Here is a 57,247-nt window from a genome sequence, read left to right as displayed (position 1 = left end):
TAATTATGCCTACTTGAAATAAGCATCTGCCGATAGTTTAGGTCTCTTTTCATCTGCATAATGTACCGCCATTTTTACATCGCTTTGCCGAGTGCGGAATCGTAGTTGTCCCGTTGAATGACTTTCACCCCACGGAACATAGAACTCCGTGAGGACAGAATAAATAACCTTGCCGCTACGTGGAGTCACCAAGCTCTCCCCGTAAGCGACAGTTTGGCGTGTACTGATAATGCTCTCTACGGAAGCGGATGCGTTAAACGCACGGATGGCGCAAACCCCACTGTTCGGGGCTACCTTCGATCTGGTGTCCTGCGCCCTGGTACTACTCGATGATCGGGGGTGGATATTGAAGGTCAATACCGCTTTTACCGAGCTGTTCGGCTACCCCCCGGCAGATTTGTCAGGGGTTGCGTTTATCGAGTTGCTTCATCAGGCTGATCGCGTGGTCACCGAGGCGGTGAATGGTCACCTTTTGCCTCGGTACTTCGTTGACCAGCCTGTTGAGCTGTCCTATCGACACAAAGATGGCACTCTGCTGTGTGGTCGTAGCAAGCTGGCGACCGTGGGTGCATTTCTGCTGGTCGAGATAGTCCCGGTTGGAGCCCCTAAGAGCCTGGACGAATTTCTGGAGCAGGATCACTGGCTGCAACGGATCACCGAGACCGCTCCAGGCATCATCGGTACCTTGCGCCTTGGCAGCGACGGCACGCTCTCCATGCCTTGGGTTACGCCTGGCTACGAAAAATACTATGGCGTAAAGGTGCAGGAACTGGAGCGCGATATCAGCATCCTGTTTGAACGCATTCACCCTGACGATGTTGTACGGGTTCAAGAAACGATCGCCGAGTCGGCACGCTCCATGGCCCCCTGGCACTGTGAATACCGGGTGCGTCATCCACAAAAGGGCGATATCTGGCTTGAGGGGCGCGCCAGGCCGACGCTGGAGGTGGATGGTGCGATTGTCTGGTTCGGTTTCCTGCACGACATCAGCGAGCGCAAAGGCGTCGAACAGGCACTGCTTGAAAGCGAAGAGCGGTTCCGCCTCGCTTTCGAGTCCGCAGCCATCGGCATGGCGCTGCTGGCCCTCGATGGTCGCTGGTTGCGCGTCAATTTTTGCCTTTGTGAGATGTTCGGGTGCAGTGAGGAGCAATTGCTCCAAATCTCCAGCCGGTTACTGACCCATCCAGACGATCTCGCCAGAGAACACGCTTACCGCCAACGTCTGATCAAGGGTGAGGTTCCCTACGTGCGCCTTGAAAAGCGCTACCGGCACCGCGATGGCCGATATCTTAGGGTGCAGCTTACCGCCAGCGCGATACGCGCCAAAGATGGTAGTCCCTTGTATTTTGTCGTCCAGATCGAAGACCTCAGCCGGCTTATCGAGGCCGAGGAGCGCGTTTCTCTGATGGATTTTGCCCTCAGTCATGTGCAGGAGGCTGCCTATTTGCTGGATGATCAGGCCCGCTTCCACTATGTCAACGATGAAGCTTGCCGACGCTTGGGGTACAGCAGAGAAGAGCTGCTGCGCATGACCGTCGCCGAAATAGATCTTGACTGGAGCAATGAGCGACTGCGGGAATGTTGGTTCACCACTTCAGAGCGTCCTCCCGAAATCATCGAGAGCCGCAACCGGACCAAGGCCGGCGTCATTTTTCCGGTCGAGATCAGCGTTTCTCATTTTGAGCTTGACGGTCAGCACTACAACCTGGCGCTCGCCCGTGACATCAGTGAGCGCAAGCGGCTGCAAGCGGCGCAGTGGGACACTGAAAGACGTTATCGGGAGGTTTTCGACAACTCATCGGAATGCCTCTATCTGTTGGAAGTGACTGAAGATCAACGCTTCCGATATATCGAGATCAACAACGCGTTCAAACGTTCTTCGGGGTTTCACCGCGAGCAATTGATTGGTCGATACGTGGGCGAATCAAGCTCGGCGCAAACGGCACGCAAGGTCCTGGATGCTCTCGAGCGCTGCCTGGCGAGCGGAGAAAGTATCGAATGGGAAGATGAGTTAGAGCTGCCTGCGGGAATGCTCGCGGCTCTCTCGACGTTCATTCCTGTTCGCGACGAACAGGGGAAAATCTACCGTATCGTCGGAATCAGCCGTGATATCACCGAACGCAAACAAATGGAAAACCGTTTGCTGGCCAGCGAGCAGGAGTTCCGCGCCTTGGTGGAAAACACTCCCGATGTCATTGCTCGCTTCGACCTGCAGAACCGAATCTTGTATGCCAATCCCGCAGCGCAACGCATGTTCGGCTGTCCGCTGAGCTTTCTGCTGGGTAAAAAGACTTGCGAGGTGGCACCTGATTCGGATCAAGCGCGATTCTTTCAAAACAAGCTCGAATACATCATTCGTACCTGCAAAGTTACCGAGGAGGAGATATCCCTGGACGTTCCGGCTAAATGGGACGCAGAAATTACCAGCTACCAGGTTCGCCTGGTACCGGAGCGTGATCAACATGAGGCACTTGTCAGTGTTCTAGCGGTCGGGCGCAATGTCAGCGCCATGCGGGCGGCGGAGCAGCAATTGAAGGAATCTCACGCGCAACTTCGCCAGCTATCCAGCTACCGCGAAACCACGCGGGAAGAAGAGCGCAAGCGCATTGCCCGGGAGATTCATGACGAGCTTGGACAGCAACTGACCGCTCTACGTATGGGCATTTCGCTGTTGCGCCTGCAATTCGGCAGTGAACAACCGGCGCTGGTGGAGCGAGTCCAGGTGCTGATGGGGCGGATCGACGAAACGATCCAGGTGGTTCGCAACGTTGCCACCAGCCTGCGTCCCTCCGCACTAAACATGGGATTGATCTCGGCGCTCGAATGGCTGGTTTCCGAGTTTTCGCACAATGCGGGCATTCCCTGCCGCCTGAGAGCGCCATCGGCTCGATTGGAGCTCGACGACGAACGTGCCACCGCGGTTTTTCGAGTGATTCAGGAGTCCCTGACCAATGTCGCTCGCCATGCGCAGGCGAGTCGGGTGGATATTCATCTGGAGTGCAGTGCCGAGCACGTCCTGATCGAAGTGCGGGACAACGGTAGGGGCTTCGACCCGAAGCAGCTGTCCAGGGGCACGCTCGGTATGCTCGGCATGCGCGAGCGCGGGCATATGCTCGGCGGAACGGTTACTGTAGACAGTGCCCCTGGGCAAGGCGCGTGTGTGCGAGTGAATATCCCCTTTCAAATAGACTCAGAGGTTCCATGATCCAATTGATGATCGCTGACGATCACGCCATCATGCGCGAAGGTCTGAAGCAACTGTTTGCTCTGGCCGGGGACCTGCACGTTGTGGCTGAAGCGGAAAACGGTGTCCTGCTGCTTGAACAGCTACGCCACGGAGACATTGATCTGTTGCTCCTGGACATGAGCATGCCAGGCATCAGCGGCGACGATCTGGTTGCGCGTATACGCGCCCATTATCCGAAACTGCCGATTCTGGTATTGAGCATGCACAATGAAGTGCAGATAGCACAGCGTGCACTCAAGTCGGGGGCCTCCGGTTATCTCACCAAGGACCGAGACCCCGAGACGCTGCTCGCGGCCATCCGCCGAGTAGCTGCTGGCGGGCGTTACATCGACGCCGCGCTGGCCGAACAAATGGCCTTTGCCGCCACAGGCTTGGGGCCAGGTAGCCAGCACGATGCGCTCACCGATCGGGAGCTTCAGGTCATGCGTCTGCTCGCCAGCGGCATGAGCGTCTCGCGGATTGCTACGGAATTAGTCATCAGCCACAAGACGGTGAGCACCCATAAGGCTCGGCTGATGGAAAAGATGGGGTTCGTCAGCACGGCTGATATCGTCCGCTATGCAATGACGCAACAATTGCTCTGACCCCGCAGGGTCGCACTTGGCCTCGTTAAAAGGGCGCGAATCAGCAAGCGGGGGCATAAGCGGCTATCGGACAATGCGACCTAAGGTGTGTTGGCGTTCCGATTACAGCATTCCCCCTTGACCTCAACTCGGACCAAGCTCGCATATCGCTCTGCAACACGATCAGGGCTGGAGCGACTAATGGTGTGTTGGCTAGAGGCTGCTCGGTGCGATTCGTCGCGTGGCCTCTGGGGCACGACTTCTTGACGCGTAGATAGCCGAGTGCATAGCGCTAGCAGTCACAAATCGCGGCTACTCCTTGCCCTATCCGGTTCCCCAGCTGGGGTAACCCCGCGAAATGCAAGCTCACGCAACGCTACATCAACCGGTACCAGGTTAATGGAGCCGCGCATAGCCGTGCTCCTCAGGCAATGGCTCTGTCAGTCACCCGTTCAAGGCGAAATTTCGCTTGCTTTGCACGGGTGGTAAGGAAATGCCTACCAACCGAGCCCAAGATGCCTACCCAAAAAGCAGCGAAACCCGATGGCTAGCCGTTGCATATGACCTGCATCATAAGTTGATGTCATTTTGACTCTAGATTTTTTCACGTTGGGTACCTGTATCGGCATTTGCCAGGCTGTCCCGGCCACCGCATGGAGAATCATATTGAGCGTAACCATCGCCCAACCAAGGTCGTCCATAGTAAGCGCGCCCGTAGCGCTCTTGGTGCTGACAGCGCTGGGCGCCATCTGCGTGCTGGGAGCAGGGGGGCTGGGCGTTCAGCCGTTCGGGTTCGTGGCCTTGCTCCTGATATCTGGCACGGCTGCGTCTCTCTACTATCACTCACGCAATCGTGCCCTGAATCACATTCAACAATCAGCCCGCGAAAGCCTGCAAGTGGTTGGTGAGCCAGGTAGTCAGTCCCTGTGCACCTGCGGCCTGGCCCCTTTGTGCAGCGGCGTGTTGCCGATTTGGGCTGGCCAGATCGAAGTTGCCCGCAGCCATACGGAAGAAGCCATTTCCGCACTTGCCGTGCGCTTTGCCGATATATCCCAGCGAGTCGAAGCCGTCTCGACCACGCAGGACAGCACTGCTGCGGATGACGGATTGGTTGGGCTGCTAGGCACCTGCCAGCACGAACTGGATGCCATCGTCGCCTCGCTACGTGCCGCTTTGGCTACCAAAGAGTTATTGCTGCATGAGGTGATGGAGCTCGCCGGCCTTACAGAGCAACTGAAGACGATGGCCCTGGATGTCGGCAATTTTGCGAAGCAGACCAACCTGGTGGCACTCAATGCCGCCATTGAGGCGGCCCGTGCCGGCGAGGTAGGTCGTGGCTTCGCCGTGGTGGCGGATGAAATCCGTAAACTCTCCAGCCTCTCCGGAGAGACCGGCAGGCGCATTGGCGAGACCGTGGACACGGTGAATGCGGCTATTGCCAGCACCCTGGCGATTTCTCGCCAATATGCCGAGCAGGACGAAGCCACGGTAACCCATTCAGGTCAGGTGATTGAGCAGGTAATTCAGCGCTTTCGCGGCGCCACCAGCACGCTCCTTGATTCCTCCCACGAGTTGCGAAAGGAAAGCCAGTCCGTCGTTCAGGAGATCTCCCAGGTTCTGGTTGGTTTGCAGTTCCAAGATCGCGTCAGTCAAGTGCTAGGGCTGGTGCGCAACGACCTGGAGAAACTACGCCAGAGTCTTGACCAAGGGCAACAGGACAGCGCTGCCGGTCGCACTCAAACACCTCTCGATGCCGATGCCTGGCTTGAGCAACTGGCCAGCACCTACACCATGCCTGAACTGCATGCGGTGCACCGGGGCAACGCCCAGGGAGCGACCGCCAGTGAATCCGAAATCACCTTTTTCTAGGAGCCCACCATGGCCAAAACCATCATGATCGTCGACGACTCGGCCTCCCTGCGCCAGGTCGTCAGCATCACGCTGAAAGGCGCCGGGTATGAGACTGTCGAGGCCTGTGATGGCAAGGATGCCTTGAGCAAGCTCGACGGCCGCAAGCTGCATCTGATTATCAGCGACGTAAATATGCCGAATATGGATGGCCTTACGTTTGTCCGTGCGGCCAAGCAGTTGCCGGCTTACAAATTCACACCCGTGATCATGCTCACAACCGAAGTCAGCGACGCGAAGAAGCAGGAAGGCCAGGCGGCCGGGGCCAAAGCCTGGGTGGTCAAACCCTTCCAGCCGGCGAAGATGCTCACAGCTGTTTCCAAACTTGTTCTGCCATAAACACTTTCAGGCGGGTCTGTTGGGCAACCTGCCCAGGCTGCTGCGCTGCCTGTCGGGCTGCAGTCATGCCCGCCGCTCAGGGTGAGCGCTTGCACACCCTGAGCGGTGCCAGATGTGACAGTCAAGGATAACGACCGGATAGAAGCTATGAACACTGACGTTTATCAACGCATCGCCATCGAGGGCGAACTGAGCATTTATACCATCGCCGAATGGAAACTCCGCCTGGATGACTTGTTAGGGCAGGGCGGCAATCTCGAACTGGACCTCGGTGCGGTCCAGGAACTGGATACAGCCGGGTTGCAATTGCTGATTATGGCCAAGAAAGAAATGATCAAGCACAGCCGACAGTTGCAGCTAAGCAACCACAGTCAGGCGGTACTGGAGGTGTTCGAGTTGTGCGATATCGCCGACTTCTTCGGCAGTCCCAACCTCGTGCAATCGAACCATTCATGAAAAGGCAACAACCATGAACATGGATGACGCACAACAGACCTTCATCATTGAGAGCCTCGAGTTGCTGCAGCAGATGGAAGATGCCCTGTTGCATATCGAGTTGGCCCCGGATGATCATGACACGATCAACGCGATTTTTCGTGCCGCACATACGATCAAAGGTTCCGCCGGCTTGTTCGGTCTGGACGATATTGTTGCCTTTACTCATGTAGCCGAAAGCGTGCTGGATCGGGTTCGTGACAAGCATTTGCATTTCGATGAAGAGTTGACTGCTCTGTTCCTGCGAGTGTGCGATCACATCGGCGTGTTGGTGAACCTGGCCGCCGACAACCAGCAGGCGCAGGTATCTGTACGGAACAATGGGGTCCATCTACTCGACCTGCTCAGTCGGCTATCAGGTGAAGTGCCGAAATCGACGCAGGACAGCGCTAATGCGCGGCAAAGCACCTTGTCCAGCGAATCTGAGCGAGACGGGGAGAGCAGTGACGACAGACTACAGACTCATCACTGGCATATTTCCCTGCGCCTGGGCCGCGACCTGCTGCGCAATGGCATGGATCCGCTGGCGTTCATTCGTTATCTGTCCACCCTGGGGCACATCTGCAATATTGTCACCCTCAGCGACAACCTGCCATCAAGCGCCGAGATAGATCCTGAAAGCTGTTACCTCGGCTTCGAAATCGGCTTTCACAGCAATGCCGACCAGGCCACCATCGAGGGCGTCTTCGAGTTCATTCGCGAAGACAGCCAGGTGCATATCCTCGCGCCGAACAGCAAGACCGATGAATATCGCAAGACCATTCAGGCGCTGCCGCAAGAAAGTCTGCGCATGGGTGAAATCTTCCTCCTACGCTGCGGTATTCACCCCCCCGAAGAACTGGGCGATTCGTTACCCAATCCTCCCACCGGGCCGCATCAGCAGCTTACCGATCGGGGGCTGCTTGACCAGCCGCTCATTGACTTGCCGCCAATCGAAGAGGCGCTGAAAAAGCAGCTTGTCAAAGATAGCCGCAAGACGGAGAGCAGCCTGATCCGCGTCGATGCAGGCAAGCTCGACCAACTGATTAACCTGATTGGCGAACTTATCATCGCCGGTGCCGGCGCCAATCTCGCCGCCCGGAACGCAGGCGCCAGTGATCTGGTGGAGGCCACGGCAGTTCTCGCGCGTCTGGTGGAAGAGGTCCGTGACTCAGCGCTGACCCTGCGTATGGTGCAAATCGGTTCTACCTTCAATCGCTTCCAGCGTGTGGTGCGCGACGTTGCCAAGGAGCTGGGCAAGGACATACTCCTGGACATCGGCGGCAGCGAGACCGAGCTGGACAAAACCGTGGTGGAGCGCATCGGTGATCCGCTCACTCATCTGGTGCGCAACGCCATGGACCATGGCATTGAGCCCCCTGAAGTGCGAGAGGCTCGAGGTAAACCAGCCCAAGGTCGTTTGCGTCTGAATGCCTTCCATGATGCAGGCAGCATTGTGATCGAGGTCGCCGACGATGGCGGTGGTTTGAACAAGGACAAGATTCTTCGTAAGGGCATTGAGCGCGGTCTGGTTAGTGAAGGGCAGAGCCTGGCTGAACAGGACATCTTCAACCTGATCTTTGAGCCTGGTTTTTCCACCGCCGATCAGGTCAGTAACCTTTCCGGTCGTGGCGTCGGTATGGATGTCGTCAAGCGCAGCATCACCGCTCTACGCGGTAGCATCGGGTTGGAGAGTGTCGAGGGTCGGGGCACCACTCTGCGCATCCGCCTGCCGCTGACCCTGGCGATCATCGACGGCTTCATGGTCGGCGTCGGCAGCGCCAGTTACGTGCTCCCTCAGGGCATGGTGGTGGAGTGTATCGAACTGCCAGCCAATGACGGGTCTGACTACTTCAATCTGCGCGGCGAGGTGCTGCCGTTTATCCGCCTGCGTGAGTTGTTCAACTACGTGGGCACCGCGCCGCGTCGGGAAAACGTGGTGGTGGTGCAATTCGCCGGGCAACGCGCCGGCCTGGTGGTGGATCGCCTACTAGGGGAATTTCAGACCGTCATCAAGCCGCTGAGCAAGATTTTCGGCCAGATCGGCGGGGTCGGCGGTTTCACTATCCTCGGCAGCGGTGAGGTGGCGCTGATCCTGGACGTCCCAGGGCTCGTCAAACAGGTCGTCGACTCGAAACAGCGGACCATCGCCGACAGTTGGCGTTCGTAAATCCCCATTGCTGCGCAAATCCCCCATTGATCCAACAATAGAGAACGCGAAAAATGAGCATTGCTTCCAATATGAGGGTTGGCACTAAACTCGGTTTAGGGTACGCAGTCGTGCTCCTGATGATGCTGACGCTGGCCATTACCAGCATGACTGGTCTTTTTAACGTGCACATGATCGTGGACGACATTACCGGCAATGCTTATCCGAAGGTCCAGATCAGCAACGAAATCATCAGCGGTATGAGCGATACCAACGTCGTGCTTCGTGATCTGATTCTCAAGTCCGACGAGCAGCAACTGAAACAGCTACGCGACAGGTACCAAAAGATCCGCCAGGATCAGGCAGCCCGCATGGGCGCACTGGAGAAGTTGCTGGACAACCCGGAAGAGCAAAACCTGTTCAAGAGTCTGAAAACCGCCCGTACGAGTTATGTGCAGGTCCTGGAACGCATGGTCGAGCTGGCGTCTGCCGGACTGGACGATCAGGCCATTGAGGTGCTTTATGGTGACCTGGAGCGGTCAGGAATAGAATCGATCAAGCTGCTTAACGACATGGTCGAAATGCAGGAAGCGTCGTTCGACGAAAACGACCAACAAGAACAAGTTGAATACGATCACACTCGCGTCCTTTCTTTCATTTTGCTCGGGCTGGCATTGGTAATAGGCGTCAGCCTGGCAATCTGGATTACCCGCAGCCTCATTCGGCAGTTGGGTGGCGAACCGCAATTAGCTGCTGATATCTCGCGCCGTATTGCCGAAGGTGACCTCAGTGTGACGATACCGCTGCGCGCCAATGATACCGGTAGCGTGCTCGCCGCGATGAAGAGCATGGTCGAGAAGCTGTCGCAGATCATCGGCGAAGTACGCGGTTCAGCCAATGCCCTGACCAGCGCCTCCGAGGAAGTCTCCGCTACCGCCCAGTCGATGAGCCAGGCCTCCAGTGAACAGGCCGCCAGTGTTGAGGAGACCTCCGCCTCGGTCGAACAGATGTCCGCCTCCATCGAGCAGAACACCGAAAACGCTCGTGTCACCGACGGCATGGCCGGCAACGCCGCCAAGCAAGCCATTGAAGGCGGCGCGGCGGTCAAGGACACGGTCGCCGCGATGAAGAGTATCGCGGACAAGATCGGCATCATCGACGACATCGCCTATCAGACCAATCTGCTTGCCCTCAACGCTGCCATTGAGGCCGCTCGCGCCGGCGACCACGGCAAAGGCTTCGCCGTGGTCGCCGCCGAGGTGCGCAAGCTGGCTGAACGCAGCCAGGTCGCCGCCCAGGAAATCGGCGAAGTGGCCAAGGGCAGCGTGGCCCTGGCCGAACGCGCTGGTAGTCTGCTTGATGAGATTGTCCCCGGTATCGCCAAGACCTCTGACCTGGTGCAGGAGATTAGCGCTGCCTCCGAGGAGCAGTCCTCCGGCGTCAGCCAGATCAACACGGCGATGAACCAGCTCAACCAGATTACCCAACAGAACGCCTCGGCCTCTGAGGAGCTGGCTGCTACGGCCGAGGAAATGAGCGGCCAGGCGGTGCAGTTGCAACGACTGATGAGTTTCTTCAACCTCACAGGCCTCGATGAAAGTGATCGGAGCGTCCCATCCATCAACGCTTCGGCCAGATCCAAGACAGTTGCAGCCCTGCCTATCGTCAGCCGGTTGCCTGATACTCGCGGCTCGGTGCCAGCCGGCTTCGTGCGCTTTCAGGAATGATGCCATGGGCCAGTTGATAAAGATGGGAAAACCCGACATCGCTCAGGAAACCCGGCAGTACCTGACCTTCACGCTTGCCGGCGAACCATTCGCCGTGAGTACGCTCAGTGTCAAGGAGATCATCGAGTACGGCCAACTCACCTGCGTGCCGATGATGCCGCCAAGCATCCGCGGAGTGATCAACCTGCGTGGCGCGGTGGTGCCGGTGATCGACCTCGGTGCGCACTTCGGTGGCAGGCAGACCGAAGTCGGTCGGCGCACCTGCATCGTCATCCTGGATGTGGATCACGCCGACGAGCAACAGGTGGTCGGTGTGCTGGTCGATGCGGTGAATGAGGTACTGGAAATTGCCCCGGCGGATATCGAACCGCCGCCTGCTTTCGGCGCGCATATCCGCACCGACTTCATCTTGGGTATGGGCAAGGTCGGTGGTCGCTTCGTCATTCTCCTGGATATAGGCAGAGTGCTGTCGGTAGACGAATTCGCAGCGCTGACGCAGGTTTCGGAAACGGCACCCAGCGAGTAATGCGACACCGTGGGATTTGAACAATCAAGCTACGACGATTCGTCGCTGAAGCAGGGAATATTGCGCTTGTAAGCGTTCCCTGAAACTCAACAAGTGGAAAGACCATGTTCAAGAATATGCGAGTCGGTGTCCGTCTGACCCTCGGCTTCGTTGTGCGTTTTCAGGAGTGATGTCATGGGGCAACTGATCGATATTCCCTATTTTTGGGTCTGGCTGCTACTGATGGCTCCTGGCATAGCCATGCTCATCTGGTTGGTGGTGTATCTGTGGCGCACCGAGGTTGAGCCAGGCAAATCTGTCGAGCCGCCTGCTGAGGTTGAATTCGTCAGCCTGGAACAGTTTACTCGTCATACGATGGATCAGCTCAACCTCGTCTCTGCGGTTCTTCGACGATCCGAGGCGATCGGAGAACCTGGCGCTCCGACTCGTTTGCCGGTGGCGACAGCCAGTGTCACCAATGACAAGGAATTCACCGGACTCGCCGACAAGGTGTCCCAGTTGGCCGAACTGACCTATCACATGCTTGAGAAAAGTCAGGCACTCTCCGAGACAATCCCTGACCCGTTGTTGGCTGCCGATATCCCGACGTCAGGCAGGTACCACTTGTCGTTCACGCTTGACGGAGAGAGATTCGCGATCAATGCATCGAACGTTCACGCTGTTGTCGAAGCGAGTCAACTCGTCACCAAACCGGCCATGACATCGAAACTGCGCCGGGCAATCAGGTTGGGCGACACGCTGGTACCGGTGATCGACCTTGGCGTTCGCCTCGCTGGGCGATCTATGAAGATTGGCTGGAGTAGCTGTGTAGTCATCCTTGATGTAGGCAGCGGCGAGCGCATGCAGATGATCGGTGTGGTGGTCGATGCAGTCGGCAAAGTAATAGAAATTTCCCCGATGGAAATCGAACTGCCAGCGACCAGTGACAGCAAAATCCGCAACGACTTCATCCTCGGCACGACCTCTGTAGACGACCATACGCTCACACTGCTGGACATCAAACGAGGGCTATTGGCGAACGAGTTCGTCCTGGCGCGTTCGGTGGTCAAACCGGTGGCACTGGAGAGCGCGTCGACATGACAGGTTCATGCAGATCAACGAGTGCTACATGAGCATCTGACCCAAGAGGTCGAAACCAACCTGCCAACATCCACGATGTTCCGCGCAAACGTCGGGCGGGGCGAACCAGGCCCATGCATCCAGTCGTGAACTCGCGGATCTGACTGGACGGAAATACGCGAAACATCTGCAAGGATCTCTACGCAATGAATAACCTGGCGCTTTCCGATAAGGAGTTCGAGCAGTATCGCAGCATGATCCTCGAGGTTGCCGGGATCAGCATGTCCGATGCCAAGAAGCCGCTGGTCAGTGGCCGGCTGGCCAAACGCATCCGTCAGCACGACCTCTTCAGCTATGGCGACTATTTTCGTTTGCTGATGCGTGACCGCGCAGAATTGCAGATGGCGGTGGACCTGTTGACGACTAACGAAACCTATTTTTTCCGCGAGCCCAAACATTTTGGTTTCCTTCGTGAGCGAATCCTGCCCGAGCTGGTCAATCGCACCACGCTGCGGGTCTGGAGCGGTGCATGCTCAACCGGCGAGGAGGCCTATAGCATTGCCATGACAGTGGCCGAAGCCGTTGGTAATCGCCCTTGGGAGCTGCTCGCTTCGGACCTCAGCACCCGGGTCCTGGACAAGGCCCGCACCGGCCTGTATCGCATGGCAGATGCCGAAGACATCCCGCGATCTCTGCTAGTCAAGTATTGCCTGAAGGGAGTTGGCGAGCACTCCGGCACAATGTTGATCGACCCAACCCTGCGCAACCGTATGCGCTTCCAGCACATCAACCTGAATGCGGCACTACCCGAGCTTGGCGAGTTTGAAGTGATCTTTTTGCGCAACGTAATGATCTATTTCGATCTTGAGACCAAGCGTCAAGTCGTACGGCGAATGCTGCCGCTGCTGAAGCCGGGCGGTTATTTCATCGTCAGCCATTCGGAGAGCCTGAACGGCGTTTGCGACGAGCTCCAGCTTGTCGTCCCTTCTATTTACCGGAAGCCTCATGCGTAGACCCAACGGCACCATCGAGATTGTCCTGCAGCCGGGTGAGCTGTATTTCGGCGATCGTTACACGCGCATCCGAACCCTGCTGGGCTCCTGCGTATCCTTGGTGTTCTGGCATCGCAAACTGCTGATCGGTGGGATGTGCCACTTCATGCTACCGACTCGGCCTAGGCCTTCCATTAATGAACTGGACGGTCGTTATGGCGATGAAGCCATTGAACTGATGCTCCAGCAAGCCCGTTCCTATGGCGTTTCGACCAAGGAGTTTCGCATCCAGCTGTTCGGCGGCGGTGACATGTTCCCGGCCATGGACAGACAAAAGAACAACCCTGTAGGCAAGAAAAATGTCGACGCAGCCATGCAACTGCTCCAGTCCCATGGCCTGAAGTACTACAGCGCTCACGTGAATGGGATCGGTCATCGCAACCTGATCTTCGACCTTTGGAACGGTCAGGTTTCAATCAAGCACATTCCATCCGCCATGGGCGTCAATCAGGACATTGGCATATGAAACCCATTAAGGTAATGATCGTCGACGACTCCGCCGTGGTGCGCCAGGTCCTTTCGGCCATGCTCGCCGAACACCCGGGGTTCGAAGTGATCGGGGCGGCCGCCGACCCGCTGTTCGCCTTGGACAAGATGCAGCGCCAATGGCCTGATGTACTGGTGCTGGATGTGGAAATGCCGCGCATGGATGGCATCACTTTCCTGAAGAAGCTGATGGTCGAACGACCGACCCCGGTAGTGATCTGCTCCACGCTCACCGTAGCGGGTGCCCAGACCACCCTGCAGGCATTGGCGGAAGGTGCGGTTGGGGTGATCGGCAAACCCAAGCTGGGGCTCAAACAGTTCCTCCATGCGGCCACCGATGAATTGGTCCAGGCCATCCAAAGCGCCGCCCGGGCCAACCTGCGTCGCCTAGCGCCTCAAGCTACTGCCAGGCTATCCGCTGACGCTATCCTGCCTGCCGCCAGCTATGCGATGACACGGACCACCGAGATGCTGGTAGCCATAGGCACCTCCACCGGCGGCACTCAGGCCTTGGAAGCAATACTCACCCGCCTGCCAAAGGTTTGCCCCGGTCTGCTCATTGTCCAGCATATGCCGGAGCGTTTCACCGCGGCCTTCGCCGCGCGGCTGAATCAGCTATGCCAGATCGAAGTGCTCGAAGCGCGCAATGGCGACCGGGTAATGCCCGGGCGCGCGCTGATTGCCCCCGGTGGCCGGCACATGCTGCTCACGCGCAGTGGCGCCCAGTACCAGGTGGAGGTTCGTGATGGCCCGCCGGTCAGCCGGCACCGTCCTTCGGTCGATGTGTTATTTCGCTCTATCGCCCGCGCAGCCGGCGGCAATGCCTTGGGCATCATTATGACCGGCATGGGCGACGATGGCGCGCGAGGTCTTAAGGAAATGCTAGGGGCGGGCGCGCAGACCCTGGCTCAGGACGAAGATAGCTGCGTGGTCTTCGGCATGCCCAAAGAGGCACTCAAACTGGGTGCGGTGGAGCGTGTATTGCCCCTTTGCGAAATCCCTGCGGCGATCGTCGCCAGCATGACCGGAAGGATTTGAATATGTCCATTCTCCAGTCCCGCTATGCAATAACGAGCCTTGGCGGCGAGAACAGTGATTTCGACAAACTATTGTTATTGAGGCTAGCGCACCGTGATTTGCGGCCCGGTGATGTATCTGGCGCCTGATAAACCAGGCGCATGCCAGAAACCTATGAACTTACCTTTCACCCCTAAGAGTCGCGCTCCAGATGAAAAGTCTTCGCAATATGCCTGTTACCCGTCGGCTATGGATAGTCCTCTTGCTTGCCATGACCATGCTCTTTGCAATCAGCGTGTTTTTATTGCGACAGATCTACATAGAGGAGCACGAAGTAAAGGCAGGTAAGACTCGGCAGGTGGTTGAAGCCACGATGGGCATCCTCAAGCATTTTCATGGTTTGGAAAAGAGCGGAGTGCTGAGTCGTGAAGACGCACAGAAGCAAGCCCTCGCCGTAGTCCGGTCATTGCGGTACGAAGGGGATAACTACTTATGGGTCAACAATCTCGAACCGAGGATGCTCATGCATCCAACCAATAACCAGCTCGACGGGCAGAACCTTTCAGGCTTCAAAGACCCCGACGGCAAAGCGCTGTTCGTCGACATGGTGGCAGTCGTAAAGAGCCAGGGCGGTGGCTTGGTGGCCTACCGCTCGCTTAAACCTGGCTCCAGCGAACCAGTTGAAAAAATCTCCTACGTCGCACTGTTCCAGCCTTGGGAGTGGGTACTTGGTTCAGGTACCTATTTTGACGACGTGGAGGCCGCGTTCCGAGCACAGCTTTGGAAAGCTGCCGGCGTATTCTTGGCAATCGGTTTGTTTATGAGTGCCCTGGTGATACTGATCAGTAAAAGTATTACCAGGCCGTTGAGTGAAGCGGTGCGAGCCATGGCTGATATAGCCAGCGGGGAAGGTGACCTGACGCGCCAACTGGACGCCCGGGGGCATGATGAATTGGCTGCACTGGCGGGCTACTTCAACAATTTCACTGAGAAATTACGCCAGGTGATTGGTCAATCCTTACAAGCGGCCAAGATGCTGGACCAGGCATCTGTTGCACTTGATGGCATCGCCAGCGAAAGCCAGGGGCACAGTGAGCAACAATCACAGCAGATGGACCTGGTGGCCACTGCCATCAATGAGGTCACATATGCTGCCCAAGATGTGGCGAAGAATGCCGAGCAGGCTGCCAGCGAAGTACATAACGCCGATGAGCGAGCCCATCAGGGGCAAAGCAACATCAACAATTGCTCGCGGCAGGTCGAGCAGTTGTCTGGGACCATCCAGCAAGCCGTGGAGGTCATTCAGACTCTGGCGCAGGAAAGTACAAGTATCGGCCGTGTCATTGAAGTGATTCGCGCCATCGCAGAGCAGACCAATCTGCTCGCCCTCAATGCCGCCATCGAAGCGGCGCGGGCAGGGGAGCAAGGTCGTGGTTTTGCCGTCGTGGCGGATGAAGTGCGGATGTTGGCCCAGCGAACCCAACAGTCCACCGCGGAAATCCAGGGCATGATCGAAAACTTGCAACGTAACTCGGAGGCCGCCGTCAAGGTTATCGACGAGAGCAGCCAAAGCTCCCGGTTGACTATTGAACAAGCCAGCCTGGCCAGCCTGAGCCTGGATCAAATCAGCCAGTCCTTGCGCAATCTGACAAGTCTGAATGCCTCCATCGCCAGCGCTACCCTACAACAAACGCATGTCATTGAGGACATCAATCTAAATATCACCCAGGCTGCAGGTCTCGCACAGGACAGCGCCCAGGCCTGTGAGCGAACTAGCGCAGCCAGCCAGAACTTGCGGCAATTGGCTGACCAGTTGAATCGGTTACTGGGGCAATTCCGGGTCTGAGCAACGCCTCGGTCTATCCACGGGCAAGCGGTTGCTGGTGCCGGCGACGGCATTGGCAACGGCTTGCTGAGGTTTACTCGGTCATTGCATGTTGGGTTTAGGTATCCCTCCTACTTAGCTGCGGTAATCCCTACTTCGAGTGAGCTTTGGTCCGCCCCATGATCGCATCCATCAGTCTGTCTCTGTCCAGATTGCGTTCTTCACCTCCAACTGCTTGGGCAATAGTTGATTCGCATAAAACAGATCTGCTGTCATCTGTTGCGCTTCGATGACTTTTTCATCAACTGGCAATATCGGTGACGGCGGCCGGTTGTCTATGTAGCGAGCGATCACCGCTTCGGGCAGTCCCATGGATCTTGTCAGCACCTGCAGGCTGGCTTCCCGTTGGCTGCGAGTCAGCGCTTCGGCTGCGGTGAGTTCATCGAGCAGTGCATGCAGGAAGGCGCCATTGCTCTGGGCATAGTCGCGCCGGGCGCTGTATATCGGTCCGGACAGACTCAGGCCTTCACCGTTGGCGAGTACGCGGCCACGGCTCTGGCTCAGGGCCAGTGACGAGTAGGGTTCCCATATCGCCCAGGCATCGACGCTGCCTTGCTCGAACGCGGCGCGGGCATCGGCGGGGGGCAAGTAGATCGGCTGGATGTCTTTGTAGCTCAGGCCGACCTTGTTCAGCGCGCGCAGGATCAGGTTGTGTGAGCTGGAGCCTTTCTGGAAGGCGACTTTCTTGCCTTTGAGGTCAGCGATGTCATGCACTGGGCTGTCACCGCGCACCAGAATGGTTTCCGCCTGTGGCTTGGCCGGTTCAGCACCGATATAGACCAGGTCGGCGCCGGCTGCTTGGGCGAACAGCGGTGGGATGTCGCCGGTGGAGCCAACGTCTAAGGCGCCAACGTTCAGTGCTTCCAGCATCTGGGGGCCGGCGGGAAATTCGATCCACTGCACTGTGGTCTGACCAAAGCGCTTTTCCAGAAGACCGTGTTCTTTGGCAAGCACCAGGGCGATCGAGCCTTTTTGGTAACCGATCCTCAGGGTCGCGGGGTCTGCCGCCATCACGATGTCGGCCAGGCCAAGCAGGGCAAGCCCTGTACAAAAAAAATTCAGAAGTCTCATTATCGTCTCTCTTTGCAGTGCACCGCAGGGTTATTCGGCAGTCGACGGTTTTTCCCACAAATTGATCCCGCCCTCTTGGGCGAAGCGGTCAATCTCTGCCAGTTCCTCGGCGCTGAAGCTCAAATGCTTCAGCGCGCCAACGTTCTCGATGATCTGCTCCGGCCGGCTGGCGCCGATCAGCGCGCTGCTCACTCGTGGGTCGCGCAGGGTCCAGGCCAGGGCCATTTGCGCCAGGCTCTGGCCACGGCGCCGGGCGATCTCATTGAGGCCACGCACCAGGGCGAGGTTGGCTTCGGACAGGTGCGACGACTGCAAGGAGTCACCGCCCGGGCGGTTGACCCGCGCATCCTTCGGAATGCCATTGAGGTATTTGTCGGTCAACAGGCCCTGCGCCAACGGCGTGAAGGCAATCACGCCGGTGCCGAGTTCGTCGGTGACATCCAGCAGGTCCTTTTCCACCCAGCGATTGAGCAGGTTGTAAGCCGGCTGGTGGATCAGCAGCGGCACTTTCCACTCCTTGAGCAACGCGGCCATTTCCCGGGTTTTCACCCCGGAGTAAGACGAGATGCCGATGTACAACGCCTTGCCCTGTTGCACGGTGGTGGCCAGTGCGCTGGCGGTTTCTTCCAGTGGGGTGTCCGGGTCGAAGCGGTGGGAATAGAAGATGTCCACGTAGTCGAGGCCCAGGCGTTGCAGGCTCTGGTCGAGGCTGGCCAGCACGTATTTACGCGACCCGCCGCCCTGGCCGTAAGGGCCGGGCCACATGTCCCAGCCGGCCTTACTGGAGATAATCAGCTCATCGCGGTACTGCTTGAAGTCTTCTCGCAGCAAACGACCGAAGTTGATCTCGGCGCTGCCATAGGGCGGGCCGTAGTTGTTGGCCAGGTCGAAGTGGTTGATACCCAAGTCAAACGCCGTGCGCAGCAACGAGCGCTGGGTGTCGATCGGCGTACTGTCGCCGAAGTTGTGCCACAGGCCCAGCGACAGCGCCGGCAGCACCAGCCCACTGCGCCCGACGCGGCGGTAAGGGGTGGAGTCGTAACGGTTTTCGGTAGCGGTGTAGGTCATCGAATCCTCTCTTGTGGGTATCTATGGTGTTGCTTGATTCCTGAAGCGAACATCAAGCCTGTGGCTTGGCATATCTATGAAAATCTGTTTGGCGGCCGCGCCAGCCCAAGGTTCTCGCGCAGCGTCCTGCCTTCGTATTCGGTGCGAAACAGGCCGCGCTTCTGCAGCTGGGGCACTACCTGTTGGGCAAAGTCTTCCAGCCCGCCCGGCAAATGCGGCACCAATACATTGAAACCATCCGCAGCACCGTTTTCGAACCAGTTCTGCAATTCGTCGGCAATCTGCGTCGGCGTGCCGATCAGGCTGTAATGCCCACGGCCACCGGCGATTCTGCGGCCCAATTGCGCCAGGCTGAGATTTTCCAAACCGGCCAGATCAGTCAGCAGTTTCTGTCGGCTTTGTTGACCGCTGTCGGTCAGAGGCAATTCAGGCAGTGGGCCGTCCAGCGGGTATCCCGACAAATCGAAGTTGCCCAGCATGCGCCCAAGCAGTGCAACGCCTACTTCGGGATCGACCAGATCCTGGAAGGCTTCGTATTTCTTCCAGGCTTCAGCCTGCGTTTTGCCGACCACGACAAACACGCCCGGCATGATTTTCAGCGAGTCGGCGCAGCGTCCGAATTTCTCCAGGCGGCCCTTCAAATCCGCATAAAACTCTTGGGCCTTGATCAGGGACGTCTGCGCGGTAAACACCACTTGCGCAGTTTGCGCCGCCAGTTCCCGGCCGGTCTCCGAAGACCCGGCCTGGACGATCACCGGCTGGCCTTGAGGGGAGCGTGCGACGTTCAGCGGACCTTTGACTTTGAAGTGTTCGCCGCTGTGATTCAGTACGTGCAGCCGGGCAGGGTCGTAATACTGACCCGCGGCTTTGTCGCGGATGAAGGCGTCGTCTTCCCAGCTGTCCCAGAGTCCTGTGACCACCTGGTGAAACTCCCGGGCGCGACTGTAGCGTTCGGCATGACCGATGTGTTCGTCGCGGCCGAAATTCGCCGCTTCCGCGGCAGCATCGGAGGTCACCAGGTTCCAGCCCGCGCGCCCGCCGGAGAGATGATCCAGGGAGGCGAATTTACGCGCCACATGGTAGGGCTCGTTGTAGCTGGTCGTAGCTGTGGCGATCAGCCCGATATGTTCGGTTACCGCGCTCAGGGCCGAAAGCAACGTCAGAGGCTCAAAATGATCCGAGCGCGCCATGCGGCTGGCGATGTCACCCGTAGCCGCGGCGACGCTGTCGGCGATGAACAAGGCATCGAACTTCGCCGCTTCGGCGATCTGCGCCAGGCGTTTGTAGTGAGTGAAATCCAGCCCGGCGTTGGCCGGAACATCCGGATGTCGCCAGGCCGAGACGTGGTGCCCGGTGGGCATCAGAAAAGCACCCAATTTGAGCTGACGTGTTGCGCGAGTCATAGCCATTTCCTTGACGAATCATTGAGGGGGGCACGCAACGACTCAAAAATCCTTACGCACTTGCACACCGAAATAGCGCTCGTCATCCCGTGGTACGGAGCGGTAAATGTAGCTGCCACCGCTGGCCAGCAGGGGTGAGTAGGACTTGTCGGCGAGGTTCTTGCCCAGCAGCGCCACGCGCCAGCCGTCGTTGTAATCGGCGAGGGCGATGCTGGCGTTCCAGATGCCGTAGGCGCCCTGTTTGGTATCCACGTTCTGGCTGATGTCGTACTGCACTTCGCTCTGCCAGCTGTAGTCGGTACCCAGTTCGATATCCAGGCCGTTATCCAGCGGGATGCTGTAGTCAGCACGCACGTAACTCTTCCAGTCCGGGCTGAACGGCAATGGTTTGCCATTGACGTTGCATGAGGCGGCCGCGCCCGGCGGGCAGGCGAAGTCGTCGATGCGCGCGCGGGTATAGGCCAGGGCGCCGGAGAGCTTCAGTTGGCTGGTGGCTTGCAAGGCGTAATCCAGTTCGACGCCTTCGGTGCTGACGCTGCCGGCATTGATCAAACGGGTCACGACCTGGCCTGCAACGGTGTCGAAGAAATTTGCCTGGTAGTTGTCGTAGTCGCTGTGGAACACCGCCAGGTTGGTGGTCAGGCGGTTGTTCCATGAGGTGGCTTTGATGCCTGCTTCCCAGGTATTGGAAGTTTCCGGTTTCAGTGCCTCGGTGTCCCGTGGCTGCATGTTGAAGAACACGTTGTACGCCGGACCTTTGTAGCCGCGGGAATAGGTCAGGTAGGTGGTGACCGCGTCACTCAAGTCGTACTGCACACCGAGGCGGCCGGACCAGCCATCTTCGTCCACGGAGCCGGAGCTGCTGGTGCCCGGCTGAATGCCGCTGACGGTGGTCGCCGAGGTCGAGGTCCGGCGGTGATCGTATTCCAGGTCGTCATGGGTCCAGCGCAGGCCGGCGATGCCACGAAAATCCGGGGTGAAATTCAAGGTGGTTTCGCCGAACACTGAATAGCTGTCGCTGGTGGTGCTGTACTCAGCGATGCCACGATTGATGCGGGTAGGGGTGGTCAGCGTGCGCTGGTAAGTTTCTTCATCCTTGCCGTGCATGTAGAACAGGCCGCCAACGTATTCGAGAAACTGACCTTTGGGCGAAGCCAGACGCAGCTCCTGAGAGTATTGGTTGTAGTCCAGATCGCCCTTGTCGGCAGTGCCGGGGAAGGCCGTGGTGATAGTGCCGAGACGGTCGCCGTCCTGGTACTGGGTATTGTCCCAACCGCGCCAGGCGGTGATTGATGTCAGGGTGTAATCGCCAAGGTTCCAGTCGAGCTGGCCGGACAGCCCCTTGTTGATGTCGTCGACATGGCTGCGGGTATCGGTGTTGATATCGCGGTTGTCACTGCTGGCTCGAACCGGGTTCAAGGCGTTGGCGAACGCCGGGGTCAACGATTTACTGACTACTCCATTAGGCGCGTCGTCGTGGGACTGCATGTAGTCGGCCGCGAGGGTGATTGTGATGTCGTCGTTGGGAGTGAATTCCAGCTTGCCGCGCACGCCTTTGTGGTTGTAGCCGTTGACTTCCTGACCGTTGTGCTCGTTGTCGACGTTGCCGTCGTAGCTGCCGAACAGGGTGGTGATCGAACCCTTCAGTGTGTCCGGAATCAGGCTACCGCCGATGCCGAAACGGGTGCGGCTTTCGTTGCCGCTGTAGTAGGACTGATCGATGTAACCGTGGGTCTCGGCGGTCGGCGCCTTGGTCACGATGTTCAGCACCCCGGCCGAGGCATTCTTGCCGAACAGTGTGCCTTGTGGGCCGCGCAGCACTTCGATGCGTTCCAGGTCCAAGAGGTCGAGGGTAGCCTGGCCGGGACGACCGTAGACCACGCCGTCGATCACCGTCGCCACGGTCGGCTCGACGCCGGGTGAAGTGGAAATGGTCCCAACCCCGCGAATGAACAACGAGGTGTCCTTGTTCGACGCCCCGGTACGGAAATTCAGCGACGGCACCTGCTGGACGATGCTGGCGACGCCGTTGCGGTTGTCGCGTTCCAGTTGTTCGCCGTCCACTACCGAGACCGCCACCGGGACTTTCTGCAGTGATTCTTCACGACGGGTGGCCGTGACGGTGACTGACTTCAGCGTCGGCTCCAGGTCCTGTGCGGCAGCCGTGCTGTCCGCTGCGAAAGCGTTCGGCAGCGGCAACGCTGCAACTCCAGCCAGTAACCAGCCAAAACGCTGACGACGTGGCGTGGCGGTGCGAATCGATTGCGCCAGTTTTTGTTGATCCCCAAGAATGTATTGCATCGTTCTGCCTGCTCGGAAGTTGCCCTGAACCGCTGCCGCTCTTTGGCCACAGCGCCTGAATTTGTCTTGGGGCATTCGCTCGAGCGAGTAGCAGACAAAGCGCTTTGGTAGCGCTAACATCATTAGTATCGACAAGCTTGGTATAGAGCGTCAAATACTTAAAAATTACTTTTATATTCTTTTAATTTATTAAAAAGGATCATGCTTTTGACCGCAGAGAAGACTCCTGGACGCAAACGCCGCGGTGCCGGACGAGTGACGTTGAACACCGTGGCCAAGCAGGCCGGCGTCTCGGCAATTACCGTTTCGCGCTATTTCAACCAGCCGGAGCAGGTCTCACCCGAACGTCGCGAGCGGATCGCGGCGGTGGTCAATGAGCTGGGGTATGTGCCGAATCTGGTGGCCGGTGGCCTGGCATCTGCGCGGGGGAAGATCGTCGCTATGGTGATCCCGAATATCTCCGGTCCGATCTTCGCCAACACCATTCAAGGCTTCAGTGACACCCTTAGCCGGCATGGTTATCAACTGCTGCTGGCGTCGAGCTATTTCTCGCTGGAGCAGGAAGAAAACGCGGTTCGGGCCTTTCTCGGCTGGTCACCTGCGGCGCTCGTATTAACCAGCCATTTCCACAGCGCGGGCACCGAAAAAATGATCGCAGAGACGGACATCCCGGTGATCGAAACCTGGGACTACCAACCCGAACGCGATCCGGTGCAAATCGGCTTTTCCCACTATGAGGTCGGCGTTGCTGCCGCCCGTTATCTGCACGGCAAGGGTTACCGGCGCATTGCCTTTGTGCAGAACAGCGCGGCAGGCGACCTCAGCGCGCTGGAGCGCCGCGATGGTTATACCGCGACCATTCTCGAGTTGGGGTTGGAGCCTTGGGTGTTCACGCCGGATGCAGACCGAGCGCCGTTTGAAGCAGGCAAGCAAGCCATGGACGCATTGATGAACGCGGCTCTGCGCCCCGACGCGATCATCTTTGCCAATGACAACCTCGCAGCCGGCGGCTTGCTGGCCGGGCAACGGGCCGGGCTGAAAGTCCCCGAAGGCTGCGCGGTACTCGGGTTTGGCGATTATCCCTTTGCCGAGATGCTGCTGCCGAGCCTGAGCACCATCAAACCCCCGGCGCTGGAAATGGGGGTAATGGCAGCCACACGAGTGCTGGAAAGTTTAGGGGAGCTGCCAGTGGAGCATGAGGTGTCGCGGCTGAATCTGCTGGAGTGTCTTTTGATCGAGCGCGAAAGCGCTTGAACACGTTGGTTATGCATAAATTGCATATTTGGATAATTAAATATTCTTTTAAGAGATAAGAAGTTTCGTTGATTATCCCTTTCGTCATTTCCCCATCGCTGCAGAGCACCGATCCAGGTGGAGCCTCGATATAAATCCGAAGATTTACAGGAGTAAGTAAATGGGCAATGTCCAGAGCGCCGCCAGTGTCCGAGAGGTGTTCCGGCACCCGGCACCCAACGGCGAGCTGCTCGACCTTGGCCAGGTCTTTCGGGAGCCCTTGGCGCAGTCGCGTCTGCACAGCACGCCCAAACGTGTCTTGAGTCGCCGCGAAGTGATTTTGCTGGGGGTGTTCGCGTTGGTGCTGCACGGCGCGGTGATTGTCTGGGTCAACCAGGCACCGCCGCCGGCACTGCCAGTGGTGCCGCCGCAGATCCCGCCGATGACCATCGAGTTCTCGCAGCCGGCGCCACCCGTGGTGCAACCCCCACCGCCCGAGCCGATTCCACAGCCAGTAGTCGAGCCACCGCCTCCTGTGGAGGATGAACTGGCGGTCAAGCCACCACCGCCCAAACCGATTCCCAAACCCAAGCCTGTGGTCAAACCGGTGCCCAAACCGGTGCCCAAACCCGTGGCCAAACCGGTGGAGCAGCCACCTGCGCCACCTGCGCCGCCACAACCGGTCGCCGCACTAGCGCCACCCGCACCGCCGCCACCGAAACCGATGACCCCGGCGTCGGCCAGCGCCGGTTACTTGAAGAACCCGGCACCGGAATACCCGTCGCTGGCGATGCGTCGCGGCTGGGAAGGCACGGTGTTGTTGCGGGTGCATGTTTTGGCCAGCGGCAAACCCGGCGAAATCCAGATCCAGAAAAGCAGTGGCCGCGATCAACTCGACGACGCGGCACTGGCCGCGGTCAAGCGCTGGAGTTTCGTCCCGGCCAAGCAGGGCGACGTCGCCCAGGACGGTTGGGTCAGCGTGCCCATCGACTTCAAAATCAAGTAACTCAACCTATCGAAATACGCTGCGGGCCACCTGACAAAAGGCGCATCGCTACAACCGATTTAATGCCTTGTTGGAGAGCCTGACCATGAACCTGATCGCATCCCCTTTCGAATCCATCGAACACACGGTCATCTGGCTGTTGATCTTCTTTTCCGTCGTCACCTGGGGCCTGGCCTTGCTCAAGGGCGTGCAGTTCACCCGTCTCAAGACCCAGGATCGCAAATTCCATAAACACTTCTGGGCCGCTTCCAGTCTCGATTCCGCCGCTGAATTGGCCCATGGCCAACCGGGCGCTGCGGCTCGCGTGGCACTGGCCGGTTACGCCGCGATCCAGGTGCCAGAGAGTGCACAAGCCGCCGACTTGAGCCAGGCGATCAACCATCAGGACCGTCTCGAACGTGCTTTGCGCCAGCAGATCGTGCGGGAACGGCGTTCGCTGGAAAGCGGCCTGGCGATCCTCGCCAGTATCGGCAGCACCTCGCCCTTCATCGGCCTGTTCGGCACGGTCTGGGGCATCATGTCGGCCTTGAAAGGCATCAGTGCGGCGGGCTCGGCGAGCCTGGAAACCGTAGCCGGGCCGATCGGTGCCGCCTTGGTTGCCACCGGCGTCGGCATCGCTGTCGCGGTGCCGGCGGTGCTGGTCTACAACTACTACCTGCGTCGCCTGAAGCTGACCGCCGCCGATCTCGACGACTTCGCCCACGACTTCTACAGCCTGGCGCAGAAAAACGCGTTCCGCGTGCTGCTGCACCCGGTGCTGAGCAAGTCCGGCGCGACCGTCGCCGGACAGCAAGTCAAGGAGGCCTCCTGATATGGCCTTCTCCACACAGGACAGCGATGAAGTGCTTAGCGAGATCAACGTTACGCCACTGGTGGACGTGATGCTGGTGCTGCTGGTGGTGTTCATCGTTACCGCGCCGTTGCTGACCAATGCGATCCCGATCAACCTGCCGAAGACAGAGTCGGTGGCACCGGTGGAACACAAAGATCCGCTGGTGGTGAGCATCGACGACAAGGGGAGGTTGTTCATCAACAAGGACGAGATCCAGGCGGATATGCTCGAGTTCAACCTGCAGGCGGCCAAGGCGAAAAATCCAGACGTACGCGTGCAGCTGCAAGCGGATAACGGGGTGAATTATGGCGAAGTGGCCCGGGCGATGGCGTCTATCGAGCGAGCGGGAATTACCAAGTTGTCGGTGATCACGGCGAAATGAGAAACCAGGTTTCTCGCATTTGGCATGCGACGGTAAGTCCAAGCCGCGCGGCATGTGCTTGTAGGTGTTACGGATGATGAGGTGACGGTCTTGGGTCATGCGCACCGTGGTGCCGGCATGGTCGGCCGGGATCAGGTCCCAGTCTGGCTGGACACCCGCCACTTGCATCTCCAAGCTGGACTGCCTTCTATTGGCCCTGGTGGCCGGCGGATTGGTCGCGATCCAGATGGCCAGCATCGTCGTCGGACTGTCCATTGCCTTTTTCCTGCTCATTACCGGCTACAGTCTGCTGCAAAGCCTGCGAGCCGATACCGTGACCACCGCGAAAGGCCAGATCATGGGGTCGACTGCAAATGAACCGATCGCTGATCTTCACAGGGTCAATCAGGAGTGCTTTGGTGAAAGCCTCGTTCATGTTCAGGTTCGAAGCACGGGTTGATCGTGCCGGGTGGCCGTGGAGTATTGGCCACCGAATCGGCATAGGCTCTCCTTAGCCATTCACCGTCACTCAAGCGTCAACCGTTTCCGCCAGATGCGCCATCAGCCACTGGCGAAAGCGGTTGACGCTTGGTCTGTTGGGGGCCCTGCCTTGGGGGTCGAGCAGGCAGAACTGAGCATCGGTGCGCAAGGTGGTTTGCGTCGGTCGAACGAGGTTGCCAGTCTGCAGATGGTTGCTGAGCAGGCTCGACCAAGCTAGGGCGATACCCTGGCCGGCCAGCGCCGACTGGATCAGCATCGAGTAGCTGTTGATATTGATGCGACGCCGAGGTTCCGGGGCCTGATAGCCCAGACGCTGAAACCATTCCTTCCAGCCGATCCAGTCTCGATGCTGATCCTCAAGCCATAACCAGGTGCATGCACCGAGCTGCTCCAGCGTTTGAATCTCGGGATGCTGCGCCAGATAGGCAGGGCTGCATACCGGGAAAATCTCTTCGTTGAACAACGGTGTGACTTTCATGTTTTTCGGCGGCGTGCTGCAGTAGTAAAGCGCTAGGTCACAGTCCAGCCGGGAAAAATCGCTGACTTGATCGGTTGCGATGATGCGCAGATCAATCTCCTCATTCTGGCGCTGGAACTCCGACACAAGAGGCAGTAGCCACAGCGATGCCATCGCGGTGCTGGTAACCACCGTGACCTGTTGTGCGCCGCGCCAATGGCGTATTCCAGCCGTGGCATGGGCGATTTGCTGCAGTGCGTCGCGAGCGCTTTCATAGTACTGACTGCCAGTGGCGGTGAGGTTGATTTCCCGGGTCGTGCGGGTAAAAAGCGCCGTGCCCAGATAGTCTTCGAGTACGCGTATCTGGCGGCTGATTGCGCCTTGAGTGACGTTCAGTTCGCGAGCGGCCATGGTGAAGCTTAAATGGCGAGCGGCGGCCTCGAACGCCACCAGGCTATTGAGGGGCGGCAAGGGTTGCAGTTTCATCAGGTTGGGTCACTGTCTTATAAGTTATGTAGCGCACAGTGATTGTGCAGAAGCCAGTGTGCAGTGACTACCTGTTCGTGATGCAAGGCTAAAGATCGATGACAAGATCGGAAGAGGGCTTGCTGCAGCAAAGCAAACGCAGGCCCTTGTCGATTTCCCGTTGCCTGATACCACCATTGTGATTCATGTCTACTGTACCCTTCAGCAGCGCTGTTTTGCAGGTGCCACAAACGCCCTGACTGCAGGAGGACGGCACGATTGCGCCGGCTTTTTTTGCAGCGGCCAGCACTGTCTGATTGCCCTGCATGCTGAACGTTTTTCCTGATCGCGACAGCGTTACCGTGAACACTTTTTGCTGATCGAGCGAAGAGGCTTGCTCGATCAACGCTTCCTCATTCAGTGCAGCAATGTCGAAGCTTTCCTGGTGATAGTGGTCGAAATCGAACGCCGCTTCCCTGAGCAATGATTTGATTGCCTCCATGTAACCCTGAGGCCCACAGGTAAAGATTTCGCGCTCCTTGAAGTCCGGGACTTGCTGGCTTAACAAGGGCAAATCGAGTCGGCCTGTCGGTTGTTGCCATTGAGGGGTATCGCCGAGTCCTTCGCAAATGCTGATGACGCGCAGCCCCGTCATACTGGCCTGCATACGTATTAATTCCTCATGGAAGATGATGTCTGCGGGCGTACGAGCGCTGTGCACAAAGACAATGTCGAGGTTGCCTGCCATGTCGAAAGCGGCGCGGGTCATCGACATCAAGGGCGTCACGCCAGAACCGGCGGACAGGTACATCAATTTAGTCGCAGGATGGCCAACCGGTGTAAAGCTGCCCGCGGGCCCGGAAGCCCGTAGGCGGTCTCCCGGTTTGAGATTGTCGTGCAACCAGTTTGACACCGCTCCACCAGGCACACGCTTGACGGTAATTGAAAAAGCGAAAGGGCGAGTCGGGGAGGACGACAAGGTATAACACCGAGCTATGGCCTGCTCCCCAATGACCGGCGAAATGGTGATGAATTGACCCGGCTCGAAACTCAGTGCGCTGAAGTCCGCACACCGAAAGATAAACGTCTTTACGTCATGGGTCTCTTGTCGCACGGCGCAACATTGCAACAGTTTCTGTTCGCCGCTGTTCCATAGGGAGCCGAACGCTCCCCAGGTCATTGATTCGGTAAATCGTTGGGCGGCACTGGCGTTTTCAGGTGGCGTTAAAGTTTCGTAAGTCGTCATGTTCATTCCTCACACGCCATGGGCGGTCAAACGCGCGGCGTACCAGCGAGAGAACTGGTCGACATAGGATTCGGTGAACGCCGAGAACGGCCCGGGCGTGTAAGCAGGATCTTGCGTTCCGCTATGGGTAATTCCGACGAGGCTGGCGTCTTGCAGGTTTGTCGCGGCCCATACTTCAGTCAGTTTATCCAGCTGGTAGTCAACGCCCTCGATGGCGTCCGCATGTACGAGCCACTTGGTCCGCACCAGTGTTTTATCTGGAGCCAGCGGGATGATGTAGGAGACGACGGCGTGGTCACTCATGATGTGAGTCCACGAGTTGTGCGTCCATAGATGCATATCGCCTAAATCGCGACGGGTGAGGTCGCCAAACAGGCGAGTGCATGCGACGCGGGTATCAAGGGTCTGAGATTCGCCGTTGCCTGCAATGACCAATCGCTGGGAGCGGAATTGAGTCACCGTTTCTTCACCCAGGTGTTCGATGGCGTCACAGATATAGCCTTCGCTCTCCCAGTCCTTCTTGGTGTCAGCATTGTGGCGGTGATATTCCTCCAGTGCCTGAAGTGAATCCTCACCGAGCCCATCTGTGCAAAATCCGAAATCTTCGGGCAAGAAGGAAGCTGTCAGTTCAGGATGGGTGGCGGCGCAGTGGTAGCACTCGCGATTATTCTCCATCACCAATTTCCAGTTACCGTTCTCGATGATCTCCGATTCGTAAGCGATCTTTGAATGGGTGATGTGGTATTGAGCGAAACGCGGCGTCATGGTCTGGTCAAGGTACGAGATGTCTTCCGGGGGCTCGTTGCCCAGGCAGACGAAGACATGTGTGCCAATGACTCGAGTATGAACAGGGATCAGACTTTTGCACTTGGGATCAAAGTTCTGGCCCATGTGTGCCGCATGTTTCAGGCTTCCATCCAGATCGTAGCTCCATTGATGGTAGGGACAGACCAGCATGCCCACCGTCGATTTACCTGCCTGTTTCAAACGAGCCCCGCGGTGACGGCAGACATTACGAAACGCCTGCACATGTTCGTCATCATCGCGTACCAATAGGATGGAAGACTTTCCAATATCAATAGTAGAAACATCACCCGGTTCGGGAATATCGCCTGTTACACCGACTAGAATCCAATGTTTGGTGAAAAAAACATCAACGTCGGTCTCAAAAATATCTTGGCGACCAAACAAGCCCCCAGGCATGCCATGCCCGGGCGTGCGGTCAGCTAGAAGTTTGCGATGCGTTTTAACAGTATGTAGGGTCATTATCGATCTCGCTCAAACTCATAGTCGGTAAGTGGCGGCAGATACAGTATCGAAAGGGTGAATTACTCCGTCAATGCGCTTTATTTTCACATTGGCATAACTTTGCGTTATGCGAAAAATCGGTATTTACATCTCATGATTATCAAGGCATCAGGTGGCCGTCGTCTCGCAGCCAATCGACTAATGTATGTGTGATGGCCCCAGGTTCTCGACCGGTTGGAATGACTACGTAGTACGCGTCTTTTGGCTTGACGGTGTACGGCGTTATCCTTACAAGTTCACCACTGTTGAGCAGGTGCGTGACCAGCCGACTCCATCCGAGTGCAATACCATAGCCTTGAATGGCCGCCTGGATCGCGTCGTTGTAAGAACTGCAGCGAAGTGAGTAATTGAGCTTGGGGCGCAGGTCGCCGAGTTCTCGGCACCAACTATTCCAGGTCATCCAGCCTTCAAGTGTTGCATCTGAGTCAATCAGTGCCATGTCCAGGAAATCATCTAATGAGGCATGTGCCGAGTGTGCTGCCAGCCAAGAGGGCGAACAAACGGGAAATACCTCTTCATCAAATAATAATATTGAACTTCCATCGTCCCATTTTCCATTGCCAAAGCGGATTGCCAGGTCAACCTCATCACGATAAGAGCCCGGAGACAGTGGTTGCGTAATTAAGCGCAATTTCAATTCTGGTTGAATTGTACGCAGCGAGATTAATCTGGGGAGTATTCTAAAGTTGGAAAAAGCTCCCGTGCACGCGAGAACTATTTCCTGCTCACCGATTCCCTCGGAAATCTTGTCGAATACGCTTGCCATCCGATGAATGGATTCCGCTACGACCGAATGAAGAATATAGCCCTCGCGCGTTAATTTAATTGCACGATGAAGCCGATGAAACAGTTTTGTCTCTAACGTGTCTTCCAGGAGCCTGATCTGTTTGCTAACTGCTGCCTGAGTCACGCCCAGCTCTTGGGCTGCCAGGGTAAAGCTGGCAAGCCGCGCCACGGCTTCGAATTCCAGCAAAGCAGTCATGGACGGTATCAGCCGTCGATAGCCTTTGACTTTTTTATCGATTTCGCTGGGTTGCATAGGTGCATTCCAAAGCTGATGTCTGATGAATCAAGCCACCGATGACTCTTTGGCCGATTCAGAGGGAGCAGGATGCGACAGGTTATGCCCGAGAAGTGCCCGATACAGTTCACCATCACCCAATACACCTGAAACGGCATTAGCCTCATCCTGCACGATCAGTGGATGGCCGGTTTCATAGCGAATCTGAAGCGCGTCTCGCATGCTGGTGTCCGGCGGCACCAAAGTGACCTGTCGGCGCAAGGTCTCGATTCCCTTGGCGGGATTCCATGACTGGGCTTGCACGGCCGTGGCTCCCTGTCGAATGTTGGTCAAATAACGGGATGGATTCACGACCATCCAAAGGTTTTGAACCGTATCCAGGCAATATTCTTCGCGGGCGAAAACGCATTGATCCAATGGGGTCATCAAGCTTTTCGCACACAGCACATTCAATGGGTTGGTGTGGGCGACGAAGTTGCGAACGTAATCATCGGCCGGATTCAGTACGATCTCTTCGGGCTTGCTGTACTGAATGATCTTGCCGTCTTTCATGATGGCTATGCGCGTACCCAGCTTCAGTGCTTCGTCCAGGTCATGACTGACGAACACGATGGTCTTGTGCAGCTTGCGCTGCAAATCGAGCAACTCGTCCTGCAAGCCCTGGCGAATCAGCGGATCGAGGGCAGAGAAGGGCTCGTCCATCAGCAGAATATCGGCATCCATTGCCAATGCGCGAGCCAGCCCTACGCGCTGTTGCATGCCCCCTGACAGTTCATCCGGCTTCTTGTTGCGCCATTGGGTCAGGCCCACCAGCTCGAGTTTCTCATCGACCAGCTTGCGTCGTTCACTCTCCGCAAGGCCCTGCATTTCCAGGCCGAAGCTGATGTTCTCGCGCACCGTCAGCCAGGGCATCAGGGCGAACTTCTGGAACACCATCGCGATGCGCTTGGTGCGCATCATCTTCAGTTCGGCGGGGGTGCAGGAGGCAATATCGATCTGCCGGCCTTCGTGCTCGATGAACAACTTGCCACGGCTAACGGTGTTGAGGCCGTTGATGCAGCGCAACAGGCTGGATTTACCAGAGCCTGACAGACCCATGAGCACGCAGATCTCACCTTTGTTGATTTCCAGGTTTGCCTTCTCCACGCCGACGATCAAGCCGGTTTTCTGAAGAATCTCTGGACGTGAAAAGCCTTGGTCGAGCAAATCCAGGGCGGGCTTCGGACGGGTGGAGAAGATAACGTCGACATCTTCAAAACGGATGATGCTCATACGTCACCTCCTTTCATGGTTTCACGTTGCTTGCAGATACGGTCGAGGGTGATAGCCAGCAGCACAATCGCCAGGCCCGCTTCAAAACCCATGGCAATGTCAGCCGTGTTCAATGCGTTGATCACCGGTTTGCCCAGACCGTCTGCGCCCACCAACGCCGCGATGACCACCATGGACAGCGACAACATGATGCATTGAGTGATGCCGGCGGCGATGCTGGGCATGGCATGAGGGAGCTCGATGCGCGCCAACAGCTGGCGGCGAGAGCAGCCGAAGGCTTTGCCGGCGTCCATCAACTCCTCAGGAACATCACAGATGCCCAGATAGGTGAGGCGGATGGGGGCGGCAATGGCGAAGACCACCGTGGAGATCAACCCTGGAACGACGCCCAGGCCGAACAGCGTCAAGGTCGGGATCAGATAAACGAAGGTGGGCACGGTTTGCATCAGGTCGAGTACAGGCCGTAGCGCGGCGTAAAACCAGGGGCGATGTGCCGCGAGGATGCCCAGCGGTACGCCGACGATCACGCACACGAGCGTGGCGAATGTCACCTGGGCAAGAGTCTCCATGGTCTCCTGCCAGTAGCCGAGATTGAATATCAGCAGGAATGAGAGGGCGACAAAGAGCGTCAGGCTCACCTTGCGCTGGATGTAATAAGCAAGAAGGGCGAATAACGCTATCAAAGCCAGGGGATTGAACCAAAGGAGGACGCTGGTAAAAACAGTGATGACTCCAGACAGCGACAGCGATATGGAGTCGAATACGCCTGCACCATGCTGAGTTAACCAGTCGACGTACCGGGCGATATGTTCGCCCAGTGGAAGCTTTTCTTGTGTAATCCACATATCACTCATCCGGCTGATGGAAGACATAACTCGCGAACACAACCCCCCGGGTACGGCTCAGCACAGCCGATCCAGACGCACGGTGTGCTTGAACGCTTTGTTGTCGCTGGGCGGCGGCAAACTACCTGACGGGGTTTCGGTTTTTTTCTGGCTGGAGCATCTATTACCTCGCTTCAAACGGTTGATATATGTGCGCCATGGGTCAGACGGCACACAGCATTGAGCGATAAATTCGCGTCAGCAGTTATCGAAGTTTGGGCAGTGAATGAGTAACAGATGTGAGGTGAGACAAAGTCGGTCGCTCCGGCATTCTTTGGCCGGATGTCGAACTTCTTTCAGAGGCGTGCACTGCAAGATTCATAAGGGCGGCTCGTTGTTGTTTTGGTTTGGGAGTCCTTGCCTGTAGGAGATATTTGTCCAGCAGCGCGTTGCTGACAAACCATTTTATGTCAACGCTTCATGAATTTTTCTCATTAATGAGGTTTGACTTTAAGGTGCTGCAACGTTGGAAAGTCAATCAAATGTACTCAGGTGTACATTTGGCGGTCATCCGAGTACATTCGCGTTACGCATTGTTGAAGAAGGTAAGTGAGATGCCCCAGGTAGGGAAGGCGCGTGGTAAGGCCCAGGACGCAGGCTGGCGGGGTTCGCCGGAGGGTTGGCTGGAAGCTGCCTATGATGCCCTAAAGGAGTCCGGTATCGATGCCGTTCGGGTCATGCCGCTGGCCAAGCGCCTTGGCTTGTCACGAACCAGCTTCTACTGGTTTTTCGAGGATCGCGAACAATTGCTGGCCGCCTTGCTTTCACGCTGGCGGGAAACCAATACGGGAGGCCTGATCCGGCAAAGTGAAAGCTATGCGGAAAGCATCTCCGAGGCGATCCTGAATGTGTTCGAGTGCTGGCTCAACCCGCAACTGTTCGATTCGCAATTCGAGTTTGCCGTGCGCAGTTGGGCACTTCAGTCACATGAAGTCGCTCAAGAAGTCGCTGTCGTCGACGAGCAGCGAATGAACGCTCTGGCAAGCATGTTCAAGCGCTTCGGCTATGACAGCCAGGCTGCTGATGCGCGGGCCCGAACGATCTATCTGACCCAGATCGGCTACATCACCATGAACACGACTGAGTTGATCACCGTGCGCTTCCAACGCATTCCTCATTACGTGAGTATTTTCACCGGGAAAGTCCCCAAGCAGCGCGAGCTGGATCGTTTCTACGGGAAGTTCGGTTACGCCGAAAAAGAGCCCGGGGTTTTCGTCCCCTTGACAGAGACCTTCGAGGGGGCGGCTGCAGATGATCAATGAAACGCTGGGCATCATTGGCGGAACGGGGTGGTTGGGCGGAGCAATCGCCAAGGCAGTGCTGGCGAAAGTGCTGTTACCGGCAGGCAACCTGGTCATTTCCAACCGCTCGGGCAGCCACCCCTTGGCACAACGAGGTGTTTGCCTGGTGACTGATAACCAGGACCTGGTGAATCGCAGTGACATAGTGATCATCGCGGTTCGACCTGAGCATTTCGCCAGCCTGAACATCAACGCGACTGGCAAAACAATCATATCCCTGATGGCCGGGATTACAGCGCAGGCGATTGCCGGACAGACCTCGGCTTCGGCGGTCGTGCGGGCGATGCCCAACGCGGCAGTAGAAATCGAGCAGTCTTTTACGCCTTGGTATTGTTTCGGCGAGATAGGGGCAACGACGAGGAGCCTCGTGCAGCGTCTGTTCGAATGTGTTGGCACTGCAGCTGAGGTTCAGCAAGAGGATTTCATTGATTACCTCTCGGCCCTTTCGGGCACCGGCCCGGCATTTCCTGCCTTGCTGATGACGGCGCTGGCCAATCAGGCGATTGTTGCCGGCATACCTGCTGAAATTGCACACCTTGCCGCGAAAAATGTCGTTGTAAACAGCAGCCAGTTGCTGGTCAGCCGCGATGCTCGGCAGATAATCGACAACCTGGTTGCCTACCGTGGTGTGACGGCCGCCGCCTTGCAAGCGATGACTCAGGGGCACTTCGAGGAGCAAATCGGCAGGGCGTTGCAAGAAGGCGCTGCCGTTGCCCGCAAAGGGCTTCAAGCCCGATAAACCGAAGCCCCTTGAAAGGGGCTTCGGCAAGCGTCGTATTTACTCTGCTTTGAAGCAGTAAACGGCCAGCTTGTTTCCATCCAGATCACGAGCGTAAGCAGCATAGGCATTTTCAGCCCAGCTACGAGGACCTGGCAGGCCTTCGCAAACGCCACCGTTTGCCAATGCGGCAGTATGGAAAGCCTGGACTGCAGAGCGGTTCGGTGCTTCGAAACTTACGGTGACACCGTTGCCGATAGAAGCAGGATTTCCGTTTGCCGGGTTGAGTACAAAGAACGAAGGTTTATCGATGCCCCAAATGGAGCCGGCCTGGTCGAGATCGGCCACGCGCTTGAGGCCAATTTCTTTCAGGGTGGCGTCATAAAACGCACGTGCTTTTGCCAGATTGTTGGTGCCGACGGTTACGTGGGTAAAAACGGACATCTTGGTTTCCTTTCTGTGGGTGGTAATTGGACCGCCAAGCGGATCGGAGACCCGCCGATTTCAGTAATGAATGACGGTGCGAATGCTTTGTCCGGTGTGCATCAATTCGAATGCCTCGTTGATCTCTTCCAGGGGCATGTTGTGGGTGATGAAAGTTTCCAGCGGAATCTCGCCGCGGCTGGCTTTCTCCACATAACTGGGAAGCTCCGTGCGGCCCTTGACGCCGCCGAAGGCGCTACCGCGCCATACGCGACCGGTGACCAGCTGGAAGGGACGGGTGCTGATTTCCTGGCCTGCGCCGGCAACGCCGATGATGATCGACTCGCCCCAACCCTTGTGGCAGCACTCCAGTGCCGCTCGCATCAGTTGCACATTGCCGACGCACTCGAACGAGTAATCCACGCCACCCTCGGTGAGTTCGACGATGACGTCCTGGATAGGCTTGTCATGTTCCTTGGGATTGACGAAGTCCGTCGCGCCCAATGACAGGGCAACGTCTCGCTTGGCTGGGTTGATATCGATGGCAATGATGCGCCCGGCGTTGGCCATCTTCGCACCGATGATTGCGGCCAGGCCGATACCGCCTAACCCGAATACCGCGACACTGGCGCCGGCCTCCACCTTGGCGGTGTTGAGTACGGCGCCGATCCCGGTGGTCACCCCACAGCCGAGCAGGCAAACCTGATCCAGCGGGGCATCCTTTGGAATCTTCGCCAGGGAAATTTCAGGCAGCACGGTGTATTCGGAAAATGTCGAGCAGCCCATGTAGTGGAACAGCGGCTTGCCTTCGTAGGAAAAACGCGAGGTGCCGTCGGGCATCAGGCCTTTGCCCTGGGTCGCCCTGACGGCCTGGCAGAGGTTGGTCTTGCCGGAGAGACAGAATTTGCACTGACGGCACTCCGCGGTATAGAGCGGAATCACGTGGTCGCCGACTTGCAGCGAGGTCACACCTTCGCCGATGGCTTCGACGACACCACCGCCTTCGTGCCCCAGCACAGTGGGGAATATCCCTTCGGGATCACTGCCCGAAAGGGTGAAGGCATCGGTGTGACACACGCCAGTGGCGACGATGCGAACCCGTACTTCCCCAGCTTTGGGAGGCGCGACATCAATGGTGACCAACCGCAACGGTTCGTTGGGGGCGAATGCGACCGCAGCCCTGGATTTCAAGGTCTGTGCTGACATGGAAGAGCCTCGTGTCAGGTGTGGAAATGGCCCCTGATGTTTGACGTCAGAGGCATGATTTCAAATGTCTTTCAGCAGCCGCAGCGCGTCGTAGATGGCGGCATGGGTATTACGCGCCGACACCGCATCGCCGATCCGGAACAGCTGGAAACGGCCTTCAGGGTTGGTCACGATGTTCTGGGTTTTACCGGCGATCAGATTGTGCTGCTCGACCGCGCCGTCATTGCTCGAATGGGGGCGCAGATCGAAATACAAGTCGTCCAGGGGAAGGGTGCCGTGGTTGATCACGACCTGATCGACCAGTCGCTGCTTGTGAACCTGGCCATAATCGCTGCCGAAGTGGGCGACCAATTGACCGTCGCGCTTCTCTACGGAGTCGACCCGATAGGTAACCGTGAAGGTGACGTTCAGGTCTTGCAGGCTGCGCATGTAAGGCACCAGGTTCATCGCCATCACTTCCGGCGCAAACGACCGGTCCGGTGTGACGATCTCCAGTTTTGCACCGCTGTTGGCGATGACCTCCGCAGCTTGCAGCGCCGCGTGGTCACCCGCATCGTCGAAGATCAGCACGTTCTTGCCGGGCTTGACGTCGCCGGAAATGATGTCCCAGGTCGACACCACCAGTTCATTGCCTTGTTTGAGCACCTCGGTGTGCGGCAAGCCGCCCGTGGCGACGATCACCACATCCGGGTCTTCAGCCAGCACCGTCCCGGCCTCGGCCCAGGTGTTGAAGTGGAACCTCACACCCAGGCGTGCGCATTGCTCCATGCGCCAGTCGATGATGCTGATCATCTCGCGGCGACGCTCGCTCAGAGCGGTCAACCGAATCTGCCCGCCGGGCTGGTCAGCCGCTTCGAACACCGTGACGTCGTGGCCGCGTTCACCGGCGACCCGTGCCGCCTCCAGGCCCGCCGGACCGGTTCCGATCACCACCACTTTGCGCTTGGCCGACGCCTTGGGGATTTCGTGGGGCATGGTGGTTTCACGCCCGGTCGCGGCGTTGTGGATGCAATACGCGGCGCCGCCCTGATAGATGCGATCCAGGCAATAGTTGGCACCGACGCAGGGGCGGATTTCTTCTTCGCGCTTTTCGATGATCTTGCGCACGATGTGCGGATCGGTCATGTGCGCCCGGGTCATGCCGATCATGTCCACTTTGCCGGAGGCGATGGCGTGTCGCGCAGTGGCTACGTCCGGGATCTTGGCGGCATGGAAGGTGGGGAAACCGGTGGCAGAACGGATCTCGCCGGCAAAATCCAGGTGCGGAGCGTTACGCATGCCCTGAATCGGAATCACATCGGTGAGGCCGGCATCGGTATCAATGTGCCCGCGAACGACATTGAGGAAGTCTACCAGGCCACTGTCTTTAAGCATGTGGGAGATCTGGATGCCGTCTTTGGCGCCGAAGCCACCAGGCAGATCTTCATCGCCGGTGTAGCGAACCCCAAGCAGGAAATCTTCGCCGCAGCGCTGGCGGATACCGCGCAGGATGTCAAAGGTGAAGCGCAGTCTGTTTTCCAGCGAGCCACCGTAGGGGCCGTCGAGATCGTTGGTCAGTGGCGACCAGAACTGATCCATGAGGTGCCCGTAAGCCTGCAGTTCCAGACCGTCGAGACCCGCCGCCTTCATGCGTTCAGCGGCATCGACGTAATCCTTGATGATTCGATCGATGTCCCAGTCTTCCATTTTTTTCGGAAAGGCCCGGTGGGACGCTTCACGGCGATGAGAAGGCGATACGACCGGGAGCCAGTCGGCCTTGTCCCAGCGCGTGCGCCGTCCCAGGTGGGTCAACTGAATCATTACCGCCGCGCCGTGTTCATGGCATTCGTCGGTCAGGTCTTTCATCCATCTGACCACTTCGTCCTTGTACGCCAGCACGTTGTTGAACACTGGCGGGCTGTCGCGGGAAACGGCGGCGGAGCCTGCGGTCATGGTCAGCGCCACGCCAGCTTTTGCGCGCTCAACGTGATAGGCCCGGTACAGATCCTTCGGCATGCCGTCGACAGGATAAGCAGGCTCATGGGAGGTGGTCATGATCCGGTTTCTGAGGGTCAGGTGTTTGATCTTATAGGGCTGCAGCAAGGGATCAGTGGACATGGTGTTGCGCTCCGGGAACAGAACATCGGGCTTGGGTTTGACACAACGGTATGTTGAATGTTCATTCGTGTCAACTATTGAGACACATGTGTACATTTTTCTTGCGTGGCGGAAAAACCAGGATTAACATCCATTCGAAACAGGGTGATCGGGCTCGTTCGGGCCGGTCATTCCATACATCGATCCAGCAGTGCGAGGGGACTATGAAAGTGCTCGTTGCGGTAAAGCGCGCCATAGACCCGAACGTGAAAGTTCGGGTGAAAGCTGACGGTTCGGACGTCGAGCTCAATGGCATAAAGATGGCCTTGAACCCTTTCTGCGAGATCGCAGTGGAGGAGGCGATTCGCCTCAAGGAAAAAGGACTGGCATCCGAGGTGGTGGTGGTCTCCGTGGGCACTTCTGCTGCGCAGGAACAACTGCGCACGGCTCTGGCGCTCGGAGCGGATCGGGCACTGCTGGTCGAAACGAGCGCGGTACTCGAGCCGCTCAACGTGGCCAAATACCTGAACAAAGTCATCGATAACGAAAAGCCGCAACTGATCCTTTTCGGTAAACAGGCTATCGACCAAGAGAACAACCAGATCGGGCAAATGGTGGCGCAGCTGATCGGAAGTGCTCAGGCCACCTTCGCGTCGGCCATTAGCTATGCCGATGATCAATGGGTCGTCGAACGCGAGGTCGATGGTGGCAGTCAGGTTCTCGCCCTCTGCTTACCCGCCGTGGTCACCTGCGATCTGCGCTTGAATGAACCGCGTTATGCCTCGTTGCCAAACATCATGAAAGCCAAGAAAAAACCGCTCGAAGTGATCGCCGCTGACAGCCTGGGCGTGACCGTGAAGACGCACGCCAGGTTGCTGGGAGTTGCGCCTCCTGCGGTGCGTAATGTCGGTATCAAAGTCGGTTCAGTATCCGAACTGGTGGAAAAACTGAAAAACGTTTCGGGGGTGATTTGATGCGTACATTGGTTATCGCCGAGCACTCGGCAGGGCAGCTTACGGCAGGTACGTTGAGTGCCATTACCGCCGCTGTAGAGCTTGGCGCCGAAACGGATCTGCTGGTGATCGGTGGGCAAGACGCGTCAGCCGTTGCGGAACAAGCCGCGCTGACCAAGGGGCTTCATCGTGTGCTGCTCGCGCAGGGTGCGATGTTCGAGAAGACGCTGGCTGAAAACGTCCAACCGCTGGTCACGTCGCTGGTGGGCGACAGTTATACGCATGTACTCACCGATGCAAGCAGCATGGGCCGCAATGTGTTGCCACGGATAGCGGCCAGCCTGGATGTCGGCATGCTTTCGGACGTCACCAAAGTTGTGTCGATGGACACCTTCCTGCGGCCCATTTATGCAGGTAATGCGATCGCCACCGTTCAATCGCTTGATCCGGTCAAATTGCTCACCACCCGCGCTTCGGCTTTTGCTCAGGCTTCGTCGCATCAGGATCGCTGTGAGGTTGTGGCTGTTGATGGGGGACAAAGCGCAAGCAATGTCCGCTTTGTCAGCGACCAGTTGACGGTTAGCGAAAGACCCGACCTGTCGAGCGCTCGAGTCGTTGTTTCCGGCGGTCGCGGGATGCAGAACAAAGAGAATTTCGCATTGATCGAGCGTGTGGCAGACAAGCTCGGTGGCGCCGTAGGTGCATCGCGCGCAGCGGTGGATTCCGGTTTTGCCCCTAACGATTTGCAGGTCGGGCAGACGGGGAAAATTGTGGCGCCAGAGCTTTACATCGCCGTTGGTATCAGTGGGGCCATCCAACACTTGGCGGGCATGAGTGGTTCTAAAGTGATCGTCGCGATCAACCAGGACGCTGAGGCTCCAATCGCTCAGGTTGCGGATTACATGCTGGTTGCGGATCTTTTTGACGCATTGCCCGCGCTTGAGAAGGCGTTGTGATGTCGATAGCCAAATGACAGATCAATGCACAAAGTTTCATACGTTTTAAACTCGCGACATCAAGCGCCACCAAAGGGTGGAGGAGGGCCGAATTACCTGAGTATCTTCAATAGTTTCGCATAACTAAAACTTATCCAGCTATAACCTAAATTCCCTTGTGGTTGCGATGTTATCTTGCTTTCATGGGGAAGTTAATTCTTCTGCTGCCCTGCCAATAACTATTAATACAGTACGCGGAGATGCACCATGATTACGCTATCCAGTAAAACTTTTATCGGCTGGCTTGCAGGCTTGGCGATGGCCTCCAGTAGTCTGATTGCTCAAGCCGAGGAACCCGCACCTATCCGTATCGGGTGGGTGAACTGGTCGGATACGGAAATCGCTGTAAAACTGGCAGACACGGCACTGCGAGACCACCTGAAGCAACCGGTCAAATTGGTATTGGCCGATATTGGTATTCAGTTCCAAGCGCTGGCTAACGGCAATATCGACCTGATCCCGATGGTTTGGCTACCGAGCACCCACAAGTCATTTTATGACAAATACAAAGACAAGCTCGAAGACCTTGGTGTGTTGTATGAAGGTCGGATTGGCATGGCGGTGCCTACTTCCGTTCCCGTCAGTGAGATCGCCAGTGTCGAAGATCTTAACAAGCCAGATGTGAAGGAAAAACTCGGCGGCAAGATCCTGACTTCTGAAGTGGGTAACGGTCAATACAAGCTTACGGAAAAGGCCATTAAAGAATACAAACTCGATGGCTACAAGATGGTCGCCTCTTCAGAATCTGGAATGTTGAGCGAGCTGGATCGTAACCTGAAGCGTGACAAATGGTCTTTGATCAACGCATGGAGCCCCCACTGGATGTTCTCCAAGTGGTCGCTGCGTTATCTGGATGATCCGAAGCAGATTTTTGGTGGTGCTGAGCAAATCCACGCAGTTGCTCGCAAGGGTTTTAGCGCGGAGCATCCTGACGTGGCCCGATTCTTCGCCAACTTCAAAATTCCTCAAACTGACCTTGAGAAATTGATGGCTACTGCGCGTGATAGCTCGGCTGACAAGGTAGTTGCAGAATATTACGCAGCCAACAAACCACGCTTTGAGGCGATGTTTGGCAGTCAAACAGCATCCGCGACAACAGGTCAGCAATGACCGCCGCTTTCCCCTATAGTTATTTGCAGTTTGGTGCCCTTGACGGAGAGTGAAGGGTGCCAGCTGCATCGAATAACGTTCAGGCGATAACCTTGAAAACTACAGCCTATCGTAGCTTTACAATCGATGAAGCTGTCAGCTGGGTGAAGCGACTCTGTGAATCAAAGGGTTGTTCGCCGGCGGTTGCCGACTCATTAGCCCACGCCACAGTGGCTGCGCAAGCCCGCGATAACGAAGCAGTGGGTTTTCGTCATCTTGCTGATTACTTGTCCGGATTTTCATCCGGGCGAATAGATCAGCGTGCCGAGCCACGAATCTCATCCTCTGGTGCGATTGTCTTCAAATCTGATGCGAGAGGCGGAATAGCGCAGCTTGGCGTAGATCGGTGTTTCGACTCGTTATGCCATGCCGCCTATGAAAATGGTATGGCCACGTTCAGCCAGTGCAATAGCTTTACAAGCGGTGAACTCGGTGATTACACACTCCGCTTTGCCAAGGCCGGGTTGATTGTGTTGGCGGTCGCAAATGGCCCCGCGCTCGTTGTCGTTCCAGGAGCCAAGGGCAAGACCTATTCCACTAACCCGCTCTCGTTTGCAGCGCCTTCAGCGGATGGCATACCTCTCATGTTTGACCAGGCGTGCAGCGCCGCGGCATTCGTAAACATCGCCCGCGCCGCGTCGACGGGGAGCGAACTACCGGATGGGTGGGCGGTGGATCAGCATGGGAACGGAACACGTAACGCTTTGGAAGCGTTAGGCGGTGCGCTGCTTCCTTTTGGTGGTCACCGGGGGGCTAATCTGATGCTCATGGTTGAGGTTCTGGCCGCAGGCCTCACGGGTGCTAACTGGTCGCTGGATTCGCCGGCGTTTCATCAAGGAGCTCAGACACCTGGGTGTGGCCTGCTGATTCTGGCCCTTGCTCCGGATTTTTTTTCATCAGGATTTGAGCGCCGACTTGCGAGTCAGTTGGCCCGATTGACACAAGTGGGCGTCCATCGGCCAGGGTGGGCGCGTCAACACGCAATGGCGGATTCGGAAAAGGATGGGATCAGTATCTCCGTGGAGCTGCTGGATGCATTGAGCAGTATGTAATCTGCTTCGGAGCCTGGCTCAGAAATGGTTCGAAAGCGATGATAAACAGCGCTGAAAATTTATCGTTGGATCAGGTTTTTATTAGAGGCGGGCGGCTGCCCAATGGAGCATTAAAAATCCGTCTGAAACTCCACTGACGCTACCAGAATCCCTAGAGCCCTATTTGTCACAGGCATTTAACGTCGCGCCAAGAACCAACGAACACTTGGGAGCGGTACTGGATGCGTTAAGTACTCTTTTGCCTCATGTCGCCTGGGTAAATCGTCCGGCCCAGTCTGGCCAGAACGATTCGTTCGTGAAGAGGCATCGCCATGGGCTTATCACAGGCCGGGGAGGGGTATTTGAATGTTCCAGCTTGACGTTAGAATTAACACTCATGTCGCCTGATGCCTGCTATCCCTTTCGCCATCATTCTCCGGCTGAGTTCCATCTCGTCCTTTCTCCAGGCCAATGGTATGGAGAAGGTGTGGGGTGGTGGAGTCCCGGAGCAGAGGGCGTTGCATTCAACCCTCCATCACGTATCCATGCAATGAAATCGATGGATGCTCCACTTCTCGCGCTGTGGGGATTGATGTATTAGTGCCTCGTTATAAGAGCGGCAAACGAAATCGGGCGTCATTTAGAGGGCGAGATATGTCGGTTACAACGCTGGGTATCAAGTTGGATTGGTAAACGCGCGGCAGGCTGAAGTCAGTGTCGGCGAAGTTGGATCGCACATCCCACTGGTTCATGAAAAAAGTGATTTTACAGCTTATTGAGAAGGTTAAGGCTGGGGCGCGAATTGAAGATGTTGTAGGTATAGAGTTTTTGGAAAAAGATTCATTGCGCCACAGCATTGCCTTGCGGCGTCATATGAAAATTGGTTCTTAAGCTTTTGCCGGAGAGATAAAATGAACAATAACATCCGTTTTAAAGAAGGCCGATCACGGAGAGTAGAAGGTCGAGTGTTGGTGGGTGGCATTGCCCAAGCAGACATCTCTGCCGGAACATATCCAGTTTTTACAGGTCCTACACCGCTGGCTTTCGCGGAGTCGGACCGGCTGGGCCTGGAGCCGCCTCATCTGCCCACCATGCGAAAACGCGATTTGGAAGTCCATCTCGGGACAGATCTCTTCGATCGGGCAGGACGTGCGGTCAAGCATGACCAATGCAGGCTCCAACTTCTATGATGTGGTGCAGTTGTCATTCAATAGCATCGCCTAAGCCGCTGGGCGAATGCGCAGTAACTCTGTCTCCAAGCATGTGGTCATCAGCCGGCTGATAGCCGCCTACGTCACGCAGAGCGCTTCAGCGGCTGGTGTCAAATTCTGGTACTTAAAACTCACGACGGCTTTCATAGCCAGCCTTTGGTGTGTGACGTCACCTATCCGGGTGCAGGCCCCTTTATTTGGAGCAGCATCCAGAACCGCAATCCATCCATGGCACTCGCGAAAGCGCTATTGAACCTCAGCCCCTTCGGTCGATCGCAGGTCGCCGAGCATTTGGACTGGTACGGCTGGTTTGCTCATCATGACATCTTCAACTTGGACAGCAGTGGGGGGCGTGCATGGTGATTGCCGGTGGCATGTATGCGATTAGGGCGAAAGGATCATCCCTGGCTCGCCCCAATACAAACTAGAACTTGAAGCGTCCAACCAAGCCCTTGAGCTGTCCGGAAATATCCGTCAAACGCCCCGAACCGGTCTGTGCCGAGTGAGCAAATTCCTCGACCAGCTGCGCATCGGCATGGATCTGCGCGATGTGCCGGTTGATGTCTTCGGCCACCTGATGCTGTTCCTCTGCGGCCTTGGCGATCTGAGTGTTCTGGTCGCGAATCGAGTCCACCGAGGTGCGGATTTTGTCGAAGCTGTCACGAGCCCGCTGGATGCGCTCAACGCTGGTCTGCGACACCTGCAGGCTGCTTTGCATCTGTTGGGTCACTTCCTGGGTGCGCCGCGCGAGGTTGCCGAGCAGGCTGTCGATTTCGCCGGTGGAGTCGGCCGTACGCCGTGCCAGGGCTCGTACCTCATCGGCAACCACTGCAAACCCGCGACCCTGATCTCCGGCGCGCGCAGCTTCGATTGCGGCGTTGAGGGCCAACAGGTTGGTCTGTTCGGCAATCGAACGAATGGTGTCCAGGATAGTGTTGATGTTCTTGCTATCCTGTTCCAGCGTTTGCATGGTCTGGGTCGACTGTTGCAGGTCTTCGCTCAGTTTCAGCACGCTGCCCGTAGCTTCGCCGATGTGATGCTGCCCGTCGTGCACATCGCGATAGCCCGCGTCCGCGCTGGAGACGGCCTGACTGCAAGAGCGGACCACTTCGTTGGCGGTAGCGACCATTTCGTTGAACGCGGTGCTCACCAACTCCACCGCCTGACGCTGCCGCCCCGCAGCTTCGTTCATGTTCTGGGCGACTTCGCTGGTGTCGGCTGCCGAATTTTGAAGGTCGGAAGACGCGTTGCCGATGCGTTGCACAAGTTGAGCGATCATGTCCAGGAACTGGTTGAACCAGCTTGCCAGGATGGCCGTTTCGTCTTTGCCCTGCACAGTGAGTTGACGGGTGAGGTCGCCTTCACCTTCGGCGATTTCCTGCAGGCCATTTGCAACGCCACGAATCGGCCGCACAATCATGCTGGCGAAACTGGCGCCCACGATGGCGAAGACCACAGCCAGCGCGGCAGCAATAGCGGCGATCAACCAGGTCAAACTTGTGGCCTCGGCCATCACTTCGTCGCGTTTGATCAGGCCGATGAAGCGCCAGCCGAGCCCCTTGGAAGTGACCACGTTGGCCATGTAGGGCACACCGTCGATCTCGATCTGGGTCACGCCATCGCTGCTTTTGGCCAATTCGGCATAGTTGGGGCCAAGGTCGGCCAGGGGCTTGAAGTTGTGCTTGGCATCGGCGGGATCAACCAGGACATTGCCGTTGGCTTCGACCAGCATCAGGTAGCCGCTATCGCCCAGCTTGATATTTTTGAGAAGTTCGGTCATTTGCTTGAGCGACACGTCCAGTCCAACGACGCCTACCAGTTTCCCACTGGTGTCGGTGACGGTGTGTACGGTGCCGATCAGGGATACATCGTCCGGCGCCCAGTAGTAGGCATCTGTGCGGACGGTGGTGCCCGGTGCGGCCATGGCGGCCTTGTACCATGGACGCACACGCGGATCATAGTTGGCCATTTTCGGATCGTCAGGCCAACTGGCGTAGCCGCCGTCATTCATTCCCACGGAAATATAGGCGGTGGTCGGATGGCTCTTGGCGAATCTGTCGAAGATCTCCAGAAGCTGTTGATTGATCTCAGGGAACGGCGTTTGTGCGGCGTTAGCGCTGGCGTAACTTTTCAAACCTTTCGCCGTGATGACTCGCGGGTCCTTGGCGAAGAATTCGACGTTCTGACTGATGCCGTCGAAGAATTGCTTCGTGCCATTGTCGATCTGGCGAATTTCACGGCCGCTGCTATCCAAGAAGTTGGCTTGTGCAGCATCTCGCAGGTTCAACACGACGAGCACCGCCACTAGGATGACCGGGAGGCAGGCGATGGCCGCGAACGCCCATATCAGTTTCTGTTTGATATTCATGACTTCTCCCGCAGGTATTCATAAGTGTTGGAACGGCGGAAATACTGGTGGTGAGCGTTGCGTGTTTTGGAAGGGGAAAGCGCCCATGCCTACCTACAGCATATCGACCAAAGTGGTATGTACTTTAGGTCGGTCGTCTATCAACGGAGGTCGATCAGGTTGCGGCGGGGCGATTGCGTACAACGTAGCTAATCTGGAAGATAGTGCCGAGAAATGCTCGTTGGCGAATGATCAATCACGGTGAAATAACTAACGTCCGATCCTGAAGGATGCGCACGCTTTGTCCTTCAGCTTGCCTGGCCGTCCGCATTGACGCCATCGGGCTCGCCACCGAGCCTGTGGACATGCACGCAGGTACCGAGACGGCGTTGGGCAGAGTAATTGAGATGTTCGGTGCGGCGAAGCCGAGCGGTGCTTATCTCTTCGCAAATCGCCGTGCCAACCGGATGAAGATTCTTGTGCACGACGGTGTAGGTATCTGGCTTGCAGCGCGACGACTGAATCAAGGCAAATTCCACTGGCCCGGCATCCATCGCCGATCGGAAGTCGTATTCGATAACGAGCAACTTCAGGCCTTGGTACTGGGGCTGCCTTGGCAGCGGGTCGGCGCGAGCGGCTCGATCTCGGTGCTGTAGCACTTGCCATTAGCCCATCGGTTTATCGCCGCTGATTGCCTGCTCTGGCACAATCAGCGGCATGACTTCCGTGCCCAACCTCGACCAGATGACACCGTAACAACTGCATGCTCCTGCCGAACAGGCCATGTATCTGCTATCCCAGGTCTACTCGATGGGCCAGAAGATCCACCGCCTCGAAGCGGTCAACGAACACCGATCACTCATGCAATGAGATCAACGGATGCTCCACTTCTGGCGCTGTGGGGTTTGATTTATTAGTGCCTATTATAAAGAGGCTGGGGCAAACGAGACCGGATAGTGGCCCAAATCGGTCTGGGTGGAATGCACGAATCGCGCAGTGGGTCGACTCGCGTTCCATCTTCACTCGAACCTGTTATTCGAGCGACTAGACTGAAGCTTTCGCCAATAACCAGTCTTGAAGCGCCTGTACTTTAGCCTGCCCATCACATTCCGGCCGGTACACGGCGAAATAGGCCAACGCCAGCGAACCACTGGCCTCACCGAAAGACGACGGAACTAGTTCGATATCCATATTGCGGGTCAGGGCATACTTTCGCCTGACACTATCCGCGGTCTGCAGACGTTGGACGGAGCGAGTGCCAAAAGCGGCTGCCTCGAACCGTGCAGTCACGCACTCGTTGCGATGGTTGTATTGCAGTTGCGATCGCGCCCAATGCGGGTGCGGCTGTGACCTATTCGGCACGCGTCCTCGATGCCCATGCGGCGCCTTAATCCCAATACACACATCCTTACTCCAACGATCGCTTTGGGTCATATGCCCGAGCAGGAGCGGTATGCGGTAGTTTCGCACGTACGGATCTGTGGGGGATGAGGGCCTATAGCTGATGAAACGACAGAAGAGGGACGATCTGTGTCCAGACGCGGCTACTTCCGTGAGCGCGAATAATCCTCTCGAAGCGACGCCAGTTACTTGCCCAGATTTGCATGACTCTGCGTCTTTGCTGTGCTAAACCTGCTTACCGGTCGAAGTCGCGTTGCTGTATCTCTAAAGCCACTTACAAGGAATGATCATGAGCCTCTACGGCCACTACGATTCGCAGAACATCTTTGCGCTTATCCTTCGCGGCGAAGCGCCTTCCTACAAGGTTTACGAAGATGCCGATGTGTTGGCCTTTCTGGATGTTTTTCCTCAATCTCTTGGTCACATCCTTGTTATTCCAAAAGAGTGCCAGGCTCGAAATATTCTTGATGTCGAGCCTGCAGTCCTTGGAACGATGATGTCTGCTGTGCAGCAACTTACGCGCGTCGTCCTGGACGAGCTCAAGCCGGACGGCGTGCAGATTGTGCAGTTCAATGGTGCTGCGGCTGGGCAAACGGTCTACCACATACACATACACATCATTCCTCGCTGGGATGGCGAGGGGCTTGGTGTGCATGCGAAGGATAGGGCCGATCCTGCTGAACTCGAAACGTTGCAAGCGCGTTTGGTCGAGCGCATCCATTCAAACCGGCTTGCTTCGCCGATGCTTGAGCGATGCTGATTGCTTGATTCGAACGGTTAATTGCGAGCGCGCCACACCGGGACATTCACTGACCAGCTTTCTCTGGTCGCCCCATCGCAACAAGGATGAGTGCGCAATCCATTTTCGCGACCGGGCGATCTACATGGCCTCCTTGAGGATTTCTGCCATCGTTTTTTGCCCAGCATCCGTTGCAGTTCATGGCTCTGCTTTAGTGCAACGCTCAGTTCAGACGCAGGCATCTCCGCTTCACCGGCATTGACCGCCGACACGCCGCCGTCCTGATACAGCTTGCGCTACAGGAACAGCTGGTTGGCATTGATGCCGTTACGCTACGCCGAGCCGCCATCCAAACGCTTTGCCCTGGCTCAAGACTCTCGCCAACCATGGCCAGCTTTTGCTCTGGGCTCCAGCGGCGTGGCTGCTTCTGGTCACCCATTGAGCTTGGCCGAATCCACCAGGCTGTAAATTGCAGTCGCCCGTTCTCCGCCGACATCAGAACCGGCAAACAGGTAATTTTCCATCACACTAATCTATGGATAGCCAGTAGACCTACAAGAGAGAGGGCTTCCGAGCGATGAAGGTAATAGGCTGGAGAATAAGAAAAAATGCACGTTAGTATTAATTGTTATGATACTGCGATTGCGAATGCTGAAATACTAATGATGAAGCAATAGACTCATTTCGTGCCCGGCGCCCGCGCCGGATCCAACAATTATAAAAAGTAAGCGGAGACACGAATGAGCAAGCAAGTATCGTTCGAAGACCTACCGCTGACCCGCTTCCATATCAGGACGGTGTTCAGTGGTACTGGTGGCCAATTCAGTGATGGCTTCGTACTTGGAATTATTGGCATCGCTGTCAGCATGGCGGTAGGCCCACTGCAACTCACTGCATTGTGGATGGGACTGCTGGGCGCTGCGTCGCTCGCCGGTCTTTTCCTGGGTAGCCTGATAGCAGGCCCCCTGGCGGACAAGTATGGGCGTAGGACAATCTTCGCCTGGGACATGCTTTTGTTCGCCATCATTTCCGCCTCCCAGTTTTTCGTCACCTCACCAGAGCAATTGCTGGTGCTGCGCTTGCTACTGGGCCTTGTGCTGGGTTTCGATTATGTCGTTAGCAAGTCGCTGGTCACGGAGTTCGCCCCGCGTCGCTATCGTGGGCGGTTGCTGAGCATACTCGCGGTGGCTTGGGCAGGCGGCTATGTCGCCGCCTATCTGGTTGGCTTCGCTGTTCGCGATATAGGCCCGGATGCCTGGCGCATCATGCTGGCTTTGAGCGGTATTCCCGCACTACTTATCCTGCCATTGCGCATGGGCGTGCCTGAGTCGCCGATCTGGTTGATGGCTCGTGGACGTACCCAGGAAGCCATGGACATCGTGCGCAGTAAGTTTGGGCCAAATGTCAGCCTCCCGGAGCCTGTGAGTTCGCCGAAGAGAAAAGGCGGTAATTGGGCGGAGCTGTTCAGCAAGCGCTGGCGTAAGAACACCTTGGTTGGGTGTGTCTTCTACACGTGTCAGGTCATTCCCTTCTTCGCCTTGGGAACCTTTTCTCCAAGAGTCTTGGAAGCACTGAACGTCGGAGACAAATTCGTAGGGGGGTTGGTCTACAACGTGCTTCTCATGCTAGGCGCAGTCCTCGGGTTGTTGTGTATTGATCGGATCTCGCGTCGCGCATTTCTCGTCGGCACCTTCTTCCTGAGTGCTTTGAGTCTTGGTGTGCTCGCCTATGCCGGTTTCGGCCCCTTGGGAACCATTTTGGCGTTTGGCCTCTTTGCCTGCGTGCTCGCTGCCGCGGTGAACCTGGAGTTCGTATATCCCCCTGAACTGTTCCCAACCCATCTGCGTGCCTCCGGTATCGGTCTTGCGGTCGCTTCCAGCCGTTTCGGCTCTGCGTTTGCAACTTTTATGCTGCCTATTGCAGTACAAAACCTCGGCATCCAAACGGCCTTGGGTATCTGCGTCGGCGTGTTGATATTCGGCGGCGTGTTCTGCCACCTGTTTGCGCCGGAAACCAGTAAGGAAGATCTCTCCGGCGTAACGCCTGACGGGCACGGCTTCGACGCAGGTCTAGCTGCAGACTTCGCTACGCCGGCCGCGGTCCGCGAGGGGAAGTGACGGTCGCAATAAAGTTTTTCCGACCTGATAGAGCGAGTACAGACCCAATGACAGCGAACAAACTCATCGACATGTATGCGGTTCAGGTATTCATCGCAGTTGCCGAAGAAGGCAGCATGTCTGGAGCGGCTGCGCGCATGGGGATCTCCCAGTCTGGTGTTTCGCAGATGATCCGGCAGCTAGAGGAAGAGCTTGGAGTGATCCTCGTGGATCGATCAACTCGCCCTTTGGCCTTGACCACCTACGGGATTGCGCTGCGCAATCGCGGCTCGGTCTTGAGTGAGGAAATTTCCCATCTCAAGGCTCAAGTGGTGGATGCCGGGGGGGGAGTGAAGCCCGACCTGCGAATCGGCCTTGTCGATTCGTTTGCCGCGACCTGCGGCTCGGTCTTCACCAAGCGACTTTTGGGGAAAGTCTCTCAGTTATCGATTCGTACAGGCTTGAGCCCACAGCAAGGGGAGGCTCTGTTGCGCCGTGACCTGGATCTGATCGTGACCAGCGATCCACTCATGGATACCAATGACGTGATTCGCTATCGACTGTTCTCGGAAAAATACTTTGTCATTACCCCAAAGGATTTGCACAAGAACATAACGAGCATTGAAGACATCCGGGCGATGGCCAATGTCCTGCCCGTGGTTCGCTTCAATCGTGGTTCCCAGGTGGGATTGCAGATCGAGCGCCATCTTCGTAGCTTGGGTGTACGAGTACCCAATCGGCTGGAGTTGGACAACGCCGACGCCTTGACCTCAATGGTTGCGGAAGGTATCGGCTGGGCCGTTACGAGCCCGATGTGCTTTCTCCAGGCGTCGGCCTGGGTAGACAAGGTGAACGTACACCTGACCCCTGAGCTCGGGCTCGAAAGGTCACTCTATCTGGTGGCCCGAAGAGATGAATACAGCACTTTTTTCGCGGATGCCTGCGAAACAGCGCGTGAGGTGGTTCTCAACTCATTTTTGCCACGCATGCAGTCCATGGGCAGCGGGGTTGAGACGTTAATAAATTCTGATGAGGGCAGTACTCTTGAATACTTTTGAGCGCAAGGAATACAGACTCGAACGTGACTATGTTGGTGACGTTCAGATCGCTGCTGACAAACTCTACGGCGTGAATTCGGTGCGTGGTTTTGATAACCTTACCGTTTCACCGCTGACTGTCGCTCACTACGCCGAGTTTCGTAACGCGTTCGCCCAGTGTAAGTGGGCAGCAGCACTTGCGAACCTGGATAGCGGTGTACTGGTTAGTGAGCAATGCAATGCCATCGTGCAGGCATGCAAGGATGTCATCGACGGCCAATGCGATGACTCCCTGATTGTCGATCTGATGGAAGGTTCGGGTGGTACGTCCACCAACATGAATTTCAATGAAGTCATTGCCAATCGTGCCCAGCAGATCATGGGACATGCGGCTGGCTCCTACGAAATCATCCATCCGAACGACCACGTCAATATCTCTCAGTCGACTAATGATGTTTATCCCGCGGCGATGAAGATTGCTACCTACGCAATGTTCGGGCCTCTTATCAGCGAGGTCGAGAGGCTCGCCAAACAGTTCGACCAGAAGGCTGAGCAGTTTATGGATGTACTGCACCTGGGCCGCACCTGCTTGCAAGATGCCCAGCCTATGCGACTGGGGCAGTTGTTCTCCGGGTACGCTTCACTCACCCATCGCCTAGCGGCTGAGCTGTCCAACGTACGTGACAAGCTGCGCACGCTCCCGCTCGGTGGCACGGCCATCGGCACCGGCTTTGGTGCGCCGCCGGCCTACAGGGCGTTTGCTTTCACACACTTGGAGGCTATCACCGGGGTCGCGTACCAGGCGCCGTCAAACCCCTTTGATGCGATGCAAAATATGGACGTCTTTTCCCGGATTTCCGCAGAACTGCGCACATGCTCCGCTTCCTTGGGGAAAGTCGCCTCCGATCTGACGGTATTGTCCTCAGGCCCAGTGGGCGGTATTGGCGAACTGAAGCTGCCAGAAGCCCAGGCCGGCTCGTCGATCATGCCGGGTAAAGTCAACCCGGTGTTGCCGATGTCGATGATTCAGGTGAGTTTCGCTGTGATCGGAAACGATGTTGCCGTAGCCCAAGCCGTGCAGTACGGCGAACTGGAAATCAACCATTTCGAGCCAGTGGTTGCCTCCCGGGTATTTGACAGCATCACGTTGCTGACCAACGGCATTCGGCGCTTCCGTGAGAAGTGCGTGGCCGGGATCACTGCCGACGTAGCGCGCAACGAGCAGCACCTGACTGAGTCGATGGCTGTTGCCACTGCCTTGGTGCCGACGCTCGGCTATGCGCAAGTTAGTAAGCTCGCTCGTCAGTCGGTGGCGGAAGGCCGTTCACTGCTGACGATTCTGGAAGAGTCCAAGATCCTGTCTCGGGCGGAGGCAATGGCGGCTATTGATAAGGCGTCATACCCGGTCTTCGTAAACTGACTCAATAAATCAGGCGGCCGGATTAACATGGCCGCTTGAGCTTTCTACCGCAATTTCTTGATGCACTCAAGTCGATGAAACCGTCGCAAGTTTTCGCATTACGTATAGCATCCGTTGGATAACGGGAAGTCTGTTCGCCCCTCCAAAGCGTTATTGGAAAAACGCCTATTGATAATTAAGCATCCGATCAACTGGCGCATGATTGGTGCGCGGATACAGAAATTTCGCTTAACCAAAACATGCATTGCCCCTTAACGGGTTTCTCTAATTAATGAGTGTGTGTCATCAATTTTTTCGAGGGTGAAAAATGAAAATTTTGAAAGTAAACTTGTTCGCAGGAATCTTAACCTTTTTGTCGATTTCGAGTGTTAATGCTCAGCCTCAAACACCAAAAGTTCTTCCCCATGTCGCGGTACTGGCCACTGGCGGCACCATCGCTGGTACGGCGGATCAGGAGACCCAGACTACGGGCTACAAGCCTGGCGTGCTGACTGCCGGAGCGCTGCTCAAATCCGTCCCGTCGTTGGACAAAGTTGCTACGGTCACGGGTGAGCAGGTCGTTAATATTGGTAGCGACAATGTCGACAACGAAGTCTTGCTGACGCTCGCCAAACGGGTGAACGAGGTACTTGAGAGTAAGGATGTGTCTGGTGTGGTGGTTACCCATGGTACCGACACGCTTGAGGAGACCGCTTACTTCCTGAACCTGGTCGTCAAAAGCGATAAGCCAGTCGTAGTAACCGGCTCGATGCGCCCGGCTACTGCCATTGGTGCCGACGGCCCTAGCAACATTCTTCAAGCGGTCGCTGTTGCAGCTGCGCCAGAGGCGCGCGGGCGGGGCGTGATGATCGTGATGAATGATCGGATCGGCTCTGCCCGTTATACGACCAAGAGTGATGCCAACTCCGTCGATACCTTCAAACCAGTGGGTGGCGGTTATCTCGGAACCCTCGTCAACCAACAACCCATTTTTGAAACGCGCGTAGTCAAAAAGCATACTGTCGAGACACCATTCGATGTCTCGAAGCTGACCACGTTACCGAAAGTCGACATCATTTACGGTTACCAGAACGATAACGGCTACATGTTCGACGCTGCCGTGGCGAACCACGCGAAGGGTATTATCATCGCCGGCGTAGGGGCGGGAAGCGAATCGCGCTTCATCTTGCCAGCTATCAAGACGGCAATCGAACAAGGTGTCGTGGTTGTTCGCTCCACGCGCACTGGCGCAGGCTTCATTCCGAAAGATGCAGCCTATCCGGGCTTGCTCGGCGACAGCTTGAATCCTCAAAAAGCCAGAATCCTCCTGATGCTCGCTCTGGCCGTAAGCAGCGACCAGGAGAAGATTCAGGAGATGTTCCACATATACTGAACCCAAGCTCATTCATGACTCAATCGCGTAGGCCATTTGGCTTAAGGCATGTTGTGCAGGTTGGTCGCCTGGTGTAGTCAGGGCATGTCTTGTTGGTTGGCTGTCACTCCTCGGAGTGTTTGGCATGACCCAGCGGGTAGTGCCTTTTTTTATTTCGATTGCAATCCTGGCTTTCATCTTACGCCTCTTAGGGGGCACTGCCGATCAGGGGGCAGCCTAAGACAGTGGCGTTCTCAAAGTAAGTCGGATGCAGCAGTAGGACAATGAGCTGGTGTAGGTCGTTGAGCGCTTGCTGGGGGGGTAGGGGGGCGAGTCTTCGAACTACTCCTATCCGACCATATGATTCAATGGGTTACGAGATTTTATCTCGCAACCCCTTTTATTTTTGGGCGTTCTTACCCCTACAAAAACAACTGGCTCTGGGTGGGGTTTTTACCGGTTTCGTTTGGATGATAGGTCGAGGCAGGCTTTCGATGGAGGTTGGCAAGAAGGGGCCAGCTTTTTAGTAATGCTTCGAGTTCAGCATCATTTATCAGCCCTGCAGGATATCGTTGCAAAAGCGCGATTTTGTACTCCACGGTTTGCACCTCTTGCATTTGGCTTCTCCAGAGCGCGCCGATCATTCTCTTTCGTGAGCCTGTGTTCGCAGTTAAACGTCGAATTTTCTTCCGGCACTCTGCGTTCATAACATCACCCTCTAGCATGTTGGCGAGGGAAAGCTACGGGGGGTGTGTGACAGAAATAAGGCAGGCGGGCAATATCAGATTAATGGCAATTTTCTAACGCCAAGCTGGCCTTTCAATAACGCTGCGGTCCTGCCATTTACCCTCCTTGAGCTGAAGCGACCTGGTGTTGAATCGCGTCGAGGTATTGAGATTTCAGTTGGTCGGCCAATGGGCCGAGTATCGGATTGGCTTTAAAACCCACCAGAAGCGTATCTATGACTGCAGCGACCCGCTTGGTAGCTGCGTCAACGCTTGAAGGGATAGATGGATCAAAGCTGATCGCCTCCAGCTCCACGTCGAGCCGCTTCAACACCGGCTCCGCCTCTCGCATTTGCGCGCGAACTACGTCTTGCGTTGAATGCATGTCTACCATCCTTGAGTGAGGTAACGCCAAAAATCCACTTGATTCAGCAGATCGTGAAATTGATCAGGGGGCGGAGCGAACGCCCGCCGACTTAAAACTTAAACCAAATTGTAGTCTGCAGTGAGCACACATTGTAGTGGACGAGCGTTCTTGTTGGCATCGCAGGGAGTAATGCGCAGTTATTTGAAGGGTTTCCTGGCCTCAGCCATCCCAGCAGGGCGGATCTGGATAAGCTTGGAGCTGAGATCGTCGCGGCTTACATCCTCTATCTGTCTCGCACATTGGTCGCGTGCTGACACTCCAGCATTTTTATAGCGACGATATCGAGTCACCGATTCCTAGCATGGCGGATTACAGCTGTAGCGGTATGCAGAGTTCTACCAGCTTCCCGTAGGGCATCGAATGCAGGATACGGTTTGCCCCCAGGGTTTGGTGCTTGGGGTGGAGATTTCGGTGGTGCCCACTTTCAAGGCTCTGGCATGAGCCGCCGGAACGTCCGAGGTCACAAGGCCGACTTCGATGCCAGGCGGTTTAGGGGAAGAATGCGCTGGGATATGGCCGGTGTTGAAGTTCGCCGCCGCCAGTTCATTGGCGGCGAAGGCCAGTGCTATTTCTCCTGTCTCGAGCTCGCCGTAGGTTGCGGATTCATGGAGGAACCGAACGCTGAATCCGAACGCTGATGAAAAAAGCTGGAGTGAGGCTACAACGTCCGGGATGTAGATGATCATGTAGCCAAAATGAGCGAACATTCCTTGTCATGCCATTTGAGCGGTGAATCCAGCACATCTAATCCGGGAGTTTCATCATCATGGCGTGAAGCAGCAAGTCGCATGAGCGTCCTTCGTCAGTGCTCTTGCAGGTACTATCTTCCGAGCGGTCGCCGATGGTGTGTAGTAATTCTTAAGCGGAGTCAATATTTGGTGATCCACGCTTCTGCTAATCTCGTGTTTACCCTGCTTCAATGAGATGACCGCATGTCATTCGTCGACAAGTTCGTTGCTCAGATATTGGCGCTTGAGGTTGCCCTGTATCACTCCCGTGCTCGCTTGCAGGCACGGACTGATAGCGAAGCGTTGCACGACCTCAGGATTGCCGTGAGGCGTATCAGGAGTTTGCTCCGACCGATGCGCGCCATGCGCGAGGTGGCTGCGCTGAACAATGCGGCGGCTGAAGTGGGAAGGCTGACCACGCCAGCTCGCGATCTGGAGGTGATGATTCAGGAGCTGGAGGACAAAGGCTTTCCTGTCCAGGCGCAGCACAGAAAAGCGCACTTGGAGTCGAGCTACTCCAAGATTCTAAAAAGTCCGATTCTCAAGAACCTGTTCATCCAATTGGATGAATGGCCTTCCATCTTTCGCTCAGTGGAAGTCAAAGGCGGTTTAAAGCACGTCCAGCTTCAAATCGAGCAAGCACTGAACAAGCAGATTGACCGGCTGCATGCTGCCGTGGATGACGCTGGCTTTGATCGGCACGCGTTGAGAATCCTGGTCAAGCGGACGCGCTACCTCACGGAAACTTTTCCAGAGCTTTCGCCTCTCTCGCGCAAGGCTGCGAGTTCTGTAAAAGCACTGCAATCGGCGCTGGGCTCCTGGCATGACCATTATCAATGGTGCCAGAAGGCGCTGATCGAATCCGACCTGCGTCCGCTGGAAAAGGTCTGGCAAAGCTGCGCAGCCACCGCGCTCGAAAAGGCCGAGACCCAATTGGTTGACCTGGCAAAGCTTCTGCCCAAATCGTCAGGCAAAAAAATCTATGGTCACCCCCATTTTTGCAATACTGATTAACGGGTGGTGTGGTTGGCTTGCTTAAATCTATCCGGCGT

47 protein-coding genes and 8 pseudogenes are annotated in these 57,247 nt (G+C 56.7%); 36 read left to right on the top strand and 19 right to left on the bottom strand.

The features are described 5' to 3' along the window. Window positions 1-229 precede the first annotated feature (229 nt). From N4Q37_RS05915 to N4Q37_RS05855, 14 genes and pseudogenes are all read left to right on the top strand, one after another. A complete protein-coding gene (locus N4Q37_RS05915; RefSeq protein WP_260955968.1) occupies window positions 230-3,205 on the top strand; it encodes a sensor histidine kinase in 2,976 nt (991 codons plus the stop codon). Further along, window positions 3,202-3,831: a response regulator gene (locus N4Q37_RS05910; RefSeq protein WP_260955967.1), complete on the top strand. Its 630-nt coding sequence runs from the start codon at window positions 3,202-3,204 to the stop codon at window positions 3,829-3,831. Before N4Q37_RS05915 ends, N4Q37_RS05910 begins: the two co-directional genes overlap by 4 nt. A gap of 1,245 nt (window positions 3,832-5,076) precedes the next feature. Further along, window positions 5,077-5,679, top strand: a pseudogene (locus N4Q37_RS27765) (methyl-accepting chemotaxis protein); the annotation flags it as partial. Window positions 5,680-5,688: 9 nt separating this feature from the next. Next, on the top strand, window positions 5,689-6,057 hold the full coding sequence (locus tag N4Q37_RS05900; RefSeq protein WP_260955965.1) for a response regulator: 369 nt from the start codon (window positions 5,689-5,691) through the stop codon (window positions 6,055-6,057). Window positions 6,058-6,204: 147 nt separating this feature from the next. Next, entirely contained in the window at window positions 6,205-6,513 is a 309-nt protein-coding gene (locus N4Q37_RS05895) for an STAS domain-containing protein (RefSeq protein ID WP_260955964.1), read from the top strand. A 13-nt stretch (window positions 6,514-6,526) separates the two neighbouring features. Beyond that, window positions 6,527-8,701 carry a chemotaxis protein CheA gene (locus N4Q37_RS05890; RefSeq protein WP_260955963.1) on the top strand — a complete coding sequence of 725 codons (2,175 nt, stop codon included), beginning with the start codon at window positions 6,527-6,529 and terminating at the stop codon, window positions 8,699-8,701. Window positions 8,702-8,754: 53 nt separating this feature from the next. Then, window positions 8,755-9,294: pseudogene (locus N4Q37_RS28060) on the top strand (MCP four helix bundle domain-containing protein); the annotation flags it as partial. Between the two features lie 90 nt (window positions 9,295-9,384). Continuing rightward, window positions 9,385-10,407, top strand: a pseudogene (locus N4Q37_RS28055) (methyl-accepting chemotaxis protein); the annotation flags it as partial. 4 nt (window positions 10,408-10,411) lie between these two features. Beyond that, the gene (locus N4Q37_RS05880) at window positions 10,412-10,933 is read left to right on the top strand and encodes a chemotaxis protein CheW (protein ID WP_260955962.1); all 522 of its coding nucleotides are present in this window, start codon (window positions 10,412-10,414) and stop codon (window positions 10,931-10,933) included. A 174-nt stretch (window positions 10,934-11,107) separates the two neighbouring features. Continuing rightward, complete coding sequence (locus tag N4Q37_RS05875) at window positions 11,108-12,013, top strand: chemotaxis protein CheW (protein ID WP_260955961.1); 906 nt, start codon at window positions 11,108-11,110, stop codon at window positions 12,011-12,013. Between the two features lie 185 nt (window positions 12,014-12,198). Further along, window positions 12,199-13,005, top strand: a complete 807-nt coding sequence (locus tag N4Q37_RS05870; RefSeq protein WP_260955960.1) for a CheR family methyltransferase — start codon at window positions 12,199-12,201, stop codon at window positions 13,003-13,005. Then, the gene (locus N4Q37_RS05865) at window positions 12,998-13,510 is read left to right on the top strand and encodes a chemotaxis protein CheD (protein ID WP_260955959.1); all 513 of its coding nucleotides are present in this window, start codon (window positions 12,998-13,000) and stop codon (window positions 13,508-13,510) included. Before N4Q37_RS05870 ends, N4Q37_RS05865 begins: the two co-directional genes overlap by 8 nt. Next, window positions 13,507-14,568: a protein-glutamate methylesterase/protein-glutamine glutaminase gene (locus N4Q37_RS05860; protein WP_260955958.1), complete on the top strand. Its 1,062-nt coding sequence runs from the start codon at window positions 13,507-13,509 to the stop codon at window positions 14,566-14,568. Before N4Q37_RS05865 ends, N4Q37_RS05860 begins: the two co-directional genes overlap by 4 nt. Window positions 14,569-14,758: 190 nt before the next feature. Next, a complete protein-coding gene (locus N4Q37_RS05855; RefSeq protein WP_260955957.1) occupies window positions 14,759-16,393 on the top strand; it encodes a methyl-accepting chemotaxis protein in 1,635 nt (544 codons plus the stop codon). Between the two features lie 171 nt (window positions 16,394-16,564). Here N4Q37_RS05855 and N4Q37_RS05850 read toward each other — a convergent pair whose 3' ends face one another. The 4 genes from N4Q37_RS05850 to N4Q37_RS05835 form a co-directional block, all read right to left on the bottom strand. Beyond that, a complete protein-coding gene (locus N4Q37_RS05850; protein ID WP_260955956.1) occupies window positions 16,565-17,503 on the bottom strand; it encodes a sulfonate ABC transporter substrate-binding protein in 939 nt (312 codons plus the stop codon). A 30-nt stretch (window positions 17,504-17,533) separates the two neighbouring features. Further along, the gene (mgrA, locus tag N4Q37_RS05845) at window positions 17,534-18,571 is read right to left on the bottom strand and encodes an L-glyceraldehyde 3-phosphate reductase (RefSeq protein ID WP_260955955.1); all 1,038 of its coding nucleotides are present in this window, start codon (window positions 18,569-18,571) and stop codon (window positions 17,534-17,536) included. Window positions 18,572-18,645: 74 nt separating this feature from the next. After that, complete coding sequence (locus N4Q37_RS05840; RefSeq protein ID WP_260955954.1) at window positions 18,646-19,974, bottom strand: LLM class flavin-dependent oxidoreductase; 1,329 nt, start codon at window positions 19,972-19,974, stop codon at window positions 18,646-18,648. 42 nt (window positions 19,975-20,016) lie between these two features. After that, window positions 20,017-22,275, bottom strand: a complete 2,259-nt coding sequence (locus N4Q37_RS05835) for a TonB-dependent receptor (RefSeq protein ID WP_260955953.1) — start codon at window positions 22,273-22,275, stop codon at window positions 20,017-20,019. Window positions 22,276-22,476: 201 nt separating this feature from the next. On the opposite strand from N4Q37_RS05835, the gene N4Q37_RS05830 reads away from it, so the two are divergent. The 5 genes from N4Q37_RS05830 (at window position 22,477) to N4Q37_RS05810 (ending at window position 26,167) form a co-directional block, all read left to right on the top strand. Continuing rightward, window positions 22,477-23,529 carry a LacI family DNA-binding transcriptional regulator gene (locus N4Q37_RS05830; RefSeq protein WP_260955952.1) on the top strand — a complete coding sequence of 351 codons (1,053 nt, stop codon included), beginning with the start codon at window positions 22,477-22,479 and terminating at the stop codon, window positions 23,527-23,529. A 160-nt stretch (window positions 23,530-23,689) separates the two neighbouring features. Continuing rightward, the gene (locus N4Q37_RS05825; RefSeq protein WP_260955951.1) at window positions 23,690-24,514 is read left to right on the top strand and encodes an energy transducer TonB; all 825 of its coding nucleotides are present in this window, start codon (window positions 23,690-23,692) and stop codon (window positions 24,512-24,514) included. Between the two features lie 85 nt (window positions 24,515-24,599). Continuing rightward, window positions 24,600-25,325: a MotA/TolQ/ExbB proton channel family protein gene (locus tag N4Q37_RS05820; protein ID WP_260955950.1), complete on the top strand. Its 726-nt coding sequence runs from the start codon at window positions 24,600-24,602 to the stop codon at window positions 25,323-25,325. A gap of 1 nt (window position 25,326) precedes the next feature. Next, the gene (locus N4Q37_RS05815; RefSeq protein ID WP_260955949.1) at window positions 25,327-25,728 is read left to right on the top strand and encodes an ExbD/TolR family protein; all 402 of its coding nucleotides are present in this window, start codon (window positions 25,327-25,329) and stop codon (window positions 25,726-25,728) included. 97 nt (window positions 25,729-25,825) lie between these two features. Then, entirely contained in the window at window positions 25,826-26,167 is a 342-nt protein-coding gene (locus N4Q37_RS05810) for a hypothetical protein (protein ID WP_260955948.1), read from the top strand. Between the two features lie 69 nt (window positions 26,168-26,236). Here N4Q37_RS05810 and N4Q37_RS05805 read toward each other — a convergent pair whose 3' ends face one another. From N4Q37_RS05805 to choW, 6 genes are all read right to left on the bottom strand, one after another. Then, a complete protein-coding gene (locus N4Q37_RS05805) occupies window positions 26,237-27,151 on the bottom strand; it encodes a LysR substrate-binding domain-containing protein (RefSeq protein WP_260955947.1) in 915 nt (304 codons plus the stop codon). An 88-nt stretch (window positions 27,152-27,239) separates the two neighbouring features. Continuing rightward, entirely contained in the window at window positions 27,240-28,376 is a 1,137-nt protein-coding gene (locus N4Q37_RS05800) for a hybrid-cluster NAD(P)-dependent oxidoreductase (RefSeq protein ID WP_260955946.1), read from the bottom strand. Between the two features lie 9 nt (window positions 28,377-28,385). After that, window positions 28,386-29,642, bottom strand: a complete 1,257-nt coding sequence (locus N4Q37_RS05795) for an aromatic ring-hydroxylating oxygenase subunit alpha (RefSeq protein ID WP_260955945.1) — start codon at window positions 29,640-29,642, stop codon at window positions 28,386-28,388. 142 nt (window positions 29,643-29,784) lie between these two features. Next, window positions 29,785-30,723 (bottom strand): LysR substrate-binding domain-containing protein, encoded by a 939-nt coding sequence (locus N4Q37_RS05790; protein ID WP_260955944.1) that lies wholly within the window; start codon window positions 30,721-30,723, stop codon window positions 29,785-29,787. A 30-nt stretch (window positions 30,724-30,753) separates the two neighbouring features. Next, on the bottom strand, window positions 30,754-31,977 hold the full coding sequence (choV, locus tag N4Q37_RS05785) for a choline ABC transporter ATP-binding protein (RefSeq protein ID WP_260955943.1): 1,224 nt from the start codon (window positions 31,975-31,977) through the stop codon (window positions 30,754-30,756). Next, the gene (choW, locus tag N4Q37_RS05780; RefSeq protein ID WP_260955942.1) at window positions 31,974-32,822 is read right to left on the bottom strand and encodes a choline ABC transporter permease subunit; all 849 of its coding nucleotides are present in this window, start codon (window positions 32,820-32,822) and stop codon (window positions 31,974-31,976) included. Before choW ends, choV begins: the two co-directional genes overlap by 4 nt. A gap of 593 nt (window positions 32,823-33,415) precedes the next feature. On the opposite strand from choW, the gene N4Q37_RS05775 reads away from it, so the two are divergent. Then, window positions 33,416-34,123 (top strand): TetR/AcrR family transcriptional regulator, encoded by a 708-nt coding sequence (locus tag N4Q37_RS05775; protein WP_260956381.1) that lies wholly within the window; start codon window positions 33,416-33,418, stop codon window positions 34,121-34,123. Then, on the top strand, window positions 34,113-34,901 hold the full coding sequence (locus tag N4Q37_RS05770; protein ID WP_260955941.1) for a pyrroline-5-carboxylate reductase family protein: 789 nt from the start codon (window positions 34,113-34,115) through the stop codon (window positions 34,899-34,901). Before N4Q37_RS05775 ends, N4Q37_RS05770 begins: the two co-directional genes overlap by 11 nt. Window positions 34,902-34,940: 39 nt before the next feature. On the opposite strand, the gene N4Q37_RS05765 is transcribed toward N4Q37_RS05770, so the two are convergent. Genes N4Q37_RS05765 through N4Q37_RS05755 form a run of 3 tightly spaced genes read right to left on the bottom strand, consistent with a single transcriptional unit; the run spans window position 34,941 to window position 38,606 of the window. Beyond that, entirely contained in the window at window positions 34,941-35,324 is a 384-nt protein-coding gene (locus tag N4Q37_RS05765) for a VOC family protein (protein WP_260955940.1), read from the bottom strand. 60 nt (window positions 35,325-35,384) lie between these two features. Further along, window positions 35,385-36,509, bottom strand: coding sequence for an S-(hydroxymethyl)glutathione dehydrogenase/class III alcohol dehydrogenase (locus N4Q37_RS05760; RefSeq protein WP_260955939.1), 1,125 nt, complete (start codon window positions 36,507-36,509; stop codon window positions 35,385-35,387). A gap of 60 nt (window positions 36,510-36,569) precedes the next feature. After that, complete coding sequence (locus tag N4Q37_RS05755; RefSeq protein WP_260955938.1) at window positions 36,570-38,606, bottom strand: NADH:flavin oxidoreductase; 2,037 nt, start codon at window positions 38,604-38,606, stop codon at window positions 36,570-36,572. 203 nt (window positions 38,607-38,809) lie between these two features. Between N4Q37_RS05755 and N4Q37_RS05750 the strand changes: the two genes are divergently transcribed. The 7 genes from N4Q37_RS05750 (at window position 38,810) to N4Q37_RS05720 (ending at window position 43,903) form a co-directional block, all read left to right on the top strand. Continuing rightward, window positions 38,810-39,559 (top strand): electron transfer flavoprotein subunit beta/FixA family protein, encoded by a 750-nt coding sequence (locus N4Q37_RS05750; RefSeq protein WP_260955937.1) that lies wholly within the window; start codon window positions 38,810-38,812, stop codon window positions 39,557-39,559. After that, the gene (locus N4Q37_RS05745) at window positions 39,559-40,494 is read left to right on the top strand and encodes an electron transfer flavoprotein subunit alpha/FixB family protein (RefSeq protein ID WP_260955936.1); all 936 of its coding nucleotides are present in this window, start codon (window positions 39,559-39,561) and stop codon (window positions 40,492-40,494) included. The genes N4Q37_RS05750 and N4Q37_RS05745 overlap by 1 nt, the downstream gene beginning before the upstream one ends. Window positions 40,495-40,740: 246 nt before the next feature. Further along, window positions 40,741-41,643 carry a glycine betaine ABC transporter substrate-binding protein gene (locus tag N4Q37_RS05740; protein WP_260955935.1) on the top strand — a complete coding sequence of 301 codons (903 nt, stop codon included), beginning with the start codon at window positions 40,741-40,743 and terminating at the stop codon, window positions 41,641-41,643. A gap of 92 nt (window positions 41,644-41,735) precedes the next feature. Continuing rightward, the gene (locus N4Q37_RS05735) at window positions 41,736-42,734 is read left to right on the top strand and encodes an Ldh family oxidoreductase (protein WP_260955934.1); all 999 of its coding nucleotides are present in this window, start codon (window positions 41,736-41,738) and stop codon (window positions 42,732-42,734) included. A 163-nt stretch (window positions 42,735-42,897) separates the two neighbouring features. Then, window positions 42,898-43,314: a dimethylsulfonioproprionate lyase family protein gene (locus N4Q37_RS05730; protein ID WP_313958313.1), complete on the top strand. Its 417-nt coding sequence runs from the start codon at window positions 42,898-42,900 to the stop codon at window positions 43,312-43,314. A 113-nt stretch (window positions 43,315-43,427) separates the two neighbouring features. Next, window positions 43,428-43,604 carry a hypothetical protein gene (locus N4Q37_RS05725; protein WP_260955933.1) on the top strand — a complete coding sequence of 59 codons (177 nt, stop codon included), beginning with the start codon at window positions 43,428-43,430 and terminating at the stop codon, window positions 43,602-43,604. Between the two features lie 20 nt (window positions 43,605-43,624). After that, complete coding sequence (locus N4Q37_RS05720; RefSeq protein WP_260955932.1) at window positions 43,625-43,903, top strand: hypothetical protein; 279 nt, start codon at window positions 43,625-43,627, stop codon at window positions 43,901-43,903. Between the two features lie 445 nt (window positions 43,904-44,348). On the opposite strand, the pseudogene N4Q37_RS27760 reads toward N4Q37_RS05720, so the two are convergent. Further along, a pseudogene (locus tag N4Q37_RS27760) lies at window positions 44,349-44,885 on the bottom strand (methyl-accepting chemotaxis protein); the annotation flags it as partial. 324 nt (window positions 44,886-45,209) lie between these two features. Next, a pseudogene (locus N4Q37_RS27755) lies at window positions 45,210-46,292 on the bottom strand (HAMP domain-containing protein); the annotation flags it as partial. 269 nt (window positions 46,293-46,561) lie between these two features. On the opposite strand from N4Q37_RS27755, the gene tnpB reads away from it, so the two are divergent. The 3 genes and pseudogenes from tnpB to N4Q37_RS05700 all read left to right on the top strand — a co-directional run bounded on the left by tnpB (window position 46,562) and on the right by N4Q37_RS05700 (window position 48,432). Next, on the top strand, window positions 46,562-46,927 hold the full coding sequence (tnpB, locus tag N4Q37_RS05710) for an IS66 family insertion sequence element accessory protein TnpB (RefSeq protein WP_260955930.1): 366 nt from the start codon (window positions 46,562-46,564) through the stop codon (window positions 46,925-46,927). A 529-nt stretch (window positions 46,928-47,456) separates the two neighbouring features. After that, a pseudogene (locus tag N4Q37_RS05705) lies at window positions 47,457-47,662 on the top strand (hypothetical protein). A gap of 299 nt (window positions 47,663-47,961) precedes the next feature. After that, a complete protein-coding gene (locus N4Q37_RS05700; RefSeq protein ID WP_260955929.1) occupies window positions 47,962-48,432 on the top strand; it encodes an HIT family protein in 471 nt (156 codons plus the stop codon). A 27-nt stretch (window positions 48,433-48,459) separates the two neighbouring features. Here N4Q37_RS05700 and N4Q37_RS28050 read toward each other — a convergent pair. Further along, window positions 48,460-48,850: pseudogene (locus tag N4Q37_RS28050) on the bottom strand (transposase); the annotation flags it as partial. A 301-nt stretch (window positions 48,851-49,151) separates the two neighbouring features. Here N4Q37_RS28050 and N4Q37_RS05695 point away from each other — a divergent pair. The 4 genes from N4Q37_RS05695 to N4Q37_RS05680 all read left to right on the top strand — a co-directional run bounded on the left by N4Q37_RS05695 (window position 49,152) and on the right by N4Q37_RS05680 (window position 54,336). After that, on the top strand, window positions 49,152-50,528 hold the full coding sequence (locus N4Q37_RS05695) for an MFS transporter (protein WP_260955928.1): 1,377 nt from the start codon (window positions 49,152-49,154) through the stop codon (window positions 50,526-50,528). Window positions 50,529-50,575: 47 nt separating this feature from the next. Next, window positions 50,576-51,565 carry a LysR family transcriptional regulator gene (locus N4Q37_RS05690; RefSeq protein ID WP_260955927.1) on the top strand — a complete coding sequence of 330 codons (990 nt, stop codon included), beginning with the start codon at window positions 50,576-50,578 and terminating at the stop codon, window positions 51,563-51,565. Beyond that, window positions 51,552-52,964 carry an aspartate ammonia-lyase gene (locus N4Q37_RS05685; protein WP_260955926.1) on the top strand — a complete coding sequence of 471 codons (1,413 nt, stop codon included), beginning with the start codon at window positions 51,552-51,554 and terminating at the stop codon, window positions 52,962-52,964. The genes N4Q37_RS05690 and N4Q37_RS05685 overlap by 14 nt, the downstream gene beginning before the upstream one ends. 307 nt (window positions 52,965-53,271) lie before the next feature. Next, window positions 53,272-54,336 (top strand): type II asparaginase, encoded by a 1,065-nt coding sequence (locus N4Q37_RS05680; RefSeq protein WP_260955925.1) that lies wholly within the window; start codon window positions 53,272-53,274, stop codon window positions 54,334-54,336. A 401-nt stretch (window positions 54,337-54,737) separates the two neighbouring features. Here the strand turns inward: N4Q37_RS05680 and N4Q37_RS05675 are convergent, their stop codons facing one another. The 3 genes and pseudogenes from N4Q37_RS05675 to N4Q37_RS05665 all read right to left on the bottom strand — a co-directional run bounded on the left by N4Q37_RS05675 (window position 54,738) and on the right by N4Q37_RS05665 (window position 56,174). Then, on the bottom strand, window positions 54,738-54,932 hold the full coding sequence (locus N4Q37_RS05675) for a hypothetical protein (protein ID WP_260955924.1): 195 nt from the start codon (window positions 54,930-54,932) through the stop codon (window positions 54,738-54,740). A gap of 226 nt (window positions 54,933-55,158) precedes the next feature. Then, window positions 55,159-55,425: a hypothetical protein gene (locus N4Q37_RS05670; protein WP_260955923.1), complete on the bottom strand. Its 267-nt coding sequence runs from the start codon at window positions 55,423-55,425 to the stop codon at window positions 55,159-55,161. Between the two features lie 351 nt (window positions 55,426-55,776). Next, window positions 55,777-56,174, bottom strand: a pseudogene (locus N4Q37_RS05665) (VOC family protein). A 225-nt stretch (window positions 56,175-56,399) separates the two neighbouring features. On the opposite strand from N4Q37_RS05665, the gene N4Q37_RS05660 reads away from it, so the two are divergent. Continuing rightward, window positions 56,400-57,209: a CHAD domain-containing protein gene (locus N4Q37_RS05660; RefSeq protein WP_260955922.1), complete on the top strand. Its 810-nt coding sequence runs from the start codon at window positions 56,400-56,402 to the stop codon at window positions 57,207-57,209. Window positions 57,210-57,247 lie beyond the last annotated feature (38 nt).

This window comes from Pseudomonas citri (genome assembly GCF_025336485.1).
GTDB lineage: Bacteria > Pseudomonadota > Gammaproteobacteria > Pseudomonadales > Pseudomonadaceae > Aquipseudomonas > Aquipseudomonas citri.
The sequence above is the reverse complement of the archived record's forward strand: the minus strand, read 5'-3'. Positions and strand labels throughout refer to the sequence as shown.

Bases quoted from the DNA above. Each gene is read 5' to 3' on its own strand.
- N4Q37_RS05915 (WP_260955968.1), top strand. From the start codon at position 230: ATGCTCTCTACGGAAGCGGATGCGTTAAACGCACGGATGGCGCAAACC.
- N4Q37_RS05910 (WP_260955967.1), top strand. From the start codon at position 3,202: ATGATCCAATTGATGATCGCTGACGATCACGCCATCATGCGCGAAGGT.
- N4Q37_RS05900 (WP_260955965.1), top strand. From the start codon at position 5,689: ATGGCCAAAACCATCATGATCGTCGACGACTCGGCCTCCCTGCGCCAG.
- N4Q37_RS05895 (WP_260955964.1), top strand. From the start codon at position 6,205: ATGAACACTGACGTTTATCAACGCATCGCCATCGAGGGCGAACTGAGC.
- N4Q37_RS05890 (WP_260955963.1), top strand. From the start codon at position 6,527: ATGAACATGGATGACGCACAACAGACCTTCATCATTGAGAGCCTCGAG.
- N4Q37_RS05880 (WP_260955962.1), top strand. From the start codon at position 10,412: ATGGGCCAGTTGATAAAGATGGGAAAACCCGACATCGCTCAGGAAACC.
- N4Q37_RS05875 (WP_260955961.1), top strand. From the start codon at position 11,108: ATGGGGCAACTGATCGATATTCCCTATTTTTGGGTCTGGCTGCTACTG.
- N4Q37_RS05870 (WP_260955960.1), top strand. From the start codon at position 12,199: ATGAATAACCTGGCGCTTTCCGATAAGGAGTTCGAGCAGTATCGCAGC.
- N4Q37_RS05865 (WP_260955959.1), top strand. From the start codon at position 12,998: ATGCGTAGACCCAACGGCACCATCGAGATTGTCCTGCAGCCGGGTGAG.
- N4Q37_RS05860 (WP_260955958.1), top strand. From the start codon at position 13,507: ATGAAACCCATTAAGGTAATGATCGTCGACGACTCCGCCGTGGTGCGC.
- N4Q37_RS05855 (WP_260955957.1), top strand. From the start codon at position 14,759: ATGAAAAGTCTTCGCAATATGCCTGTTACCCGTCGGCTATGGATAGTC.
- N4Q37_RS05850 (WP_260955956.1), bottom strand. From the start codon at position 17,503: ATGAGACTTCTGAATTTTTTTTGTACAGGGCTTGCCCTGCTTGGCCTG.
- mgrA (WP_260955955.1), bottom strand. From the start codon at position 18,571: ATGACCTACACCGCTACCGAAAACCGTTACGACTCCACCCCTTACCGC.
- N4Q37_RS05840 (WP_260955954.1), bottom strand. From the start codon at position 19,974: ATGACTCGCGCAACACGTCAGCTCAAATTGGGTGCTTTTCTGATGCCC.
- N4Q37_RS05835 (WP_260955953.1), bottom strand. From the start codon at position 22,275: ATGCAATACATTCTTGGGGATCAACAAAAACTGGCGCAATCGATTCGC.
- N4Q37_RS05830 (WP_260955952.1), top strand. From the start codon at position 22,477: ATGCTTTTGACCGCAGAGAAGACTCCTGGACGCAAACGCCGCGGTGCC.
- N4Q37_RS05825 (WP_260955951.1), top strand. From the start codon at position 23,690: ATGGGCAATGTCCAGAGCGCCGCCAGTGTCCGAGAGGTGTTCCGGCAC.
- N4Q37_RS05820 (WP_260955950.1), top strand. From the start codon at position 24,600: ATGAACCTGATCGCATCCCCTTTCGAATCCATCGAACACACGGTCATC.
- N4Q37_RS05815 (WP_260955949.1), top strand. From the start codon at position 25,327: ATGGCCTTCTCCACACAGGACAGCGATGAAGTGCTTAGCGAGATCAAC.
- N4Q37_RS05810 (WP_260955948.1), top strand. From the start codon at position 25,826: ATGCGCACCGTGGTGCCGGCATGGTCGGCCGGGATCAGGTCCCAGTCT.
- N4Q37_RS05805 (WP_260955947.1), bottom strand. From the start codon at position 27,151: ATGAAACTGCAACCCTTGCCGCCCCTCAATAGCCTGGTGGCGTTCGAG.
- N4Q37_RS05800 (WP_260955946.1), bottom strand. From the start codon at position 28,376: ATGACGACTTACGAAACTTTAACGCCACCTGAAAACGCCAGTGCCGCC.
- N4Q37_RS05795 (WP_260955945.1), bottom strand. From the start codon at position 29,642: ATGACCCTACATACTGTTAAAACGCATCGCAAACTTCTAGCTGACCGC.
- N4Q37_RS05790 (WP_260955944.1), bottom strand. From the start codon at position 30,723: ATGCAACCCAGCGAAATCGATAAAAAAGTCAAAGGCTATCGACGGCTG.
- choV (WP_260955943.1), bottom strand. From the start codon at position 31,977: ATGAGCATCATCCGTTTTGAAGATGTCGACGTTATCTTCTCCACCCGT.
- choW (WP_260955942.1), bottom strand. From the start codon at position 32,822: ATGTGGATTACACAAGAAAAGCTTCCACTGGGCGAACATATCGCCCGG.
- N4Q37_RS05775 (WP_260956381.1), top strand. From the start codon at position 33,416: ATGCCCCAGGTAGGGAAGGCGCGTGGTAAGGCCCAGGACGCAGGCTGG.
- N4Q37_RS05770 (WP_260955941.1), top strand. From the start codon at position 34,113: ATGATCAATGAAACGCTGGGCATCATTGGCGGAACGGGGTGGTTGGGC.
- N4Q37_RS05765 (WP_260955940.1), bottom strand. From the start codon at position 35,324: ATGTCCGTTTTTACCCACGTAACCGTCGGCACCAACAATCTGGCAAAA.
- N4Q37_RS05760 (WP_260955939.1), bottom strand. From the start codon at position 36,509: ATGTCAGCACAGACCTTGAAATCCAGGGCTGCGGTCGCATTCGCCCCC.
- N4Q37_RS05755 (WP_260955938.1), bottom strand. From the start codon at position 38,606: ATGTCCACTGATCCCTTGCTGCAGCCCTATAAGATCAAACACCTGACC.
- N4Q37_RS05750 (WP_260955937.1), top strand. From the start codon at position 38,810: ATGAAAGTGCTCGTTGCGGTAAAGCGCGCCATAGACCCGAACGTGAAA.
- N4Q37_RS05745 (WP_260955936.1), top strand. From the start codon at position 39,559: ATGCGTACATTGGTTATCGCCGAGCACTCGGCAGGGCAGCTTACGGCA.
- N4Q37_RS05740 (WP_260955935.1), top strand. From the start codon at position 40,741: ATGATTACGCTATCCAGTAAAACTTTTATCGGCTGGCTTGCAGGCTTG.
- N4Q37_RS05720 (WP_260955932.1), top strand. From the start codon at position 43,625: ATGAACAATAACATCCGTTTTAAAGAAGGCCGATCACGGAGAGTAGAA.
- tnpB (WP_260955930.1), top strand. From the start codon at position 46,562: ATGCGCACGCTTTGTCCTTCAGCTTGCCTGGCCGTCCGCATTGACGCC.
- N4Q37_RS05700 (WP_260955929.1), top strand. From the start codon at position 47,962: ATGAGCCTCTACGGCCACTACGATTCGCAGAACATCTTTGCGCTTATC.
- N4Q37_RS05695 (WP_260955928.1), top strand. From the start codon at position 49,152: ATGAGCAAGCAAGTATCGTTCGAAGACCTACCGCTGACCCGCTTCCAT.
- N4Q37_RS05690 (WP_260955927.1), top strand. From the start codon at position 50,576: ATGACAGCGAACAAACTCATCGACATGTATGCGGTTCAGGTATTCATC.
- N4Q37_RS05680 (WP_260955925.1), top strand. From the start codon at position 53,272: ATGAAAATTTTGAAAGTAAACTTGTTCGCAGGAATCTTAACCTTTTTG.
- N4Q37_RS05675 (WP_260955924.1), bottom strand. From the start codon at position 54,932: ATGCAAGAGGTGCAAACCGTGGAGTACAAAATCGCGCTTTTGCAACGA.
- N4Q37_RS05670 (WP_260955923.1), bottom strand. From the start codon at position 55,425: ATGCATTCAACGCAAGACGTAGTTCGCGCGCAAATGCGAGAGGCGGAG.
- N4Q37_RS05660 (WP_260955922.1), top strand. From the start codon at position 56,400: ATGTCATTCGTCGACAAGTTCGTTGCTCAGATATTGGCGCTTGAGGTT.